This is a genomic window from Leuconostoc lactis KCTC 3528 = DSM 20202 (assembly GCF_014651235.1).
GTDB classification, from domain to species: Bacteria; Bacillota; Bacilli; order Lactobacillales; family Lactobacillaceae; genus Leuconostoc; species Leuconostoc lactis.
On sequence record NZ_BMWM01000007.1, the window covers coordinates 1 to 57,671 of the forward strand.

Here is a 57,671-nt window from a genome sequence, read left to right on the forward strand (position 1 = left end):
AACACCATTAAAGACCTTGATGGGTTTTTCTGTCCACTTAAATGTTCAACTTAAATTTTACAATCTGCCAAATCAAAAAAGTCAAGTTAAGATCATTCTTTCAATAAGAATTACTATTCATTATACCTTTTTTTAAGCTTTTAAGCATGTATTATTAAAATCCGTCGCAAAAAAAGACAACCTAACGGTTGTCTTTGGCATCTCATTTGAGTTATTTTTTAGGCGCGTGCTAATGAAGCGGCACCAATAACACCGGCATCATTACCCAATTCGGCCAACTTAACACGCGTTGATGTCCGAACAGTTGGGAAAGCAAATGTTTGCCAGTTCTTTTCGACACGTGCGCGCAAGAATTCACCAGCTGCAGCCACACCACCACCGATAACAACGGCTGATGGGTTCAAAATGTTTGACATTGCCGCTGTGGCATAACCAAGGTAGTAAGCCACCTTGTCCACCACTTCATTGGCCAAGAAGTCACCATCTTTTGCCAAATCAAAGACAATCTTTGATGTCACTTCGTCACCGTCAGAAATCAATTGCTTCAACTTTGATGAACCAACGTAAGCTTCTGAAAAATCTTGTGCCAAGTGTACAACACCTGTTGCTGAGGCGTATTGTTCCAAGCAACCGCGGTTACCGCATGTGCACAAGTAACCATTTGGTTCAACAACCACGTGACCAACTTCACCACCAGCACCGGCTGTTCCGTGAATCAATTGCCCATTGGCAACCAAACCACCACCAACACCAGTACCAAGTGTCACGAATGACACATCCTTATCATTGTTACCGGCACCCTTCCAGGCTTCACCAAGTGCAGCAGCATTGGCATCGTTGTCAAGCGTCAAAGGCAAACCAGTACCAGCTTCGATATCAGTCTTAACCGGTTGTTCTGTCTTCCAGTTCAAGTTGAAGGCACCAGTGACTGTTCCTGTTTCACGGTTAACCGTACCAGGTGTTCCCATCCCAATACCAATCACACGTTCGCGATCCAATTGGTACAAATCAAGATGGTGATTAATTGACGCAATAATGTCTGGTACAATGTGTGACCCTTCATCAAAAATGTTTGTCTTAATTGACCACTTTTGTTGAATTTCACCTGCATCAGTCAAGATTGCAAATTTAATTGTTGTCCCACCAAGGTCAACACCGATGAGCTTATCTTTAGCCATTGTTTTTTGGTGTATGTCGCCAATATGGTAGGTCACTCACATGCCCTACCGAGCCACATACATTTCCTCCTAAGAAATTTATTACCCATTTATTCTAACAGAAAACACCGACGATATGCAAGCGTTTTCATAGTTTTCAAAACAATTTTCATGCACTTTAGTCACTCGGATTGGCGACTTCTTGTTCATGCTCATGCACTAAAATAATCTTCATTCGTGCATATTCCTGCCTGTCAATCACATCAGCTTTATACAAATTATCCACTTCCAATGCAGCCACTTCAATATCCCACAAACGCTTGCCAACATGAATGTAAACCCCAAAACGCTTGAGATACGTCAAAATATCATAAAAGTTTTTCATCCCATACCACCTTTTGATAACCATGTTAGGAGCACTAACAACCCACTCACCCCAACAAGTGTCCAACGCATATACAGCGGAAACTTCCCTGAACGTCCGTAAAAGCCGGCCATGACAGCAAACATCATCCCACCAATCAGGCCACCAATATGGCCCCACATATCAACACCATTGGCGCCAAAACCCGTCACCAAATTCAATCCGACAAAGAGTAACAAGGTTGTCCCTTGCGCACGAATTTCGGGATCATGCCGAAATTGACTGGCAAACATCAGCAACCCACCAAACAACCCAAACAAGGCAGTGGAAGCACCGACAGACACCGTCAAGGGTGCGAAAAGATAGGACATGATATTACCCACCACGCCACCAAATAAGTACAAACCTAAAAATTTGCGGTGACCAAAGGCCGCTTCTGCTAAGGGGCCAATAAACCAAAGTGTTAACATGTTGGTGATAATGTGTAACCAACCAGCATGTAAAAAAATTGGTGTGAGCAATCGCCAATACTGGTGATCAATGGCAATCGCTGGTCCCCACTTGGCGCCCAGCGCAACTAATAATTGCCCATTCGTTGTTTGCCCATGGCCCATGATGACCTCCACCACAAACATCGCAAGGCTGATCGCCACGAGACTAACTGTTACTGGGGCTTTTTTAAATTGTATCTGAATCGCATCTATCATGTGTTTATTGTACACCCAAACTCACCACGCGACCAACGCTCAAGGCTACGAGCTGTGGGTCATGGAAAGTATAAGTTGGATATTCTTGCTGTAAGGCTTGCTGATATAAACGGAGCTGACCACGATAACGTTGGACTAACTTGGCCAAATCTTCTGTCATGCGATCTGGTCGGATATAATCCGTTTTATAGTCAAAAAGCGTGATCGATTGGGTTGTATGATCGATGAAATAACCATCAATAATCCCGTGAACCAACACCGGTGCCGAATCTGCTAAGCCTTGATAAATCTGGTTAGCTGGCATAATCATGGCAAATGTCGCTTCCCGTGTTAAAGTTGTTGCGTGTTGCATGACCCGTTGTGCAAACGGTGTCGCTAGGAAGTGTAAGATTTGATCTAAATTAATTAAGTCAGCGACTGGTTGCGTCATCCGCCCATTCGCAACCAGTTGGTCTCGCAGCACCGCCAACGACTCACGTGTTTGCGGTACGGTAAAATCTAACAATTGCAACATTAAGTGCGTTGCCGTCCCAATGGCAGCACTTGAAGGTTGTTGTGACCCATCCGTCATAAACGTTGGTAACGTTAAATTTTCTGGCACTAAATCGTTGGCTGGCGACAGCTGTCCATTTTCCATCACTGTCAAGGAGACCATTTGCTTACGGTCAGGATCTTCAAATAATCGTTTCATCTCACTGACAGATTGATACGCCGCCGTCTGGGTCGCTGCCATACTAGGGTACTGATACCCCAACATCGCTTGCGCCACCTGGAAATCTTTGGCATCGTAATCTTGACTGTTCGGCGTGGCTACCTCAGTTGGGGTCACATTATCCGTTGGTAAATGTAGCGTTGTTTCCGGTACTAAATTCACCGTCAGTTGACCCGTTTGCGTCGTTTCTGGTCCAAGAAGACGTGGTTTGTCCCCCTCACCCAACCAAGCTTCCAACGTTGGTTCTTGTGTGCGGGCGAGAGCCAAAATCAACCAATCCAAGTAAGACTTCGCCGTCAGACGTAAATCTTCGCCTAAAAATTGGCCCGTGGTATTTTTAGCCCGTTGCCATAACGTTTGTAAGGCCGCACTTTGACCAGCTTCACTCACCGTCGCAGTCCCAATAATGTGTAATTGTTGTTCGGCACGCGTCAAAGCCACATACAAGAGCCGCATTTCCTCTGACCAACTCTGCCGTTTGAGCGCCTGTTGGACCACCAATTGTTGCAAAGTTGGCATGCTTACCAAGGCATCTGGCTGCAAATAATTAATCCCGATACCAGCATTTTTTTGCAGCAAGACTTTCCCTTTTAAATCCTTGGTGTTAAAGGCTTTATCGAATTCTGGGATAAATACAATGGGGAATTCTAGCCCTTTTGAGGCATGAATCGTCATGACACGCACCGCTTGTTCGTCTGCCTCTTGTGGCGCCTCACCCAACTGACCATCATTTTGCTGTAATTGTTCGATATACCGGACAAAGCGGAACAAGCCCGCATTGGTATTATTTTGATAAGTTCGGGCATAGGCATAGAGCGCATGCAAATTCGCTTGACGCTGACCACCACCTGGCATTCCCGCCACGTAATCGAGCCACGCTGTATCATCAAAAATCGTCCATATTAACGTCACCAGATCATTTTGAATCGCGAGCTGGTGCCATTTTCCAAATTGGTCGACAATTTTTTGCACAGCCGGGTGCGTTGTCGCATAGGTTGTTAAAGCCGTCCAAAAATCATGCTGCTGATCCGCCAACCGAATCGCGGCGAGATCATTTTCCGTTAACCCAAACATCGGCGACCGCAATACAGCCACTAACGGAATATCTTGGTGGGGATTATCAATGACCCGCAAAACATCCAGCATCAGATAAACTTCCATGGTTTGAAAATAATTCCCTACCGCTTCCACTTGCACCGGAATGCCAGCGGCGCGCAAGCTCGCCACCAAGTCAATATAACCAGCCTTTGAACGGGTTAGAATCGCAATATCCCCGTATTCTACTGGCCGCATCCCCGCCGGCGTTGCCTTACGGTCATAAATCGTTGTTTCCCGCAATGCCAATATTTTTTCCGCCAATCGGGCATACTGAGCTTGCCGTTTTTCAAAATTTTCCGCCGTTTCGTCAGTCTCTGTTGGCTCAGCTGCCTGTGCCTGCTGAGTAATAATGTCCACTGAAAAAACTGGTGGCACGCTGGCTGGATAATCAGCCTTTGGTACCAACTTGGCTTCACCAAGATAGGCAATATCCCCTAATTTTTCATCCATAAGTTGTGTGAAAATTAAGTTAGTCATGGCCGTGACGTTATTGTGTGACCGGAAATTATCGGCTAATTCAATCCGTTGATCATCGTTGTCAGCTTGCGCAAACTGTTTATATTTATGCGTAAATAGCGATGGTTCCGCCTGGCGAAAACCATAAATACTTTGTTTGACATCACCAACCATGTACATATTATGACCATTGGCGACTTGTGTCAGTAAGGTTTCTTGTAATTGGTTAATATCTTGATACTCATCGACCAAAATTTCATCAAACTGGCTCTGAATCGTTTCACGGGTTGCCGTATCGGCTAATATCTCTAATGCTAAGGCACCTAAATCAGGAAAGTCCACTAATTGGGCAGCACGCTTCGCATCAGTAAACGCCGTCCGAAACGTCTGGGTCACCAAAACCAGCGTCGCAACGAGTTGTTGTGAGGCGTCAGTGATCGTTTGCCACTGACTTTGAGTGAACCGGAAAAACGTCTCCGTGAGTTGCTTTAACTGTGATTTGGCGCCAATCACTTGGTTTTTAACCGCGACAGCTTGGGCCAAAATAGCCAAAAGTTCTGGCTCATCCGCCACGCCTTTGCTGGCCTTCGTTTCCAAACTCACCTTAGGTGGCTGTAACAGCATTTGGCGGAGATCATCCCATTGCGCACTAGTGGCCATTGTCTGCACTTGTTGCAAATAGTCTTGTATTGTGGCCAACGCAAGCGTTGTTTTCTTCAGTTCTGGCGCCCCGGACACCAAAACTTGGGCATCTTGAACCGCTGCCAATAGCGGTGTGATAGTGGTTGTCAACGTTGGTAGGATATGTTGTTGGTACAGGTCAGATTGCGTGATCGCCGTTGTCAAATCTAACTGATTGTCAGCGAGTTGGGCTAACCACGCGGTACCATCAGGACGTGCTTCTGCAAAATCCGTGAGTTTTAAGATAATGTCTTGTAACGCATCATCTTGTCCTGGTTGCCCAAAGTTATGGACTAAGGCCAAAAAATCGGCGTGATGTTCGTGGTCTTCTTCATAGAACGCCGCCAAAACCTGAGCGAGAACATCTTGGCGTAACATATCACGTTCGGCTGTATCCGAAAGCAATCGGAATTGTGGATCCAACCCGATGACATGGTAATAATTTTCAATCAAACGTAACGCATAAGCGTCAATTGTTGAAATATTGGCCGCTGGTAAAAGTAACAACTGTTCCTGTAAAAAGCGTTTGGTTGCCGCATCAACTGCTGGTAGCCGTTTTTCAATCGCCACCTCTAAACGTTCCCGCATTTCTTGCGCTGCCGCATTAGTAAAGGTCACAATTAAAAAGTTGGTCACACTGGCCCCGTTTAAAATTTTCTGAATCAAACGTTCAATTAAAACCGTCGTTTTCCCAGAGCCCGCTGATGCGGCAACTAAAATATTGTGCCCTGTGTCATCAACTGCACGTTGTTGATTAACTGTGAATGTCGTGCTCATCTGCCGCCTCCTCTTGCAAAATCTTTAAAATGGCTGTTTTTCCCTTGGGAGATTCAGGCCGATAGCGATCACCCAATGAGCGATCAAAACGTAAAATATCGGTATACGGTGTGTACTGCAAGCTCCCCATTGTTGGCAACAAAGGAAATTCACCACCTAAAATGTGGTCGCCAGCTTGTGTGATATTTTCAGCATTGTGCTGCAACAATAAGCCAAAACCGTCTGCTTCGACAAAATCGCTCGTCGCATACAATTGTCCATTATTCTTCTTTTTCAGCTGATAAAATAGCGCGGCTTCACCGTTATCCAGCAGTTCCAAACTATCGAGATAATCTGGCTCCGCCACAAATAACCCACGATATTTGAAAATTTCCGGCGGCACCTGACCTGCCAACAAAGCATCAACATCGCCCTTAAAGTCGGCAATGCGGCGACGTTCCGGCGCAATTTTAGCAAAAAAGGCACCGCCAATGTCTTCAACACCAAGTGCTTCCGCATTTTTTTGCGCGGCCTGCCAATAAGTCAGCAATTGCATTTGTAACCCGTCAAAGGCTTGCGCCCAATCAAATTGTTTTCCGTTAGATTTGTAGTCAATAATCGTCCCAAACACGCCATTCGGATCTTGACGATCTAACCGATCAATTTTACCGCGGACTTTAATTGGCCCCCGTCGGCCAGAAAATTCTAGCGCTGGCAATGCACCCTTAACCGGAAAGCCAAAGAGCTGTTCCACTGCTTGTGGATAAGACCTATTAGCACGGGCAGCTTGCTGCAAGTTTAGCATGAGTTGTCGACTAATTTTGGCTAAATGGTCACGCACTGCCCGCATTTTCCCATTAGTCGCCAGTAATTGATACACTGGTAGCGACAATTCAGCGGTCATGGCCTGTGAGACAAGGTCTAATAAGTCGTCTGTCGTCACATCGCGTAAACTCACCTGCCGCTGGATCAACTCGCGGATCACTTGTTCTAACACGGCATGGTATAACGTTCCCGTTTGGGCCACATTCAGTTCGTTGGTCGTGCGCTCTTTAAGCCGTAACCCATACTGCAAAAAATAAGCCAACGGATTATTATAATAACTTTCCAGTTGCGAAATGGACACATTTAACTGTTGACCAAATAAGGACTGAACAAATTCAGGACGTAAAATTTCTGTTTGATTGCGATAATTTGGTGCGGATAACACGCGTTCTAATCGCTCTTGTTGCGTCACACTAATGGCATTTTGTAAGGCCTTAAACGCCGACGACTGTTGATAAGTAGGGATTAATTTCACTAATTCAGACAAGGTTGCTCGTGGCGTGCTTGTGTAATTTTTCAACAATGCCGCACTATCTACTGGCACTCGTGTGATTTTGTCAACTGGTGTTTGGAACGTCGAGACGAGTCGTTGATAAAATGGCGACATGTCCGCAATTTTCCCCGCACTATCAAGGACCGGATAAGACAAAGTAACGCTGGTATTGGCCGATGACAAGGCACCATAAAATAGCAAATTTTCTTCAGCCATTTGTTGTTGCGCAGTGTTTTGTAAGTATTTCGGTTGCTCACCAGCTTGTAAGGCTGGTTGCACAATCAAACGCTCAGCATCATTGATCAAAGCCGTCGTCTTAGCTTGTGCTGGTAGGTTTGTCCGTGTCCCCCCAATAAAAAATAGATGCCGATAGCGGTTACTTTGCACAATCCCAGCTTCAGAAATGGTCAGTTGATCTAAATGATTGGGGATCCCAGAGAATTTGGCGCCCGCAAACCCAGCCGTTAAAATCGCTTTAAATTGCGCGAGGTCAAACGCTGCATCCCCATCAATGGCGACCAATTCATCTAGCGTGGCCGTGAACAGTTGCCAAACTTCACTGCCTTGCCGAGAACGGGCAAGCTCACCGGCCGCAAGATACTGATCACGCTGTGCCAAAATGGCATCTGTTACATGATACTTTTGCAACCACATGACCAAGCCGGTTGCCGCTTCCCGCATCGTTTTAGCGTGATCAAAACTTTCTTGTAACGCATCAAAGGCCGCCAAAATAAACCGACGTAAGGTTTCAATACGCCGATTAATCTGTTGATCTACCGTTTCTAAGGTGACATCATCATCAGCAACCTCATCTGTCATTGTAAACAATTCAAAGGGCTGGTCTAAGTCCCGCCACCGTGCTTCAAATGGCTTATTGGCATATAGATAGTTATCAAAATAACTCACCACATCAAAAAATTCAGCTTCCGACACTAATGCTTGATCTTGAAACGGTCGCAGAAGGCTCGTTTTTAAAATTGCCATGACATTTTGGTATTGCAAACGTTCATGCGTTGGCATGAGCAAATTCAGCAACAATTCCACTAAAGGATGATTAGCCATTTTTTGGTCGGTATCCAAAAAGTAAGGCAATTCTAATTGCGCCATGACTTCAGGGATATGATCGGTGTAAGGCGTGAGGTCACGCGCCAAAATCAAAATATCGCGCAAGTGCAAATCAGGATCGGCTAATAATAGGCGTCGAATACGCCGCCCCACTTCCTGAATCTCAACGATAGGATTTTCCGCAGCAAACACCGACAAGTCCGGCGCTGGTTGATCGGCCTGATATGGTCGGTATTCGCCGAGATGAGTCCAAGCTGTCAATAATTGCTCACTTGTTTGACTGAGGGTGCGTCTGGTCTGTGGCTGTTCAAGTCCCACCGGCTGCTGGGCTTGCTTTGCCAAGCGCATGAGTTCTTGGGCTGTTGTCATCGGTTTGAAGAAAACATCCCCTGGTTGTTGCCGACCTAATTGGTCCCCATCACCTAACAAGGCCATTGTCACAGGATAGCGTTGCACTAATTGTTGCACCACTTGCCATTCGGCACTCGTCAACCCGTTGAACCCTTCAAAATAAAAGGCCACATTTTCAAGGGGATGTTGGGCCAATTGCGTCGCTAAAAATGGTAACACTTCCAACGGTGTCATGCGGTCAGTGCCCATTTTTACAGCCAACGCATCGGCTACAATCGCTAAGTCTCTGAGTTTGGCCGCCAATGTTTGTCGTAAAAACGTCGCATCATCCGTTGTGTCATTCAAAATTTGTAACAAATCTTGAGGCGTAATGCGACTCGCTCGCAACTCAACCAGTTGGGTCACTAAAGCGGCGATAAAACCTGGTTTTGCCTGCATTCGAGCAAAAATTGGTAATTGTGGCGCGTACTCACGTAAAATATCGGACACCATAATAAATAACCCAGTATTTTGCACAATATCTGGCTGCTGATTGGGCATGTCTTTGAGCAATGCCCAAGCTAAACGAGTTAAGGAATAGACTTGTAAACGGCTTTGTGCATACAAATCTGACTGAGGATCATAGCCATTTTGTTGCGCCAGCCGTTGTAAAACCGTCACTTCACTATCAAATTTAACGTGGTTGGGCACGATATAATACACTGTGGTTGCTGCATCTTGCGCTAATTTTTGCTGAGCATCTGCCAATAACGCACCCCGTAAATCAGCCTGGGCATGCGCCATATAAATTGTTACCGCCATTTACGCCTCTTTTCATCACTTTAACACACATCTGTGTGACGTTAATTTCTCATCATACTGTCTATTTTAGCATACAAAAAGCACGTCATTTCTGACGTGCTGCTTGCTTTATCAACGACGATCTTTAAGTCGCTGTTGCATCAAATGTTGGTATCTTGTATACCAAACATCGACATATCCTTGTGAAAAAGGGCCCGTGCCTTCGTTGATCCAGTCAACTAAAATCTTAACATGTGCCTTCAGAATCTTATCGATTTCTGGTGGATAATGCCATTTTTTGCTGTGTGCTGCATATTCATCAGCGTCCAACAAATGTTTTTCCCCATCAGGGAAAACTTTGACATCTAAATCGTAATCAATATACTTTAGCGCCTCTTTATCTAAGACAAAGGGTGACGCTAAATTACAGTAATACGATACCCCATTATCACGAATCATGGCAATAATATTAAACCAATACTTTTTATGAAAATAGACAATTGCCGGTTCACGTGTCACCCACCGTCGTCCGTCGTCTTCTGTCACTAGAGTATGATCGTTTAATCCAATGATTGCATTTTCACTGGTTTTTAAAACCATGGTATCGCGCCAAGTTCGATGCAACGAGCCGTCATGCTTATAACTTTTGATCGTGATGAAATCACCTTCGCGTGGCCCGCGACTTGACTTATCAAAACTCATGATCGTACCTACTCTTCTAACACCGAATGCTATTTCATTGTATCAAATATTATACGTAAATGATAGACTACAAGCACTTTACCAAAAGAGTGCCAAAGACGGTCGTTATCTTTACTCAGAAAATTCTGTCAGCGCATCACTTTGGGTAACGGTTTGAAGAGCCACGTCAATCCATTCTGCCGAAAAGCCTTTGGTGTAAAGTTTATTTTTAACTTTATATTGTCGTTCCGACTCAGTGACATTGCGATAGCGATACCACAGCCTTTCAGCTTGCCGAATCACGTTGGCACGTTCTGTGTCTTCATCATTAGCAAAATCAATCTGCGCCACAACGGTCTGGGCAATATCAAACGAAAAGCCTTTTTGTACGAGCGCTTGGACAATCTTTTGTTGTTTAGCACGTGTGGCTTCACGTTGATAACGTTGGGCTAATTTTAGCGCGAGTTGTTCCCCAACGGCTAGCTGTTCAGCTGTTGTATAAGTTGCCAGTGCTTGGGTAATCGCTGATGCTGGTACCCCCGCTTGTTGTAATGCCAAACTAATGGCTACCGGCCCTTTGGGTGACAAGCGCTTTTTGGTCGCCACGTAATGTTTGGCATAGTTGAAATCATCAACATAACCTAACTCTTTTAATCGTGCCAATACGGCATCTTGAATCGTCTCAGTCACTTGTTGATCCGACAATTTTTGGCGGATTTGTTTTTCAGTCCGTAACGCATGGCCCAAATAATTTAACGCTGTATTCAGTGCTTTGGCAATGGCATCATCATATTTGATTTGTGCAATTAAGGCATCATCTAATTCTCGGCCCTTGGCTAAACCGTATTTAATCAAGACACTTTCTGCAACGCCGAAAGCAAAAACGTTGTCTAAGTCAATACTATAGCGTCCTGCTTGCTTTTGGGTTGCGATTTTCGTAATTTTTTTCATATTACTATTGTACGCAATCCATTCGGTAATTGCTCAAAATATGTTAAAAAATAACCAGCCACCACAATTAAAGCACGTGATCGAGACCAATTGCCAAGCCGCTCATCTGGGTTACGCCTTGTAAAGCACGCAGTACCCCTGGCACAAACGCCGCACGACTCGTCGTACTTTGGCTCAAGGTCAATTGTTCATCCAGTCCACCAAAATACACGGTTTGTTGTGCAATATAGCCTGGTAAGCGCAGCGCATGTACAGGAACAGCGTCAATCACTTCACCACGTGCTGGCCCTATCGTTGTTGGCTCCGGGTCACGTTGCCGTAAAGCCGCAATGCGCTTAGCAGTTGTCACAGCGGTCCCCGAAGGGGCATCGATTTTCTTAGGATTATGCGCTTCAACAATTTCGACGTCTGGAAAATACCGCGCTGCTAACTCGGAAAATTGCATGAGTAACACTGCTGACAAACTAAAATTAGGGACAATCAATACCCCACGTCCACCAGCTGCACGTTCCCGTAAATCAGCTACTTGGTCATCCGTTAGTCCCGTCGCACCAATGACAACGGCCATATCATGTGCAATCGCCCACACAGCATTGTCATACACTGTTGCTGGCGTACTCACATCCAAAAAAACATCTGCTGGTTGATCAATTTCTGATAGAGCTGTCCAAACCGGATAGGCACTGTCATGTGCGTGCCCACTTAAAATCCCCACAATTTCAAACGCTGAATCCATTAAACCAGTTTGAATGGCTTGTCCTAATTTACCAAAGCCCCCGGCCAAAATAACGCGCGTCATGCCCTTGCCTCCAATCGTGTCGTTAATTGTTTGGTTTCCTCAGCTGTTAATGGTAGAATGGGCAGCCGCGTGATGTTGTGCAACAAGCCTTGTTCAGCCAACTTAGCCTTCACCGGTGCGGGGGATGGCCAATGAAATAAAGCCGTCATTTTAGGCGTTAATTGACGCTGGATTTGACCAGCTTGACGCCAATCACCGGCCAACATAGCTGTAAATAAGGCCGTCATCTCATCCCCGTATAGGTGTGCTGCAACAGAAATTGTCCCGGCACCCCCCAGACTAAATGCGGCTAAAGTTTGCGCATCTTCACCGGTATAAACGGCAAAATCCTCGTGCTGAGTCAATTCAACTTCCGCCCCGATAAATTCCGCCGACGTGGTTTCCTTAATGGCATTAATATTGGGGTGTTGTGCCAACCGCACGACACTATCAACCGTCAAACCAACGGCAGAACGACCGGGAATATTATACAGCATGACGGGTTTTGTCGCGGCATCAGCAATGGCACTAAAATGGGCAATCATCCCTGCTTGGCTTGGCTTATTGTAATAGGGGGTCACAGCCAAAATGGCATCAATACCCGAAATGGCACTTAATTCACGTGCCATTTCAACAGATTCTGCCGTATTATTGGTTCCCGCATTCGCAATCAATAAGACACGATCACCAACATAACTGGCAATAAATTCTGTAACAACCAACTTTTCATCATGGGTCAAAGTTGGGGACTCTCCAGTTGTCCCAGCAATAACAAGACCTTGCGTGCCATGCGCCAACAAGTGGTCAATCACTTTCGTCAGTGCGGCATAATCAATTTGGCCGGCATGATCAAATGGTGTGACCACTGCCGTGATGAGCTGAATATTTTCGTACATAACTTTTCCTCTAAAAATTCCAAGCACTGGTTACTAAGGCTTACGCTGCAACTGTCATCCGCCAAATTAAAAAGTCTTTTAAGGCTTCAAATCCAGGGACCAGCGCTGCTTCATCAATTGATAGTTCTGGACTATGTAAGGGATGGGTATCATTGACACCAAGCCATAACATCACGCCGGGGATGTGCTGCAACAAATAACCAAAATCTTCACCAGTCATGGCTGGTTGCGCCACTTGGAAGTCAATATTATCTGCCTGCTGCATAAACGTCATCATTTGTTGTGCCAAGACTGGATCATTTTCAACTGGTAAATAACTGCCACTTTCTAGTTCAACCGCAATCTCTAAATCATTGGCCAAGGCAACACCATCAATAATTTGACGAATACGACGAATCATGATGTCAAGGCCCGCTTGCGTCATACTCCGGACAGTTCCTTCAAAATGCACAGCATCGGGAATCACATTATTAGCAATCCCACCATTAATCACCCCAATGCTCACCACCCCACCTTGCATGGGATCAACCGAACGCGACACCACCGTTTGCAGTTGCAAAATTAATTCTGCAGCAGCGACAATCGGGTCTTTGACCAAATGGGGGTAAGCCGCATGGCCACCTTGACCATGAATCGTAACCTTCAGTTCAGCCGTTCCGGCAAACAAAGTGCCTGGCCGTGTGCTCAACACCCCTGCTGGTAAATCAGGCTGATCATGGATCCCATAAAATTCATCTGGTCGCCACTCGCCTGTAAATAACCCGCGATCATAAGCTAATTTTCCACCACTCATCGCTTCTTCAGCCGGTTGAAAGAAGACAATCAAATTGTCTTTGGGCTGATGCTGACTGAAATATTGCACAATAGCTAAAGCAATACTCATATGCACATCGTGTCCACACGCATGCATTTTACCCGGATGCGTTGACGCAAATGGTAGCCCTGTTGCTTCTGTCACTGGCAACGCATCAATATCTGCCCGATAACCAATCGTTCGCTGTGGGGCCGTTCCTTGTATACGTACCAAAATAGCCGTTGGCAAGGCATCAACCGTTCGAATAGTCATTGTGTCATTTTGCCAAGATTTTAGTTGCTTTAACAAATAATCATGCGTTTTGTATTCTGCCAAGGCCAATTCGGGAATTGCATGTAAGTCGCGTCGATAGGTGCGTATGGCCGATGAAATGTCTGCTGTGTCCTGCATTATAATCCTCTCAAAGCATCAATTAAAGCTGTTTTCTGTTGGGTTTGGGCATCAATTTTTTTGATTACTTTCGCCGGTACACCAGCCACTACAGTATTAGCTGGCACATCTTTGGTCACAATGGCGCCAGCCGCAACCACGGCACCATCACCAATCTGAACCCCTTCAATCACAACGGCGTTTGCCCCGACCAATACATTATCGCCAACACGGACGGGTTCTGCTGAAGCGGGCTCAATCACCCCAGCTAGAACGGCGCCAGCGCCAATGTGTGAGTTCTTACCCACAATCGCACGACCGCCTAAGATGGCGCCCATGTCAATCATCGTGCCGGCCCCAATTTCTGCACCAATGTTGATGACTGCGCCTAACATAATCACGGCATTATCCCCAATTGTGACCTGATCTCGAATAATTGCCCCTGGCTCAATACGGGCATTCACAGCCTTTTTGTCGAGCAATGGGACAGCTGAATGCCGTGCATCATTTTCAATGTAAACATTTTCAGCTGGTAAATTAGCAATCAGTGGCGCAATATCAGCCCAATCGCCGATCAGTTGTCCAAATGACACCCCGCCAAATTGTTGCACCGTTACCGGAATTTCGCCGGCTAAGACCCCTTTATAAGTCACTTTCACAGGCGTGACTTTTTTGGCATTGGCGATGAAATCAATCAATTTTTGGGCTGCATTTTCTGTCGTTGTCATGTTTTTATCCTCTTATGATTATTCTGGTGTATTAGCAAGGTCGTAGTCACGATCTAATGCGACGATATCGGCATAAGTTTCCCGTGCCACAACCAATTGATGTGCGCCATTTTCCACGAAAACTACTGCTGGTCGTGGATTGCGGTTGTAATTGGAAGCCATGGCATAACCATAGGCGCCAGTTGCTTGAACGGCTAAGATGTCGCCAGGTTTGGTTTGCGGTAGCGCTTGCTCCCAAACTAACACATCCCCTGATTCGCAATATTTACCAGCAACCCGCACAACTTCAGTCGTTGGCGCATTGGGATCATTGGCTAACACCGCATCGTAGTTCGCTTGGTAAAGGGCTGGTCGAATATTATCCCCCATGCCTCCGTCAACGGCAAGATACTGGCGTAAATCCGGAATATCCTTGCGTGACCCAATTGTATAAAGTGTTTGCCCGGCTGGCCCAACAATCGAACGCCCTGGCTCAATCCAAATTTCCGGCATTGGCCAGGCAAATGCTTCAGCTTTTGCTTTCAGCGTGGCAATGATTGCTGCAGCATAGTCACTTTCAGGCAATGGCGTATCATCATCGGTATACCGAATCCCAAAACCACCACCAACGTTAATAACGGCTGGAGTCCAACCCCAACTATGAGCTGTATCGGCAAGTAAAGCTGCATTCTTTTCAAAGCCCGTGACATCAAAAATCTGTGACCCGATGTGTGCATGTAAGCCACGTAAATCAAGGTTTGTATCCAACCGTGCAATCTCATAAGCACGTTTTGCTTGACCAGTTAATAAATCAAAGCCAAATTTAGAATCTTGCTGACCAGTACTAATAAATTCATGGGTATGTGCTGAAATGCCTGGCGAAATACGCAGTAAAATAGCTTGTTGTACTTGGTGCGCAGCAGCAATTTCTGATAACCATTGCAATTCTAAGAAATTGTCAACAATAATCGTGCCCACGCCAGCACGCACCGCCATGCTTAGCTCATCCCAACTCTTATTATTGCCATTAAAGCTCAAATGTGCTGCTGGAAAACCGACTGCCAGAGCCGTGTATAATTCACCACCCGAGACAATATCTGCGTGGATACCCTCTTGCTGGGCAACTTGATAAATGGCCTTCGTTGAAAATGCCTTTGAGGCATAACTCACAACATAAGGGACAGCTTCGCGCTCAAAAATTGCTTTAAACGCACGCATCGTTTGACGGATTTTAGAGACGTCGTAAACATATAACGGTGTGCCATAAGTGTCGGCCAATGTGACGGCATCAACACCGTCAATGGTCAAATGTGCTTGTGCGTTTGTTGAATAATTCATATACCTTCTCCACCTTAACGATGCCCTAATTGCTAACATAAAAAGCCTTCTGTTCGAGACATGGTCACGGACAAAAGGCTTCTAAAGCTTGCATTTTTGACAGTTTCCATAGCTCACCGTTATTTCTAACGACAGTCTAATAGTTCTTAACCATTAGCCCAACAAACCAACTTTGTAGTGTTCGTTCATTTCGGCGATTTCCCCTTTGACTTACCCTCCCAATTGCTACAACAATTCAGATAAGCGACTCCTGTCAATCGCAACCTCTATGTGAAATTAAATTTTATGTTGTTATTATAATAGCTTACGCACTTAAAAATGTCAAATTTTTAATTTAATATGTCGTGTCAATGAAAGTTAATCCTAATTCTTTGCCATATTTTTGAATCGTCGCTTCTGATAAATTCATTTCAAAAGCTAAATCAATATAACTTGTCATCCCGGCGTTAAATAAGGCGAGTACTTTAGCCTTACGTTCATCTTTGCCGATCGCTGCCTCAGTCCCCAGTGCTTGTACGCCACGGCCAACGAGCGCTTGACTCGCTTCACTTTTAGGCTTGTAGTCACGTTGATCGCGTTCACGATAAGCTTGTGCGGCGGCTTTGATGTCTAATTGTTCGACTCTGACATCCGTTGTGATGTCACTGGCTTTTTTAAATTGGTAATTCAAGATCATTCCTCACAATTGGGCACGTTGTATTATCGCTTGCCCATCAACGGGGGCAAAAACGCAATTCTCATAAACGGTTGTCAAGAGATCTTCTCCTGGTTCACTTTGTGGTACCGTGACAATTTGGCCATCTCGGCGAATCACTTTAAGTAGTCCCGCTTTTGACGCTTTTGAGGCATCCGTTTTAGGCTTTTTTTGAATGTTGATGTGCTCACCAGTGGCGGTCTCCGCATAGGCTGCTTTGATAGCAAAGCGTGCGGTGTCTCGGGTAAAGCCTTCTTGTAACAAACCACCACCAGAGCCAACCACCAAGTTATCCGCTGACCAACCAGCGGCCAGCAAGGCTTCATAAAGGGCAATAATTGTGTCTGCTTTCATGCCATCGCCCTGAATAATGCCGACATTATGTTGTAAAACACGATACCCCTTGTCATTTGTCGTCGTCCCAAAAATTTCCGCAAGCAGGTCGAGTACTTGCAAATCAATGGTTAGTGGATCTCCAGAATCTGGTCTGAGAACAATTCGGCCTTCACGTGCCATAATTCGTGCTTTAATTTCTGGTGATCCAATCACATTTTTCACAAAATTGAGTGCATCGTATGAATCGATGACAATAGATAAAATAGCATCATCCGGTGCCCGATCCAATTGCGCATGGACATAGGCGAATTCACCGGCGTCAGCACCATATGACGTCGCCACCGAATGTTCCGTCGCCCAGACAGACAAAGCCCGTCCTGGCACGCCATAAACTGAGTCAAAATACGCCGAAGCTGCCATGTTATCAGAGCCACGGAAGTGCAACAAATGGGCAGCACCACCCCGTTTAGCAGATTCTAATGACGTCGCGCCACGCAACCCAAAATCATTAACTGCCAGCGCCACATTGGCTGGCGTACCCGATTGTTCAAATAATGGCGTTAACCGTTGCCGAATGACCATTGAATTCGTGGCAATGGTTGTTGGATACCACACATGCATCAAGACGTCTTCTAACGCGTTCAAACTGGTGGCAAACCAATCAGCCGTTGACTCAATCGTAAAGAGCGCATTGCCCACTGGCACCGTCATACCTTCAGGTAATGCTTTAATTTTAACGGGGAAATAACCCAGATCACGGACTTTTTCCCAAACTGAGCGATTAAAAAAGGCTGCTGTGCCAAACGTGAGTTCACTCACACGAGCCGCTTCATCGATCATCTCATCCGTGATGGGTTGGCGGAAATAGGCGTCCAAAATCATCTGCAAGCCAAACCAACTCACCTGTTCATATTGGCCGCCAACGCGCGCTTCGCCATAAGAATATAATTTTGTTAACTGGGCAGGATACTGTAAATGATGGGTTAATTTATAGGCATCCGTTGCCAAAATGACATTTTCCGTCATGCTTTTATCTCCGGTAAGTCTGTCGCGATTAACTCACGGGTAACATCGCGGTAATCGTCCCCATGTAGCCGCAATAAGCGCCAATCATAGACTTTATCATCATCAAATTCATCAATATAAGGTTCAAATTCGCCTTCCGTTTGCAAAATCAAATACCCTGCAAAGGCAGCGACAAATTCGTCATCAGAAGCTACCACACGGGTAAGTTTGCCATCATGGAAGAAACCAACCGCAAGTTGATCGCCTTGCCACTGAGCTTCCACAGCCCACTTTAACGTGATCCAATCTGACATTGTCAACCCAAGATTCAACAAATAATCAATCGACAATCGAATGTGAATTGGATGTGATTTGGTTTGGGTTTCAATGCCTTGGTCATCGAGTTGACTTGAAAAAATACCGACTAAAGCTTCCAGTTCCGCAATCGTTGGCAAACTGGCATCATCTTGCCATTCTTTGACCAAATCAGCGTTAACATCCAAGGCGTCCGCAATTTCTTGTGTGGTAATGTGTGTTAATTGTTGTAATTTTTCAATATTATTCATTTTTATGATACAGCGTTGCGACACGAACGTTTGCCCGTTGGGTCACAACTTTCCCCAATCTTTATAGTCACTCCTTAAATTATAGCACTGATCACGATGTGCCTATAAAAAAAGTCACGATTGACAGGCATTGTCATCGTGACCCATGATTCTCCAAAAACCCAGCATGAATTAAAAAATGTGGAAATTTGTGTGAAAGAAAGTAGTTTTAGACAGTCTTGCGACCGATCAACAGGCGTAATTCATGTTGGGTCAACGAACCATGCGCTGTATCTAAAATTTATCACATTTATTGTATTTTTGTCAAAAAATTGTCTAAAAAACACCTTACCCTATGCTAGAAAAACAGCACCATAACAGGCATTATCATCCCTAATTCACCCGAGCTAAAGCCAGTTGACGGCTGATCAAATACGGTAGTATAATGGCTTGTTGTAGCGTTATAAGCGCATCTTCAGGTTATGTTATCGCAACATAACCTGAATAATTTTCGATGAATTGCTTAACGTTTAACAACAGTCTATCATCATGTGCTGAGTAACCACATTAAAAGGCTTTGGGAGTGAGAATATGAGAGGAATGTTATCTTTACTTTGGATCATAACCTTGATCGCATTGGTGGCATTTTTTGTTCTATTGATCATTTTTGTGATCGACAAAGTTAAACAGCGTGACAGTAGCGTAAGCGGACGCGTATTGATCACAACGCTTGTGATGAGTCTGATACTTTTAGTGACCTCATGTGGGGCCGATGTTGGGGCCGAGACGGCCCGGGGCTTATCCTCAAATGTCGCAAAATCTGACAACTTAGCTATCACATCTGATGATGACAGTACCACTAGTCAGGACTCTGAAATTGATGTCGATGTGGAACCTGATGATAATATTCATACGATAACTGAGGTGTCACCTAACATTAGCAATAATGAACCCATTGCCTATCACACAGACATCACGTATGAGCAAGTTGCCCACGCCCCAGCTGATTTTGCTGGCGAAAAAATGCAATTTAGCGGTAAAGTGGTCAAAATTGTGCCAACTGATGGTGATGATAAAGTCCGGCTTGCAGTCAATGACAACCCTAACAACCTGTTGATTGTTGACGTGGATCAAGATTTGCTGAGCGGTTCAAACCTATCAGAAGGTCAACAAGTGACTTTTTCTGGTGTGATTGAAGGGATCGAAACCTATCAAACAGATCAAGGCGATAAAGTAACCGCCTCGTCGATGGACGCTAAAATCATTAATTACCAAACAAGTAACTAAACACACGCATGCCCGTTTGGGCGTACATAGCTAACTCACGTCTCAGTGTCACTGCAATAAAAAAGCCACCTGGCGGCAGCTTTACTTGTTATCATTTTCTTTTGCAATTTGCTTAGCGCGGTGGTTAATCACCATTGAACGGATAATACTGATAATTGTTGGCAAGATTGTCACAAAGGCAATACCAATAATGATGATTGAGAAGTTGTCCTTCACAAATGGAATATTACCAAATAGGTACCCTGCACCTGTGGCAATGAAACTCCATGAAAAGGCCGCAATCAATGTATTTCTGAAGAAATGGCTGAATGGAAATTGACTAATACCAGCTACCAAAGGCACAAACGTCCGGACAATTGGCATATAACGGCCAATGATAATGGCCATCGCCCCATGCTTTTCAAAGAAGCCTTCGGCTTCACGAATATGTTCTTCTTTGATAAAGCGGCGCATGAACGGATGCTGGAGTAACCTAGTCCCACCCGTTCGACTAATCCAAAAGTTCAAGGTGTCGCCAGCAACCGCGGCAACGAAGAACAATACCATAAACACCCAGTGATTAAGACCAGCTGCAATTCCCGCTGGCGTTGCAGCAACGGCTCCGGCAGCAAATAGTAAGGAATCACCTGGCAAAAACGGCATAATGATAGCGCCTGTTTCAACAAAAATAATAGTAAACAAAATAAGATAAGTCCATGGTCCAAATTGCGTAACCAAACTGGCAATATGGCTGTCAATATGAAGGATGAAATCAATCAGAAACATGTATTTTTTGTGTACCGCCCAGCAATAAAGCTGTGCTGTACACTTCTCCTATACGTTATTTTTTTGAATAAATTAAGTGTACCATAAAAAATATGCCATCGTGTTAAACTCCGATACCAACTTGTGATTACATTTTCAATTTTGCCAAACATACGGTAAGATATATAGATAGACACGGTCAGTTATTGTGTTAAAAATGATACAGTTGACTGACGCCTATGTCGAGTTAATTTGGATAAAATCCCAAGGAGAAAACACCATGAACGAAGCAAAGCTCATTCAAGATCTTGAAGAAATCAATCGCAATGTCGACAACAGCAAAAAGTTGCCAGGTGCAAAGAACGTCTACCTCGCTGCTGGTTGGTTCTCTGACAAGCAAGAAGAGCTCCTAAAAGACGCTTTTATTAAGTTAAGTGCGAACCCTTCAATCGCTCACATTCACGTGCCGCTTTTGCACCAATATGGCGGTGTCGCTTTAGGTGAATCAAACAACGAACCAGGCTTTGAATGGGGTGCCATGACTTATAAGGCTGATATTAAGGCCATTGATAACTCAGATATTACGGTTGCTGTGTTTGAAGCCGAAAATCCAGACAGTGGTACAGCGATGGAATTAGGTTATTCTGTTGCCTCTAACACACCTGTTGTGTCTGTTTTTGATGGTAACCTTGACGAACACCCAATTAACTTGATGCTTTCTTTCGGTACTGATGCGCATGTTACATCAACTGCCGAACTAGCTGACTATGATTTCTTTGACATCACACCAAACCGTTACATGGGTAAGTTGATCTAAATTTAAGATGTCAAGTATAAACACTTGACACGACTTTTGAAAAACCTATTGACAAAAGCGTTAAATTTCGATAAACTTGACTAGTTGATAAATTGAAACGAAAGGAGGTGCCATTATGGCTACCCCATCAAACAAGAACTCTAAGTCTCACAAGCGTAACCGCCGCGGACACATCGGTTTGAATGTTCCTAACATTTTGTTGGATCAAGCAACTGGTGAATACCGTGTTGCCCACCGTGTTTCACCTTCTGGTGTTTACAACGGCAAGCAAGTTGCTGAAAAGAAGTAATATTGCAAATTAACCCATACCTTACGGTATGGGTTTTTGTTTTCCCTGCTATCGGCCCAACTTCACACAAACAACAAACACATTGCGATTATGTGGTAAAATAGTGTCATGACAATTACAATTAGAGAAGCAGCGGTTGACTCTGTCGAAGCCGCCAAACTGATGCGCCGTAAAGGCGCAAACCGTATTGAATTAAGTGCCGATCTTGAAGTTGGTGCGTTAACCCCAGATACACGGACAATTATTGATACCCTAATGGCAATCGATGATGTGCCAGTCATTATTATGGTTCGGCCACGGCCAGGCGATTTTGCCTACAATGACCTGGAATTACAACAAATGCAGGATAGTCTCCAACAAATTGCTGATGTTGGTGGTCAATATGTCACCTTTGGGGTTGTCCGCGACCAACAATTGGATCAAACAGCCATGGCCCAACTCATTCAAGTGGCAACTGACTTAGATTTAGAAGTCGTCATGCATATGGCTTTTGATGCTATCGCCGTTGATGCGCAACCGGCCGCAATGTTTTGGCTAGCTGACCAGGGCGTCAAGCGTATTTTAATGCACGGTGGTCCACTTACAACACCGATTTTTGATTGTGTGCCACACCTGCAAACACTCGTTAATACGGCCCCTGCCGGCCTTACCATTTTGCCAGGCGGTGGCATCACTCCTGACAATGCCCAACGCTTAGCGGATTCGTTAGGTGTCACGGAAGTTCATGGGTCTCAAATTGTTTAAACTTACAAGCTTGACTGGTCACTTTAACATTTGTGTGAAGTGACTTTTTTATATCACACCTTTCAGTCGCGCACACGTGGCCAATATTAAGAAAAACGAGGACGTTATAATGCCATTAGACGGGCTATTTACCCATGCTTTAGTGCATGAATTTAACACATTACTGACCGGTGGCCGAATCACAAAGGTCCACCAACCCTATCCGAATGAAATTGTGCTCGTTGTGCGCAATAACGGGACTAACTATCCCCTCCTCTTAAGTGCCCATCCGACTTATGCTCGAGCACAAATCACACGGATTCCTTACGAAAATCCACAAACAGCACCAAACTTTGTGATGTTTTTGCGTCGTTACCTCGAAGGGGCAAAACTCCAAAAAATCGAACAAATCGCCAACGATCGGATCATTAATTTTTATGTCAATGCCCGCAATGAACTCGGTGACATCGAAGAAATTCGCTTAACTTTAGAAATGATGGGTCGCCACTCCAACCTGTTCTTAGTGCGTGAACACGATCAACGTATTTTAGAATTGATTAAACATGTGCCAGCTGATCAAAATCGGGTGCGCTCACTCATGCCTGGTGCCACTTATGTCATGCCACCAGCACAAGATCGCTTAAACCCATTTACGGCTGGCTTTGCGACCTTGGCACCCATGATTTTAGATCGTCCGGCTGACCAGTGGCCACAAATCATTCAGGCCACTTATCAAGGTTTTAGCCGCGATGCCGCCACGGCATTGGCTAATGCGATTGCTCAACCTGGTGATCCCTTGCAACATGCCCACGATTGGCTAGGCAATTTTGATGCGCCAACGCCAACGCTGTTTACCAGTGATAAAGGTGCGCTCAGTTATGCTGCCTTCCCTTGGCAGCAGCCAGCCGCAGACATCACAACTTTTGAGACGTTAGGTGAACTGCTTGATGCTTATTATATCGGTAAAGCCGAGCGCGAACGGGTTAATCAACAAGCTGGCTCACTCGTACGTGTTGTTAAAAACGAACTCAAGAAAAATCAAGCCAAGCGCAAAAAATTGCTGGCCACGCTTGAAGATGCCGAAAACGCTGATGAGTTGAAGGTGATGGGCGATTTGCTGATTACTTACCCACATCTCGTTGAAAAAGGCATGACTTCAGTCGCAATCGAAAATTATTACGACAATAACAACCTGTTAACCATTCCACTCGATCCTAAATTAAATGGGTTGAAGAATGCCGAAAAATACTTTAATAAGTACCGCAAGTTACGCACAGCCGTCGCCTATGTCAATGAGCAAATGGCCTTAACGGATGCCGAAATTGATTATTTCAATAACATTGTGGCGCAGTTAGATGTTGCCTCACCCAAAGATGTTGAAGATATCCGCTTAGAATTAACGACTGGTGGTTATATTCGTGCCAACAAAAAGAACAAGCAAAAGCCAAAGGTCTCACAACCGGATCGCTTTATCAGTTCTGACGGGACGTTGATTGAAGTCGGCAAGAACAATTTACAAAACGAGCGTTTGTCATTAAAACAAGCCGATCGGCGTGATATCTGGCTACACGTCCAAAAAATCCCCGGCTCACACGTTGTGATTCGTGACGCAAAGCCATCTGACGAAACGCTACTTGAAGCAGCCAAACTTGCGGCCTACTTCAGCAAGGCCAGAGAGTCTGCCAATGTGCCAGTCGATTATTTACCGGCAGGTAAATTGCGAAAGCCAAACGGCGCAAAGCCAGGATTTGTGATTTTTGAAGGCCAACAAACCCTCTATGTCACACCTGATGCTAACCTAGTTCGTCAACTCAAAGCTAATCACTAAAAAACACCGTTAACACGGTGTTTTTTTATTTGGGTTCCGGTAAAAATAAATGCCCTAACGTGGCAGCCATCACCGCTTTAATCGTATGTAACCGATTTTCTGCTTGGTCAAATTGTCGCGCATACGGCGCATGGAAAACCTCATCAGTAATTTCCATCTCCGTCAGGCCAAACTCAGCATAAATTTTCTGCGCCATGGTTGTTTCCAGGTCATGAAAAGCTGGTAAGTCATGCAACACAATCACTTGATCATTGCCCGTTAAATCAACTAATGTCTGATTAATTTGGTAAGGTGCCAGCAACTCGATGCGTGTTGCAAAGCTTGCTTCTTCCCCCATCGAGGCCCAAACGTCCGTGTATAACACATCAACCCCCGCCACCCCAGCAGCGATATCATCAGTAATCAAGAGTTGTGCCCCTGAAACCTGGGCTTTTTCGGCTGCTAACGCTTGGATTTCTGCTGCTGGTTGCAGCGCTTCAGGCGCGACAATATGTACATTCACCCCTAAAATAGCGCCCGTGATCAAAAGTGAATGTGCCACATTATTACGCCCATCTCCAAGATAGGCCAGTGTGATGCCTGACAGCGTCCCAAAATTTTCTTGAATCGTTAGAAAGTCCGCCAGCATTTGCGTGGGATGCCAGTCGTCAGTTAGTCCGTTCCATACAGGCACACCAGCATATTTCGCCAGATCTTCGACCACCTGTTATGAAGCGCCACGATATTCAATCCCATCGTACATACGGCCCAAGACTTTTGCTGTATCTGCCAAGGATTCCTTCTTGCCAAATTGGATATCCTGCGCCCCTAAAAACTCGGCGTGTGCGCCCAAGTCATTAGCCGCTACGGTAAAACTTGAACGAGTTCGGGTTGACGTTTTTTCAAAGAGGAGCGCAATGTTTTTACCCTGTAAGTAAGGATGGGGAATATGTTGCTGCTTTAAATATTTGAAATGCGCGGCTAATTGAATCATTGTCTCTAATTCTGGCTTTGAAAAGTCTACTTCTTTTAAAAAGGATTTACCCTGAAAATGTGATATCATCCCCGTGCCTCCAGTTGCTTTTGATGCCGTGCAATTTCTTTTTTAACATTGGTTACTGCTGTACCACCAAGCGAGGTCCGGCGATTGACCGCTGTCTCGGATTGCAGGACTTGATAAATATCATCTTCAATCTCTGGTGCGGCTGCTTGTAACGTTGCCAATGGCATCGCTTGCAATGGTGTTGCCGTTTGAATCCCTAACAACACCAATTGGCCGACAATCGCATGCGCTTCACGGAATGGGACACCTTTGGTTGCCAAGTAATCAGCCAATTCGGTCGCATTAGAAAAATCATCTTGAGTGCTGGCTAACATGCGTTCTTTATGCACCGTTAAACCACTGAGCATGCCAGTAAATATTTTAGTGGCAGCAATTACCGTGTCCATGACGTCAAAGAGCTGGGCCTTATCTTCTTGCATGTCTTTGTTATACGCCAATGGCAAGGCCTTCATAGTTGTCAATAAGCTCATCAATGCGCCATAAGTGCGCCCTGTCTTACCACGGACCAATTCGGCAAAATCGGCATTCTTTTTTTGTGGCATAATTGATGAGCCGGTTGAGAAGTCATCTGAGAGTTCAATATAATTAAATTCATAGGTTGACCATAAGATCAATTCTTCTGCCATCCGCGACAAATGCATCATTAACAGTGAGGCATTTGCCAAAAATTCAACGGCAAAGTCGCGATCGGAAACGGCATCTAACGAATTATGATAAATGTCCGCAAAGCCGAGTTCCGTTGCGACAAATTCACGATCAATTGGAAAGGTTGTCCCTGCCAAGGCTGCTGCCCCAAGTGGCAAGATATCCGTATGCTTTTGATTAAATTCAAAACGTTCATAGTCTCGTTGAAACATTTCGACATAGGCTAATAAATAGTGCCCATAGGTAATTGGTTGTGCATGTTGTAAGTGTGTATAACCTGACATAATGGTGCCCGCATGTGTGCTGGCTAACGTCAATAATGTTTGTTGGAGTTCGGTAATCGCCGCCATGACTTGCGGCAAACGGTGTTTCACCCATAAATGAAAATCAGTGGCGACTTGATCGTTGCGTGAGCGGGCAGTGTGTAATTTCCCCGCTACTGGGCCAATTTTTGCTGTCAGTAACGCTTCAATATTCATATGAATATCTTCATGTTGTACATCAAATCCTAACTCACCCGCAGTGAGTTCTTGCTGTAATGTCTTGAGACCGGCCACGATTTGGGCCGCATCTGTGTCAGAAATAATCCCTTGGCGACCTAGCATCGTTGCATGCGCAATTGAGCCTTCAATATCTTCAGCGGCCATTTCTTGGTCAAATGTAATTGATGCACCGAAGGCATCGACCCAGGCCGCAGCATTTTCGGTAAAACGACCACCCCATAATTTCGTTGTCATGTGACTTTGTTGATGCGTGGTGAACACCACCCATCTTTCCTTTCCTTAAACTATGTACAGTGGCAAAGCCACTATTTTTTAGACTTCGACTTGTTTAACTGGCTTTTGGCTGTGGACGTGGTTAACTTGTTCGTAAACCGTGTTACTCAATGTCCATAGCTTGATAAAGCCAACCGCTGCTTCTTGGTCAAAGGATGAGGCATTGGTATACGTGGCCAAGTCTTCATCATAAAGTGAGTTATGTGCCGATTGACGCGCCACCGCAATGGCATTTCCCTTAAACAACTTCATTTTCACGACCCCATTAACGTTCTTTTGGGTGTCATCAATAAAGGCCATTAAACTGTCAAATAATGGTGAGACCCACTTGGCCTTATATACCAAATTAGCTAGTTGTTGCTCGATGATTGGCTTGAAATGCGCCACGTCACGTTCCAGCGTCAAATCTTCCAAATCTTTATGCGCCGTCATCAACACGGCGGCGGCTGGCGCTTCATAAATTTCACGTGATTTGATCCCAACCAACCGGTTTTCAATGTGATCAATTCGGCCAATCCCATGTGCCCCCGCTAATTCGTTAAGCTGATTAATGAGATCAGCCAACGGCAAGGCCACGCCATCAAGGGCGACTGGTACCCCTTGTTCAAAAGTCACGTCCACAAACGCTGGCGTATCAGGTGTATTTTCAATTGCGTTGGTCAACGCATACGCTTCTTCAGGCGCTTGATGCCAGGGGTTTTCTAAAATACCGGCTTCAATAGCACGTCCCCAGAGATTTTCATCAATTGAGTAAGGCGAATCCAACACAATCGGCACTGGCACGCCATGTGCATTGGCATAAGCAATTTCTTCTTCTCGTGACCACTGGAAGTCACGGATCGGGGCTTCAATTTTCATGTCCGGATCTAGGGCATGAATCGCGGCTTCAAAACGAACCTGATCGTTTCCATGCCCCGTTGAGCCATGCGCAATGGCTACTGCATTGTTTTCATGGGCAATATCAACTAACTTTTTAATAATCAATGGCCGAGACAAGGCTGAAACCAAAGGATACTCGCCTTCATACAACATGTTAGCTTTAATCACTGGCGCAACATAGTCCGTTGCAAATTCCGCTTGGGCATCAATCACAATCGATTGGCTTGCCCCAACCTTGAGGGCTTTAGCTTGAATCATGTCCATGTCTTTACCATGTTGTCCAACATTTAAGACAACGGCGATGACGTCATACCCTTTTTCTTTCAACCAAGGAATGGCCACCGAAGTATCCAATCCGCCTGAATAGGCTAATACCAATGTTTCTGTCATGTGCTCGACCTCCGTGTTTATCTATGCATTAATACTACCGCGAGACGTTTATTTATTCAACATAAATTCGTTTATATACATTAAAAGTGTGTATATTGCGTTAATTTATGTATTTTATTGCACAAAAAAACAGGTTATGCAACCTGTTTGATACGATTATTCTGCCATTTGGGCGGTTATTTCGTCATGAATACGCGTGATTTCCGTTGGACTCATGATTTCAACAGCACCAAGGGCGCCCATATTTCGTGTTGTGCCATGCAATTGGTCTTGCTTGACATTGGCAAAGGCACCACGATAATCCATCGCTAATTTTTGCATGGCATGTGTTGACATGTCTGTTTGTACGTTATTTGATACTGTATTTAACAATGTATCATTAAACAATGTCCCAACATTCGTCGCCTTCTTCAAGACTGCCCGAATAATCAACTGTTGCCGCATTTGACGACCATAATCTCCATTAGGATCTTCGTGTCGCATCCGTGAGAAGGCCAAAGCTTCATTCCCATCCATGTGATATGTTTGACCGGCTGTGAAGCTGTATTGCTTAGCTGCGTTAGCTTGGGTATCATCGCCTTCAGTTGTAAAGGTGATTGGTGACGTGACATCCACGCCACCAACGGCATCGACCATCTTGACCAAGCCACCCATGTTAATCAAAATATAGCCACCATTAATTTTAATATCGAGCAAATTTTGAACAGCTTCAATGGCTGAATCTGCACTACCATAGGCATAGGCAGCGTTAATTTTCATTTGCTGACCATTGACTGTCACCAACGTGTCACGGGCAATGGACGTCATTGTTGTCGTGTTGGTCTTAGGGTTCACCGTCATCACAATCATCGTGTCAGTACGTCCCTTGTAATCACGACCCAAATCACCAGTATCGGTTCCAAGCAACAGATAAGACATTGGCTTCTTATCATCGATTAATTGATCCGCTTTTTTAGTCATTTTTGACGGTGCTTGCATTTTAGTGACCGTTCGGTTCATTTTGTAATAGGCCAAAGCCCCAACCGCAACGCCGGATACCAGCAATAATAAGACAACTGTGATCAAGATACGTCGTACCCAGTGTCTTTTTTTCGGTTGTTTCCCACCATTTTGGTGTCTTTGATGCATGTCGCTACGCGTTGGCATTATTTTTCTCCTTGCCTTATTAATCCAATAGTATACACAATCAATCACGTCACAACAAGATTAGCCACCAGCAAGATGTACCAAAAAGAGTTGTGCCACATTGAAATAAATCAACACGGACGTTAAATCAGATAGTGTGGTAATAAACGGGCCACTGGCGACCGCTGGGTCAAATCCCAATTTGTCAATCAACAAAGGAATAAGATAGCCGGCCAAATTCGCTACCATGATGGCCATGGTCATCGCCACCCCCACGGCAAAGCCGAGAATCATATTGTGCTTCCAAAAAGTGACAATCGCAAACACTGACATCCCTGTTGCTAACCCAACAATCAAGCCTGCAATCACTTCACTCAGAAAGTCACGCAAGCCACTATTTTCACTGCCGACGGCAATCCGGCGCACAGCCAAGGCCAAGGACTGGGTACCAGCATTACCAGCAGTTCCCGTAATCAGGGAAATAAACGCGGCCAAAATAGCCACTTGGCGTACCAAACCGTCAAATGAGCCAATTACCGTCGCCGTTAGCATCCCCAACAGCAACAAAGCAATCAACCACGGAATACGCTTCACCGCTGAATGCCAAGGTGAATCATTAATTTGACTCACGTTCACGGCAGCCAAACCAGAATAATCTTCAACCGCTTCTTCATCAATAACATCCACGATATCATCGACAGTAATCACACCCAATAAATGGTTCTTATCATCCGTAACGGGAATTGACAAGAAATTATAATCGGCCACAATTTGTGCAACTTCTTGCTGATCATCACCGGCCCGTACGCTAATAATGCGATCATTGGTGATTTCTGAAACGGGCATGTCATCTGGATGCGTCAACAAATCACGCAACGAAATAACCCCAACCAGTAACCCTTGTTGGTCTAATACGTAGACGTAGCTAATGGACTCGGCTTCAAGCGCTTGTTTTTTAACCAACCGCATGACTTCGCCGACTTTCAAATCCTCTTTGACCGCCAAATATTCAGTCGACATCAGTGAGCCGGCCGTTTGATCATCATAGTTGATCAGCTTACGAACCGAATCGGCATCGGCCTTTGGCATGAGACTAAGATACGTGGCGATTTGTCCTGACGGCATTTCTTGCAATAAATCAACCGCGTTATCGGTATACATTTCTTGCAAAATTTGTGCGCCCCGTTGTGGCGGCATTTCTGCTAACAAGCCAGCAATGTCCACTTCATCAACATCTAAATTATCAAATACCGCAGCCAAAACATCTATTGGTAATAAACGCCACGCCACTGCACGAAATTGTTCTGGTAATTCGGCATACACCTGCGCCATTTCAAAATCGTGTAACGCTTCAAAGCTCTCAATGAACTCACTGTCTTGCCCTGACTGTAACAAGTCAGATAGGAGTTGAATTGTTTCATCTAATTGTTCAGTTTGTTCTGCCATGTTATCACCCACCTATCTTGACTTGTCACCAGCAATTATCAAACAAAAATGCGATCAGATTATGCCAAATCGCGTAGCCCTTTTAAATCTTCTGGTAACTTCGTATTAAACTCACGGTAATCCTCAATAAAAGGATCATAAAACTTCATATGGTAAGCATGCAAGGCTTGTCGTTCCAAGCCATGCCAAAGTGGCCCACCATAGAGATCATCGCCAACCAAAGGATGCCCAATATTTTGGAAATGAACGCGAATTTGATGTGTCCGACCAGTATGCAATTGCACGCGCACACGTGTCATCGGATTATCGCCATCTTCATCATAGCGGCGTTCAACCCAGTATTCTGTCCGCGATGGCTTCCCATCATCACGGACTTCACGCTTAATAAAATCACCCTCAACGCGACCAATTGGCGCATTGATATCACCATGATCCTCTGGCAAAATACCACTGGTGTAGGCTAAATAGAACTTTTCCACCGTATGTTCTTGTAGTTGTTGATCCAAAACGGCATGCGCAAAGCGATGCTTAGCCAACAACACAATCCCTGACGTGTCGCGATCAAGTCGTGTGACAACGTGTGGCACCAAATCTTCGGCGTTTGTTTCTTCTAGATGCCCTTTGACTTGGTTGACCAACGTGTGCAACCGGTCAGCATGACCAGGCACAGTCGTCACCCCATAGGGCTTATCAACAACGAGCCAATGTTCATTTTCAAAAATGATGTTTAGCGGCTTGTAATCCGGCACCACCAAATCATTACTTTTTTCCGTTGGCATCACGATGGTCACTTCATCGCCATCATCTAAATAATCCGATGTGTACACCGGTTGGCCATTTTTTAAAATCGCCCCACCATTGTGTTTCATTTGGCTAAACATCCGATGCGACACACCGTGTGCTTGTAAAAATGTGCGCACTTTGCGCTGTTCAGTCCCTGAATAGGTCCATGTAAATTGCATTATTATGCCACGTTTGACACACAAAACGTGTCAAACATTTCCTCTCATTTAATTAACTGATGTCACTAATAAACGCACGTTTCACACGCTGCCAAAAATCCACGTGCCGATAAGCAGCAAAATGAATTTTTTTATCCGCCACGCGAAAACGTAATTCGGCGATGTTTTGACCCTTGATATCAGACTGGTCATACATCACCAAAAAATGATCACTTTTTGGTCGCATCACAATTTCTTGCCCATCTGGCACAATCAGTGGTGAACCCAGTGTTCGGAATACACGGTTGTTAATGGAAGCAATTTCCGACATTTGAATGGCCGGAATACTGGGATGTAGCACTGCCCCACCATTGGCCTTGTTATAGGCTGTTGACCCTGATGGTGTTGCAACTGCAATGCCGTCGCCACGAAACCGTTCAAATAATTGATCACCAAGATAAATATCGGCCACCAGTGTCCCCATGGGTTGCTTAATGACTGCTTCATTTAACGCCAAAAAACGATACTGTTCCCCACTGTCATAAACAGTCGTCATTTCCAGTAAGGGATAGCTGACCCGTTCATGATTATCATGTTGGAGACTTGCGACCAATTGCGGCAGTTCCGTTCGCAACCAGTCCGTATAAAACCCCAAGTGGCCAGTATGCAAGCCAACAAAACGTACCGTATCAATTTGATCGACGTAATGTTGAAACGCCCCTAGAAACGTCCCATCACCACCTACCGACACGACGACGTCTGGTCGTTCATGATCAATGGTTAGTCCCGCTCTTTCCAGCGCAACGATTAACGCTTGGGTAATCGTTTGTGAACTGGCGTCATGATTGTTAAAAATTGCTATTTTCATTCTGCTGCCCGAATTTCACTGACCCGTTGATCCCATTCAAAATTTTCATCCGCTAACAAAGTCAGTTGTTCTGCCAAGTCAGCTGGGAGTTCGTTGCCATGCTTATAACGCAAATCATGTTCAACCGTTGCCCAGACATTCATGGCAATCGTGCGAACTTGAATTTCGGCTAACACTTTTTTCTCACCATGATACATCTGAACTGGATATTCAATCACAATATGATATGAGCGATAGCCAGACGGTTTCGCATTCATCACATAATCACGTTCTTCTAAAATTTGAAAATCAGAGCGTTCCCGCAGTAATTCAACAACGCGGTACACATCTTCCACATATTTTGTCATCACGCGGACGCCGGCAATATCTTGCAAATCAAGCGCTAAACGTGATTCGTCCAAGTGGCGTCGTACAATTTTTTCTTCAATAGATGCCCGTGATTTTACCCGACCAGTTACGAATTCGATGGGTGAATTTTTCCCATCTTGTTCGTACTGTTCACGTAATCCACGCAGCTTTACTTTTAATTCTGTCACTGTCTGCTCATATGGCACGAAGAATTGGTCCCAATTCATAATGACACCTCTTTCTCAACATAATTATCATTCAGGCAGACGTCGTTGTCCCTTATTCAAATACAGCAACTCATTTAATTATCATTTAAGGTCATGATCATGAAATAAGTGTGGCTGAAATTGTTGATTGCCCTCACATTTTATTTTAACACAGATCTTGTTTGGTTTTGAGCGTATCAGTCGACAAGGACGTGTTTTGCGGGTAAAATAACTCTCTGGACAATAGCTCATTTTAAGTCTCACTATCTTGATACGGAGGCATCACATGCTTGATATTTATCATTTTTCCAACCCATTTTCACCAACCTGTTTAAAAACTGAAGAACGCTTACTTTATATTACCCCTGGTCTCGCCACGCGCACCCGTTTGCGGTTCATTCCGTTGATCAACCCCGATACAGTTACCGAATATGCGACACACCGCGCAGTTTTAACGGACCAACCCACTTCGCTAGCCGATACAATTTTCCACGTGGTGTGTGACTATAAAGCAGCCCAAATCGAAGGCAACAAAAAGGCCCGCAACTTTTTAGTGCAAATCCAACAACGTGTGACAAACCAAAATCTGCCTTATTCAGAAGCCCTGTCAGTTGCCACAGCGCAACAAGTTGGCCTCAATACAGATGATTTCTTGCACAATCGGGTCACGGATGATACGCTAGCGGCTGTGCTTGCGGATCAAAAATTAGCGCAAACGATGTTGCAACGCCAAGAAGCGGCAATTGCTATTGACGATATGCTCACCCACGAAATGCAACTGGTGACGGACTTCTCAGTGGCGAACTTAGTGCAAACCTTTGGGCCGCATTTGGGTAACCACATGACGCCTTTGACGCTCCAACAACAACTTGAAGCGTTGGCCTAATGCCATTATTTTCGGAAAGGTCGTTAAGATGCGAAAAATATTTGAAGTTATTGGCGCTATTGTGACCGTGATATTAGGTCTCGTAGTCGCTATCCCTGTCTTACTTGCCGTAATTGGTGTGGCTGTCCCAGCCATTCTGATTTTTGTGGCAGCTATTTTCTTAATTGTTTTGTTGGTTTTGGCCATCTGTGGCGTTGTTGCGCTAATGACTTTTTGGCGTATGCGCTACCAGTTAAAACATGGCGATGGCGTTGATTTTGTCTTTAACGGCAAGCGTTATCATGTTGAAACCCTCTCAAAGCGTCACCCGAATAACCGTCGTGATGTCACTGACGATGTTTGAACAACTCCAACAGTTTCAGCAACAATTTGCTGATCACCCTGTCGCACAACGCAAAATTAACGCGGCACTCACCACCTATCTCGGTTTAGCCAAGCGACAATTACCCGATGACCCGTTACCGACACTCAGTTTTAGTGTCCACCAACTCGTCAACCAGCCAGCATTAATGGCATTAGAAACCCTACTAGCTGACTTTCGTCAGGCGTTAATTACAACTTATGGGATTTGGCATTTACCCAACAACCGCTGGTTGGATGACTTGCACGACTTTGTTGCCGGACGTCCAGTACTGGAGATAATGGCTGGTAATGGCGTGATTTCGCATGGGTTACGCGCGCGGGGTGATGATGTGGTCGCGACCGACAACTTTGTCTGGTCAGGACAAGATAATCAACGTCCTGATCCTTGGACAACTGTGATACCTTACGCTGCTGACCAAGCCTTGCGTATTTATCCCCATGCGGTGGTAATTATGAGCTGGGCACCCGACACGGATAACAGTGATTTGGCCGTCTTACAGGCATTACGTCAAGCACATTTTGCTGGTGATTTTATTGTCATTGGGGAGAAAATGCAAGCGACCAATTCTCCTGCATTTTGGGCAACTGCCCAGTTAACAGTGCCACCGCTACTCAATCAACATCATCACAGTTTTGACAACATCCACGACCAAGTCTATCTCGTTAAATAAATCCAGTCAGTTGACTGGATTTATTTTTTTGCATAAAAATGACAGTTTCATCATTATTTTTAATTCAACCATGATATGATAATCATAACTTTTTAATTTGACAGGAGAAAAATAGATGGGCAATACACGAGTTGGTGTGACGTCAGGCTTACTGGCCTACGTATTTTGGGGCGTTCTAGGTATCTTTTGGGAATTACTCCATGCCGTTCCGGCACTCGATACCTTAGCTTACCGCATTGTTTGGTCCTTGGTGACCATTTTCGTGGTGTTGCTTTTTCAAAATAGTTGGCGGACTGTCTGGCAAACCATTGTCACCCTCACACAAAACCGAAAAATTCTTTGGATCATGCTGAGTGGTCTACTGATTACCGTCAACTGGTATATTTACATTTATATGGTGACACATAATCAAGCGACCGAGGCGAGTCTTGGTTACTACATGATGCCCTTGATGAATGTGGCCATTGCGGTATTGTTCTTGCACGAGCGGTTATCGCCAGCTAAAATGATTGCCTTACTCCTGGTTGTGATTGGCGTCGTACTACTGACTAAGCAAACTGGCGCGTTGCCATTGTCAACGTTACTGATGGCGGCCTCTTTTTGTCTCTACAGCTTGATTAAAAAACAAGTGCCACTGCCAGCAACGATTTCACTCGCATTAGAAACCCTATGTGTGGCGCCATTTGCCGCCATTTATTTACTTTTGTCGCCCCATATCCTCACACAAAACGGGCCAACAGTCACCGGTTTTATTATTGCCAGTGGTGCCGTGACTGTTGTGCCACTCGCCCTCTTTGCCGTTGCGACCAAAAATACGCAATTTATGACACTGGGCTTTATCCAATATTTAAATCCAACCATGCAACTCCTAGTCGCTGTTTTCGTGTTACACGAACCTTTAAGCTGGCATAAAATTGTGGTATTTGTCTTTATTTGGGCCGGTATTACCGTCTTTGTCCTAGAAAGTGTCTATCAATACCGCCGTCTCAGCCAAAACCATCATGTACTACGTTAATCAAGATAACCGATCATAACCCTTTAACGTTGGGGTGATTGTTGACGATTATGATAAATATAACTCCTTAGCACCGAGCAAGGTTAAGGGGTTTTTGTTTGCCTATTTTTTAAGCTTATGAGCCGAATTGATTAGCATTGCATTAAATATACATTAAATTCATAGTTATGGTATATTATTTTACAGTGACATGATAATAAAATAAGAAATTCATCATTTTTAACATCAGTAATAGAAAAACTATTCAAGTATATGTCTCAGCATGACGGGAGCAAATCAAGTATGACAGAAATCATAGCAAAAAATTGGCGGAGCATCCTAATCGTTAGTCTAACATCTGCTTTATATGCCCTGGCCAGTGTGGTCAGTGCGGCCTATTACGGCTATATTGTCGAACGTTCTCATCATAAAGATACCACGTTGTTTTTTATGATGATTGTTGCTGGGATTACGGTGGTCTTACTCCGCTATGTGTTTGATGTCATTAATCAAACACTGATGGTTAAATTTGTGGGCAAAATCATGTACGGTATTCGGGAAAAAACCATGTCTCGCATCACGGCTAACCAAGTGTCTGAATTTGGTCAGAATAAAGTCAGTTCTTATACGTCTAATTTACTCAACGATGTCGAATTAATTGAAATCAACTTAATTGAACCCTTTTTCGATTTAATTTCTCAAATCATCGTCGTTATCATTTCTTCAGCAGTCATTTTATATTATCAACCAACGGTATTCTTGATTATCATTTTGGGTTCAGCACTTGTGTTCTTGATTCCTACGCTGGTGAGTAAAAAATTGCAGGAAAAGCAATTAGCCCTTTCCGAAAAATCAGAAAATTTGACCGAATCCGTGACGGATATTTTGAATGGTTTTGCAACCGTCAAAGCGACGCAAACATTTCCTTATTTTTTAAAAGATTTTCAGCGCACAAATCAAAAATATACACAATCTCGCATCTCATCAGGCCAATGGATTATGTCGAATTATGCCACCTCAGCCACGCTTGGCCTAGTTGTTCAGTACGCCGCAGTCCTGACGGCGATTTGGTTCATCATGCAAGGCGCCATTTCTATTGGTATCATGTTAACGATGGTGCAAACGATGAACACACTGGTCTATCCATTGATTGGCATTTTTCAGCTAATTCCTCAAATGAAAAGCACCAAGCCCATTGTGCAAAAAATTGAAAACCTATCCAAAGGCCAGGATGATCACCAAAGCGACCTACCAAAACGCGTCTTTAACGAACGTATTACGTTAAACCATATCTCAGTCAAACTTAACGACAAAACAATTCTTGATGATATCTCTTTGTCGCTCATCAAAAATAAGAAATATCTGATCATTGGCCCAACTGGTTCAGGAAAATCAACGTTAGCCAATGTTTTGGCAGGGTTTATCACTAATTTCGACGGGGAAATCAGTGTTGACGATCAAGTCATCAACGCCAACGACCAAATGTTTGATATTGTGGCTTATGTAAACCAATCTCCTTATCTTTTCAACACGACCGTTGAACAAAATATTGTGATGTATAAACAAGTTGATAACAACAAATTAGAAAAAGTACTTCAAGACAGTGGCGCGAAACAGTTTTTAACAAATGGAACCCAGTTAGCCGATCAGATTACCAGTAATGGTACGAATTATTCAGGCGGCGAACGACAACGTATCGCCATCGCCAGAGGATTGTATCAACAAAAACCGCTGCTTGTGCTCGATGAAAGTTTGTCTGGTCTCAATTCAAGCTTGGCCCATGACGTTGAGAACAGTCTATTAAATCATGATGATTTGACATTGCTTTATATCACGCATAAGTTTGATATGGCATTACTTAAAAGATATGATGAGATTATTTGGATCCAAGATGGCAAGCTTTACCAGATGGCATCACCTGATGTTTTGTTATTTAATCAAGAATTTTTGAATTTTTTAAATATTGCAGGAAAATACAACGGTTCTGTTTCTAACTAATCCAATTCGTTCATTGATAAGTTTATAAAATCCATGATATAATGAAGTTACTAAAAAAGACTCATGCTAGAGACATGAGCCTTTAAATCACAAGCCCGCTATGGCTTTGGTGGTATTTTGAATTATATACAAACTCAAACCCCTAGAACCGGCCAAAGTTAAGGGGTTTTTGTTTGCCTACTTTTTAGACTTCTTAATCACGTCTATCAGTCCTACAATAGCCGTAGCTAGTAGTACCAACTTCGTGATTAACACAATTACCGTGACCAAAGTGGCCATGTTGGGTATTATCCTCTCTTATAGCTTGAGGTTAAACGCATATACATCACCCCCTGCTATTGGACTCACCAACGCCCTAACTTGCTTGCCTCATGATTGTAGCATAGTAAAATTTACCATGCGTTGACAGACTGTCAACGCATAACTCACTGACTGCTGACCTTTTGAACAACGTCTTGGGTTGATTGGCTGACATATCGCTGAATTTCATCTGGTGTTAATTGATGATCTTGACCAGTCTCAATATTTCTAAATAGCCAAACCCCGTCCACCTGCATCAAATAAACTGGACTCGCAGTCGTATCTTGACCAGCTTGTGTTGCTGGCGTACTTGCGGCAACACTTTCTCCAGAAGTCGGTGGCACTTTATCAGGTCGTTTTTCTTTGCCATACAGACCCGTCACTGCTGCATTTTCACTGGCTACCCGCTGACTCAGCGCTTGCGTCGCTTTTTTTGTTGTCGCAGCTTGATGAATCGCTGGCACTGATACGCACAGCAAAATACCAATCGCCAAAACAACCATTAGTAGGTGTCTCGTCTTAAAGTTCTTTCTTGCCATTTTGGTATTTTTCATCATTTTTTACCCGTAGCTGATTCGAAATTCGTGTACACGAAAATATCATGATAAGATTATGGTTCATCTTATCATTGTGCATTTAGAATAGCAAAGATAACGACTAAAAAAGCAACCACGTTTGTGGTTGCTTTTTTAGTAAGTCATCAAGGCCAAAAATGGCACATCCCCAGAAGCCATGATCTTTTCACGACCATGCAATTCAGTGAGTTCAATAATGAAGGCAACGCCCGCCACAACACCGCCGAGCTTTTCAATAATCTCGCGAGTTGCATTGATTGTGCCACCTGTAGCTAACAAATCGTCCACAATTAAGACACGTTGCCCAGGTTGAATGGCATCCTTGTGAATTTCTAACACATTTTCCTTGCCATATTCAAGTGAATATGACGCACTAACCGCTTCACGAGGCAACTTGCCACCCTTACGTGCTGGCACAAAGCCAACGTTCAAAGCGTAAGCCAATGGTGAGCCGACAATAAAACCACGTGATTCAGGTCCGGCAATCAAGTCCACATTCAAATCCTTTGCAAATGCAGCAATGGCATCAATAGCTTGATGGTAAGCCACACCATTGCCCATTAAAGGCGAAATGTCTCGAAAACTAACGCCTGGTTCAGGAAAGTTTTCTACGGTGGCAACATAATTGTGTAAATCTACTGTCATATTTTTTCTCTGAGTGCGTTCAGCTTTTACGAACACACCCTGCTTTCTCTTTACTTTTTAACGATTAGCCAAAAATTTTTGATAGGTCACTGATGTCGTCAATGACTTTTGTGGGGCATTTGGAATAATTTTAACATAGCCGTCCACAATCCGAACAAATCCCAGCTCAATAAAGACTTGAATCATAATATTGAGGTCTTTGGGACTGATCTGGAGTTGCTTAGCGATTTTATCCAAGTTTTGCCCGAAGTTTAAGTCTTGATGAGCATAAATAAACTTATAAACTTGCGCAAAAAATTGCTTATGCGCCGTATTTTCCACGGGTTCCGGTAAGGCCACATCTGCCAATAACAACTGCAACTTCGCTTGCCCGCGGAAATAATTCAAACCCAGAGTGGCGGCAAACGACACCCCAGCCGGTTGTTGCACAATGCGCGTCCAATCTGGATGATTAAAGCCGACCGCTTCAATTTGATTCGCCAGCGTTAACTTGACATGTTGTTGGGTTGCCCCCATCGTCATGGCTTTTTCAATTTTAGGTGTTTTGAAACCAAAGACTGGTTCCGGATTGTCCGTCCCAAAAGGTTCCATTAATTTTAATGCGTCATAGAGCGTTGGATCCAGTTGGTTAACTGGTAACATCATGTTCACTGCGACTTGTTTTTCAGGTATCACTAAGGCTGGTAAGCTTGATAACCGCTCCCGCAGAATAGCTAAGTTTTCTGGGGAAATGCCTAAGCCAAGCGCACTGGCATGACCACCAAACGTGTCATACAAATCACGATATTGACCCATGAGTGCATATAAATCAAAATCGCCATACGTTCGGCCAGAGCCTTTATACGTCCCATCGACCAGACTCAAGACAATCACTGGCTTGTGGATCAACTCAACGAGACGACTCGCTACAATTCCCAAAATACCTTGATGCCAATCATCCCCAGCCACGACTAAGACTTGATCGTTGGCATGGGCGTCCGATAACGCCAATTGCTTGGCTGCGCCAAACACTTCTTCAACGATTTCTTGACGTTGCGCGTTAATAGCTTCCACTTGCGTTGCCAATGCCGTCGCATCATCTGGTGACTGCGTCAGTAGCAAATCCAATGCTAACTGCGCATCCCCCAACCGACCGACAGCATTCAGACGTGGCGCAAGCTTAAAGCCAACCGTTTCGGAAATAATCGGTTGTTCGGGTAGCTGACCCGCACTTTTTAATAAGGCGGCAATCCCTGGACGGGGACTTTCCGCCATTTGCTTCAGCCCCCAAGAGACCAACGTCCGATTTTCATCCGTCAGTGATACCATATCGGCAATTTCACCTAATGCGACCAAATCGAGCATTTCCGTTGGTAGTTCGCTTTTATCTTGTACCGGTTCCCCATCAGTTAACAGCGCTTGGGCCAGTTTAAATGCGACCCCGACACCTGACAAATCGGCAAACGGATAGTCGCCTTCGGGATGTCTTGGATGTACAACGGCATAGGCATCGGGTAACGTTGGCCCGATTTCATGGTGGTCGGCGATGATGACATCCACGCCTTGACTCATGGCATAAGCCACTGCTTCGTGACCACTGATCCCATTATCGACCGTCACAATAACTTGGGCGCCATCTGCGATCAAACGTTGATAAGCCGCTAAGTTTGGGCCATAGCCATCTTGGAAACGGTTAGGAATATAGGCGGTCACGTCGGCACCAAGCACTTGCAAAGCTTCAAGCATCACTGCCGTACTCGTCACCCCGTCCAAATCGTAATCACCATAAACGACGATTTTCTCCCCTTCAAAGGCGGCCGTCATCAACCGTTCCAACGCTTTGTCTAAATCATGTAACTGCATTGGATCATGCAGTTGGTCGATGCTCGGTTGGAGATAAGCAAACGCCGCTTCGGGGGTCGTGTAGCCTTTTTGCGCCACAATGGTGGCCGTCAATTGGGCAATATTTAGTTGTGACGTGAGCTGGCGGACTGTTTTTTCCGCTGGTTGGGGCAGCAAACGCCAATTATTTTGACTCATTGTAACCTTCTTTAACTTATCGGCCGACGGCCTTTATTTGTCTTTTTTAAATGGCACATCAATGACATCTAAGTCTCTAGCAACCACCGTATTAGGGAAAATCTTGCGGACATCTGCCACTAAAGTTTTCACCATTGGCCCAATATAACGTGCTGATAAATGCGTTAAAATCAGCTTATCAACATGGGCCCGTCGGGCGGTATTGGCAGCGTTGACACTGGTTGAATGTGCGTGTGCGCGTGCCATTTTGGCTTCTTCATCACCGGCACCATAGGTGCTTTCATGCACCAAGACATCCGCATTCAGCGCCAACGTTTCAATATTATCATTTGGTCGGGTATCCAAAATAAAGGTCACCACACGGCCCTTTTGCGCCGCACCAATATAATCGCGCCCATCCAGAATCCGCCCATCTGGTAAGGTTACCCGCTTACCCGCCTTCAATTGGCCAAAGACTGGACCAGATGGCACATTTTGTTCACGCAACTTTTCAACCAACAGTTCACCTGGATGGTCTTTTTCTTCAACCCGAAAGCCCCAAGTATCAATCCGGTGACGCATCTTAGCCGCAATCACGCGGAAAGTCCTATCATCAAAAATAACCCCTTCGGTTAATTCAACGTAAACTAAGGGATACGATAAGCGCGTTTCTGAAACACGCAACGCCGTTTGCACGAAGTCTTTAATGCCTTTTGGCCCATAAATAGTCAAGGGTTCATGTTTGTCAGCGCCTTGAAATGACCGTGAACTCAAAAAGCCAGGCAAACCAAAAATGTGATCCCCATGCAAATGTGAAATAAAAATCTTTTCAACCTTGCGTGGTCGCAATGTTGTCTTGAGAATTTGATGTTGGGTAGCTTCCCCGACGTCAAATAACCAAACGGCATTGCGCTCGTCAAGGAGGCGCAACGCAATGCTTGTCACATTTCTAAATTTTGATGGTTGACCAGAACCAGTGCCTAAAAATTCAAGTTGCATGTTATCTTAAGCGTCCCGTCACATCGCTTAACGCTGTGGCTGGCACGTTTTTCTCCTCATCAATTAGACGATCTTGCATCATCTATAACTTAACTATTTTACCATATATCAACACTTGATAGCGATCCGAAGACAAAATAAAAAACAGCTCACGCTGTTTACTTGTCATCCCAATGGGTCTTTTGGAAAGCCACGCGACTAGCCATGACCATCGCTTCACGCGCTGGATCCTTCTTATAGAAGTCTTGGTGGTATTCTTCGGCTTCATAAAACGGTTGCGCGTCTTCAATTGTCGTCACAATTGGCGCATCAAAGCGACCAGAGGCTGCTAATGCCGCTTTGGACTTTTCCGCAATGGCACGTTGCGTGTCATCAGCGACAAAAATCACCGGCCGGTAATTGTCACCACGATCTTGGAATTGCCCCATGGCGTCCGTTGGATCCGTTTGTTCCCAGTAAATTTCGACCAATTCGGCATACGATAACTGTTCTGGGTCAAACCAAATTTTCACGGCTTCCGTATGCCCCGTCGTGTGTGAACTCACTTCTTCGTAAGTCGGATTTTCCGTGTGACCACCGGTATAACCGGAGCGTACTTTTTCAATGCCAGGCAATGAATCAAATGGTTGCACCATGCACCAAAAGCATCCGCCCGCAAAAATGGCTGTTTCCGTCGTCTTTGTCATGAGTTTGTCCTTATCTCGTTGCTAAAATAAAAAAGAGAAACGTTCTCCGTCTCTCTCATCATACTATAATCAAACTCAAATTTCAAAATTTTCTTTTTCTTTGGCTAACTTCGTGCGCACAATATCTTCCTTGGCGTGAATCAATCGTGTGACCAACGCGTTAAATGGTGTGGGAATGCCCTCTTGTTGGCCAAGACGCGCAAAATAGCCATTTAAAAAGTCAATTTCTGTTCGCTTACCATTTTGAATGTCTTGATACATGGACGGATAGTGATTACCCGCATTTTCTGGCTTCAATAAACGACTCAAGTCCGCAATAATACCCGCCACATCGACTTTGACACCTTGTGAGGCCCCGACTTGCTTCATTTCATCTAAAATATTTAATGCCATATCCATGGCATTGCCCGCCGTCCCAAATTCAGCAATGTTGGCATCTAACAACACTGACAACGGATTCAAAACGGCATTGATACCGGCTTTATGCCAAATGGCTGTCATGACATCCGGTACCAATTCAGCATTCAAACCGGCTTCGTTCAATGCCTCAACAATCGGTTGCGCATCCCCACCAGCCAGTGCTTGCAACTTGATCGAACCTGAACCCGTTGTGTGAATCTCACCAGGCTTCACCAAAGATGATGTCCACAACGTCACACCGGCCACAATTTGTGACTTGTCTACGTGCTTTGCCATCACTTCAATATTACCCAAACCGTTAGACAAGATGAGTAATTGTGTTTGATCGGTGATAATTGGCGCAATATCCGTCAACATCCGATCCAACTGTGGTGTTTTGGTCAACAAAATAATCAGGTCAAACGTCCCCGTTACTTCTTGTGGGGTCATCACGGGTAAATAGTAAACCTTTGGGTCTTGATCATCATGAACAACCGTCAATCCCTTGGTATTAATGGCTGCAATGTGTGCTGGCCAACCGTCAATACCGGTCACATCATGACCGGCCGCTTGTAGCATAATTCCCAAACGTGCGCCAAGTGCGCCAAATCCTGCAATCGCTATTTTCATAATTTATATTCGTCCATCAGCGATGAACGCCTCCGCTTTCAGAAATAAATAATTACTATTATTTTACCACACGTTGGTTTTTGAAAAAGCGACAATTAAACAGCGCACTAACAGCTAACAATCTTAATGGGTGCCTTGACCATAATAGGCGTGCGCTCCATGCTTGCGGAAATAGTGCCGATCAAGCAAATATTGTGGCACATGTAAATCTTGCGTGGGATTTAACTGCATGGTGTGGAAATCAATTTCTGACACCACATCCAGCACAATGGCGTTTTGGACTGCCGTTTTGGCATCTTTTCCCCAAGTAAATGGCCCATGATCATTGGTTAGAACACCAGGAATCGCCATCGGATCAAGGTTTTGACGATCAAACACGCGCACAATAGATTGGCCGGTATTTAATTCATAGTCGCCATCGACTTCCTCTTGCGTGAGACGATCAGCGATCGGCACATCCCCGTAAAACGTATCCGCATGCGTTGTCCCCGCCGCAGTTACTGGAATGCCCGCTTGGGCAAAGGCCACCGCCCACTTAGAATGCGTGTGCACAATCCCACCGACTTCTGGCCAATGTCGATACAAGAATGCATGCGTTGGTGTATCGCTTGAGGGATTCAATTCGCCTTCAACCACTTGACCATCCAAATCAACCACGACCATATCTGCCGGCGTGAGTTCATCATAAGCCACGCCACTTGGCTTAATGACAAACAACCCTGAGTCGCGATCAATTTGTGAGACGTTCCCCCACGTTAATGTCACGAGATTATTGGCAGGTAATGTCATATTGGCTTCATATACTGTTTGTTTCAGCGCTTCTAACATGTTGTCTACTCCTTTGTGGCTTGATTTGGCAAAGCCTTAATGGCGGCCATTTCAATTTCAAGACCATTGATATAACGTGTCATAAATGTTTCAAAACCAGCCACATCTACCGGATCTGGTGATAGCGTTTCCGCCACACTGTCCGCAAAAATCTGTTCCGCTAAGAAGTCAGCTAACGATAACGTCGTGTCGTTGTTAGCAGCATACAAAGCTAAGATTGCCATGCCCCAAGGGCCACCTTCACCGGCGTTTTGCATCACTGTCACATTGGTATTCAAAGCTGCGGCTAACAACTTTTGGGCGACCACTGGCGTCTTAAACACACCACCTTGCGCCACAATATTGTCAGTCAACACATCTTCATCAGCTAACAAACGCATGCCGATTTTAATGGCACCAAACGCACTAAAGATGTGCAAGCGCATGAGGTTCCCGACACTGAAAATAGCATCTGGTTGACGCACTAAGAGTGGTCGACCTTCTGGTACCCCAGTAATATTTTCCCCAGAATAATAGCCATAGCCTGACAAACCACCAGCATCTGGCGTTGCATCCGTTAATGCGGCATCAAATAGGACTTGATAGAGGTCCTTTGTTGATAGGTCATGGCCAATTTTTTGAGCAAATTCCGCAAAGAGCTTCGCCCAAGCGTTAATATCTGACGCCGAGTTGTTCGCATGTACCATGGCGACCGGCAAGCCGGTTGGCGTCGTCACAATATCAATGTTGCTGTAGACATGAGCCAGTGGCTTTTCCAAGACAATCATTGAGAAAATTGACGTTCCAACAGAAATGTTTCCTGTCCGTTTGTTCACACTATTTGTGGCAACCATCCCCGTCCCAGCATCACCTTCAGGTGGCGCCAAACGCGTCCCAGGTTGTAGATCCCCAGTTGGATCAAGTAACAACGCGCCTTTTTCGGTTAATGTACCGGCTGGTGTTCCCGCCTTTAATGGTTGAGGCAAAATGTCAGTGAGTTGCCACTGGTATTGTTGTACTGGTTTGAGTTGATTAAAGCGATCAAGCATCACCTGATCGTAATCCCCTGTTGCTTCATCAATCGGGAACATACCGGAAGCATCGCCAATCCCAAGGACTTTCTCCCCAGTCAATTGCCAATGGACATAACCAGCTAAAGTCGTCATGTAGGCAATGTTTTTCACATGCGTCTCTTGATTCAAAATCGCTTGATAAAGATGGGCAATACTCCAACGTTGTGGGATATTAAACGCAAATAGTTGTGTTAATTCACGCGCAGCGTCGGCTGTGATTGCGTTACGCCAAGTTCTAAAGGGTACAAGTTGTTCATCATCAGCGTCAAACACCAAGTAGCCGTGCATCATAGCTGAAAAGCCCATGCTGTTAATTTTTGTAATGGTTACGCCATATTCAGCCTGAACGGCTGTCTTTAATTGCCCATACGCCACTTGTAAACCAGCCCAGACATTAGGTAACGCGTACGTCCATGAGCCATCTTGGAAACTGTTCGTCCAGTCATAACTACCGGAAGCGATGGTTGTACCGTCTTGCGTCGTCAAGACAGCTTTAATGGTGGTTGAGCCAAATTCAACGCCTAAAGCAGTTTGCCCTGACGTAATGGCTGCTTTAATATTTTCTGATGTCATGCTATTATTTCTCCTATTATGCTGTAATTGAAAACGCTAATCAGCCAAGGGTGATTAGCGTTTTCATCTTGTTGCAATTAACGCGTCCCTTGCGCTTCAATTTCTTCAAGTGATTTACCATGTGTTTCTGGTACGGCAAACTTAACAAAAAGTACCGCAATAATTGAGATCACCCCGAAGATGGCAAAGACTGAAGCCTGTGGCATCATTGCTGTCATGATTGGGAACAGCAAGCTAACCGCAAATGAACCAATCCAGTTAAAGGCTGATGCCAAACCACCGGCACGACCACGAATGGCAAGTGGGAAGATTTCACCAACCAAGACCCAAGTCAATGGTGCCCAAGTGAAGGAGTAGAAGGCCACAAAGATTGAGAGGAAGACAACGATCAGCATTGGTGGCAAATTCTCTGCCCCGACAACCATGTTTAAGATTGCTGGCATTAAGAAAGATAACGCCATGATCGTACCACCAAGCATCAAGAGTGTCCGACGCTTGAACTTGTCGGCGATCACCATATACAAGATCGCACCCAAGACCAAGATAACACCTTGAACGATTGGCCAAAGTAGCGCACTGGCTGCCGATTGCCCCGTCGCCTTTTCAACGATCAAAGGGATGTAGTAGAAGATCGCATTGGCACCCATGAACTGCTGGAAAGCAGCCACGCCGATGCCGGCCGTTACTAGATAACGATACTTTGATGAAAAGAGTGTCGCTAAAGTAATATTTTTTTGCGCACCGTCTTCAACCGCTACTGTGCGTTGAATGTCTGCTAATTCGCCCGCAACTTCATTGCTAGGTCGAATATAAGTCAACACGCGACGCGCAGCATCGATATGCCCTGTTTTCACTAAGAAACGTGGTGATTCAGGCAACCGTAACACACCCAAGAAGAGAATCACGGCTGGTACAGCGGCCAAGCCAAGCATTAAGCGCCAAGCAATGTCGTGTGGCAAGCCTTGCAATAAGTAATCCACGATGTAAGACAAGAGCATTCCTGACACAATCATCAATTGATTCAGACCAGAGAGACGCCCACGCGTACGAGCTGGGGCCATTTCTGACATATACGATGGTACCAAAGCTGACGCAGCGCCCACGGCCAAACCAAGTAATGTTCGCGCAATCAAGAGCCAAGCGACCCCATCATTTGGCGAGATACCAGCCATGACTGAACCAATAGCGAAGATAAATGATGCGGCCAAAATCATACGACGACGACCTAATTTATCTGATAATTGTCCGGCGAGTGCGCCACCAACGATCGCACCTAACATCAAACTTGATGTGATCCAACCAATGGTACCGGCATCCGTCAAATGCCAATCTTTTTGCAAGAACGGCAACGCGCCAGTCATCACACCGATGTCATAACCGAAGAGAATACCACCAAACGCGCCGAAGAAGTAAATAAAACGACTTGAAATTTTTTTAGTTGGTTGATTTGTCATGTGTCCATACCGTTACTTAATATCAACATATGTCACACCAAACAGTGCGGCCAAATCAGCTAATTGTTCAGAATCAATGGCAAAGGTCAACGTTGTGTGATGACCACCACCAACTGACAACCAAGCTTCAACACCTTGCTTTAAGCCACTCTTTGGCGTCCACAATTGCTTAGCCACTGGCAAGAATGGTGTTTCAGATTCTGGCTTGTTGCCAACCACGTCATAGCTGATCAACTTGAATTCATCACCGTAGTCTGCCAAAGTGACGTCCAACGCATCACCTGTGCGACCAGTGAAGACCAGACGTGCTGGATCATCCTTACCACCGATACCAAGGGGATGCACTTCAACGCGTGGCTTGTCTGACGCAATCGTTGGATCAACTTCTAACATGTGTGAACCAAGAATGGCTTCATGTCCTGGACGCAAGTCCAATGTGTAATCTTCCATGAAGACCGTTGCTTCATTGTTAGCCATGATCTTAAGCAAGCGTGTCAAGGCAGCTGTCTTCCAGTCCCCTTCACCCGCAAAGCCGTAACCTTCAGCCATGAGAAGCTGTACGGCAAGTCCTGGTAGTTGTTCCAAGCCAACCAAATCTTCGAAGTTGGTTGTGAAACCAGAATAGCCCTTTTCGTCCATGAATTGCTTCAAACCAAGATATTCACGGAGTTGATACTTGACGTTGTGTTCAAACTTTTCTGGTGTATTCTGACCAACGACGTAATCATATTTGTCTTGTAAGTCGACATAAAGTTGATCAACCGCGGCGTCATCGACGGCGTTAACATAAGCGACGAGATCACCCACACCCCAGTAATCAACTGTCCAGCCGAACTTAATTTGCGCTTCGATTTTGTCGCCATCTGTCACGGCCACGTTACGCATCTTGTCCGCAAATGTGACAATCTTAATCTTGTAACTTTCGTTGTAGGCGACTGCGACTGACATCCACCTGCCGATTTGTGCTTGAACAGTTTCATCTGCCCAGTGACCAAAGATAATTTTGTTGTTCAAACGCAAGCGCGCATTGATAAAGGCGTATTCACGATCACCATGAGCTGATTGGTTGAGGTTCATATAATCAAAGTCAATTGTGTCATAAGGAATCGTGTTCAACATTTGTGTGGCCAAATGTAAGAGTGGCTTATTCAGCAATTGTGTCCCGCGAATCCAATTCTTTGCGGGTGAAAAAGTATGTGCCCAGGTGATTACCCCTGCGACAGAGTCATCATAGTTGGCTTCTTTCATGGTTTCGGTAATGTTTTCCGCTGTCACACCCACCGTCTTGAATTCAATCGGATAAGGTAAGACATTTGATGCGTTTAACTTGTCAACAATTTCACGAGAATTTGCTGCTACTTGATCTAATACATCAGATCCATAAAGAGATTGAGAACCTGTCACAAACCAGAACTTATAATTTTCCATCACTGCCATTTTAATATCCTTCTTTTTTTATTGTTTATAATTTTATGAGCGTCATTAACCGATCTATCTAGAATTTGTCGTGTTAGTGTAACCGCTTACAAACATAATATAAAATATTTGTCCGTATAAGTCAATAGGTTATTTTTTTGTCATACGATTAATAATTTAAAAAAATAAAGCCTGACGCTGGATTACGGCGTCAAACTTTATTTGAAAAACTTATTTTTTTGTTGGTTTTATCACAATTCCTTGGTCAGATCTTGTACCGAATCACGCACAACCAGTCGTGGTTCATAACAAATCGACTCCACTTTGTGATGCTTAATTTGTTGCAGGAGTAAATTAGCGGCATCACGCCCCATGCGCTCCTTTTCGTGCGACATTGTTGTCAGTGGTGGCGTGACGTAACGCGACATCTGGAAATCATCAAAGCCCATTACCGACACGTCTTCTGGCACGCGTAAACCTAAATCATGCGCTAAAGCAATGATTTGAATGGCTAACTGATCATTATAGGCAATGATGGCTGTTGGCCGCAGCTCCGGACTGCGCATTAAAATGTCGTTAATGTGATGGAGTACCTGTGTAGTTTCGTCAGACTTATAAATCACTGGGGTAAATTCTGTTAAGAGTTCGGACTGTTCTTGATAGGCACGCATAAACCCATCGAGACGGTTCACACCTTGCCGGTCATCCACTTGGAATGCCCCCACAATCCGCTTATGCCCCTTCTCCATGAGGTATTTTGCAGCCTGATAAATCGCTGCCTGATCATCACTGATCACTGATACCTCATCGAAATTCGGATAAGTGGCGTTGATAAAAATCATCGGTACGCCATCTTCTCGTAATTTGTCATACAAATCAATATTCGGCGTTGCGGTAGCACTGCGTGTTGGTTCAATAATTAAACCAGCCAAGTTCTGCTTCATCATGTTAATGAGGGCGATACGTTCGCGCTTCGGTTCATTATGCGTGTTAGCCAAAATCAATGAATAGCCATTTTCACTGATGACTTGATCGGCACCATCAATAATCGCTGGAAAAATGTACGACGCCACGTGGGTCGACAAAATCCCAATGACACTCGGCGCCTTATCTTGTTTTCGCTTGGCTTGCCAATCAGCGACATAAGAACCACCGCCCTGCACCCGATAAACGTAATGATCATTTTCTAAATCCGAGATGGCCCGGCGAACTGTATAACGACTAACAGAAAATGCCGCCATCATTTCACTTTCGGTCGGTAATTTTTGTCCCTTCACCAATTCGCCATTCAAAATTTGTTCTAAAATGTGATGTTTTAAGATTTCATATTTGCTCGTCATACCATGTCCTATGAACAACCCAGTAATTCGTCATACCACTGAGTTGTTCGCATTCCTTTTTCGTGATGTGATGAATAAATTAATAACGTGATAACGCATAGTCGATTGTACCACTTTTTCACCCAATCATCAGATAATTTGATCAGATGCTGTTGGCCAAACGCATGGGTTAGCGTGGCAAAATAGTCACGATTACTGATAGTCGCCTTACTCTGCTGGTTGGGGTCGCCAATAATAAAGACCCGCGTGTGGCGTGCCGCAAAATAACGTATTAAACTGTTCACATGTCGAATGGATAACTTCTGTGCATCGGTGATGATCACGACATCATACGGCTGTAAACGTTGGCGCTTAAGCTTCTTGAAGAACTGTCGTTCAGGTAAAATATGCCAGCCATACTGCCGCCGCAGCGTCGCCTGTGCCGATTTTAGCGCGCCAATATGAACCAATAGGACCTGCCCCTGTTCACGCAGGATTTTCACCGTATCATAAATCATCAACGTCTGCCCAACACTGGTCGCTGCTTTCACAGCATAAATGCCTGGTTTTGGCGTGACTAATAATTCAGCCTGTAATTGTTGCTGTGGCTGCATCAATAAATACTGCCCTTTGAGAAATCTCGCCAATTGCGTGAAAGGCGAAACTAAATAATCCGCCACTCGTAATACGTCGTCCAAATTGGCCACTACAACGCTTTTAAATCCCATAACCGCTTGATAAAACACCGATGTCTGCCAACGCTTATCTTGTAAGTCAATCACGTCCAGCGTGTCTTGGTCGGTCAGATGATAAATCCGATCCAAGTCTGAATTATACGTAAATAAGGCAACGTGCGGACTGGCCAGCGTTAAGTAATAACGATTATTGCGTAATTGTTTATGGATTTTTTCAATATCGTAATGCACGTCACTCTTGAGTTCAATGTTGATGATGTGGCCTTCGGCATTAATGAGCAACATATCAAACTCTTTACTAATCGGCGGGACAGCATAATCCACATACACCGCTTGCCATGCGGGTAGCGCAACCGGAAAATGCGCGACTAAGCGCGTGATTCCCATTAATTCCTGCTCACGAATCATGTTGTGCGCCAACTTTTCCAAATATTCTGACGCCTGTACTTGCTGGTAAGAAACACTAAGTTGGGTTAAATTGATTGCTTGCTGTTTGGCCATCCTGTCCCTTTTCCACTTTGTCATACGATTACTCTCAGTATATCAAAGTTACAGCGCATAAAAAAATACTTAGCTGTCGTCAGACAACCAAGTATTTTTAGGGTTCGAGTTGATAACCCGTTACTTTAATTAGTTTTTTAAACCATCGCGTGACATAACGTGTGGCCAACATTTCAAGTCCTAATAACACCTGTGCTGGTCGCATCAAAATGTATCTCAATAGCTTATCAATCAGAATCGCGCTAATCACAATCACGGCCATCACGAAGAACGAATAACCAATGAAGGCTGGTGTTGCGCCATAGCATTCGCAAAGTCGCGCACATGGAAAATGTTCTGCCACAGCGTATTGTGAAATGGCTCGTAGTCTTGGATCAAATAAATCGCGACTGCGGAACTACCCATCCAGTTAATCAGACGATTACCACGCGGTTGGCGTTGAATCGTCTGACTGAAAATATAAGCCGCTACAATGAATGCCAGTGGCGAACTCCCCGTTACAAAGTAACTCGTTGCGTCGGCAATGGCTTGACTCTCTGGTCGGTTATTCCCCACCAAATCACTCAACCCAATTGACAACACCGCAATCACAACCGTGACACCTAGTAAGACCTTAAGTAGCGTGGACAATCGCTTTGACACGCCATACATTCTCAGGTATAACCCAAAGAAGAATACCGGTAGCAAGTCCGTTAATTGACTCCCCCAGCCCTTCAAAAACGTCGGTAACACCATAAAGATTAAGACACCCAGTGCAATGAAACTCACAGCTTGGGCGCGCCGTAAGTGGCCGAGAAATTGTGATAAATAACCCGAAAAAATATACAAAATGGCATAAATTGTAATGAACCAATACATGCTCCGAATTGTTGGAAACACCGAACGCCACATCAAGTCAGTATTAAATTGCAACTGTCCACAAACCAGTAAAATAATAAACAATCCGAGCGCGTAAAACCGCACCGTATTGGTTAATTGCCAAACCTTCTTAAATGTCGGTCTGGGATTAATGGCAAAATAGCCAGTGATCAGAATGAACAAATCCACCCCAATCTTCCCAAATAATTCTAAAAACTGTAGCCACACCGTATTCGGGTGCACTGTATGAACATCACCACCAATAAAGTAACCCCAAATAGCAAAATGGTGCACCGTAATAAATGCCATTGCGATCAATCGCAATAGCTCAATATTTGAATTTCTCTTAACCATCAACTTAATCCCAACGTTCTCATCACGTTTTATACTATTATTTTTATTATACGTGATAATGTGTGGGTTGTCATAATAGATTAAGAGATAATAATTGACTATCGACGAAGCAAATCTAATATTTCTTGCTTCTCATTAGTTGAATATAGATATACACTCATTACAATCATGAAAACAGATGCTTTCAATGCAAAACTATATATATAATTTGATGGATCAAATAATTCTTCCAATTTTAAGCATACAAACATGACAACGGCTAGAAATATTCCTGATTTAAAAAGTGATAAAAATTTAAACAATGAATATTCTAAAGACCTTACGATCAATTGATAGAAATTCCAGAAAAATCCTAGTAAGAAACCAATTGATAAACACACAGCAACATTGTTAACACTTCCCATAAAGGTTCCAATCAAAATAAATGAAACTAAATTGATTGCACTAACTAGTCCTGTAAAAAATAATAATCTCGTTTGATTTCTTGCTTGGAAGATTGCTCCAGTTGTTGATATTGTCATTTGACACCATACGGTAAGTGCTAAGTAAGAAAAAGGTAACACTGCACTATTCCATTGTGAGCCAAACATAATCATGATTATTTGTTCAGAAGACAAGCTAAGAAATATCGATAATGGCAAACCAATAGTTGCTAGAATTTTGATTATTTTAAAATAAAAATTTCTGATATAAATCACATCATCCTGATATTCCGACAGCACCGGTTGCATAACCGGATTAATCACATTTAAAAACATTTGATTGGGCAACATAAGTAACTGATATGCCTTATTATAGTTAGCTAGAGCACTTGCGCCTATAAATTTTCCAATCAAAATATTGTCAGAGTTTCTGGAAAAATAATTAATAAAATTAAAGCCAAATTGATTTTTGGAAAAATGAAATATTTTTTTTATAGGCTGAACATTCCAATTACTAGAAAATGATATTTTTGAATAAAAGAAATTCAGTGTCAAATTAACCATTGCTGAGGTTATAACACTATATATCAGTGCGTATACACCAAATCCTAAAAAGGAGAAAGAAATTCCAACAATTGCGGAACAGAAATTCGCAATAATTAAATTCACATTAACAATTTTGAATCTTAACTGTTTAAGCAGCACCGCAGTCGGTACGACATTTAATCCATTAAAAAAAACTGAAATTGCCTGTACCCAAGTTAGTTTAATATATATATCATCACCATACGCATACGCTAAAAATTGGCCAAAAAACCCGAATAATATTGCCATACCCATCGCAAGTACAAAAGAGTAGTTAAAAATTACATTGATATCTTTTTCGGATAACCTTTTATTTTGGATAATTGCTGGTCCCATTCCCGACTCGACCATAAGTTGAAAAAAGATAATAAAAACTTGCATAATAGCTACGACACCATAATCTTCTGGTGTTAATAGTCTACTTAATATCATATTTACAATTAATTGGACAACAAAATTACTATATGTGCCAAAAAAAGTAAACAACATTCCTTTACCAAAATTATTCAAATTTATACCTTCTAAGCTTTCTATTGTAAAATTTTTTCCCACTGTTTTATTATGCTATCTAGTTGAAGGCTCTTTGCTCTTTGAAGCGATTTAACAGCGTATTCTTTTCTTAGTTGAATATCAGAAATCATACGATTTAGTTCTTCAGAAAATAGTTCCACATTACCTTGCTCAACTAATTTACCATATTTTCCATTTTCTAGAACTTCATTTGAACCACCATTTTCGAATGATATAATCGGTAATCCAAAATTCATTGCTTCTGCTAAAACTAAAGGAAAACCTTCCCATCTTGAAGTCATAATATAAATCGATGAATTTTTATAATGATTTTGTAACTCAATTCCATTTAAAGGTCCTCTTAAAATAATTTTATCCTGGACACCATGTTTTTGAATTAAATTCTCAACTTCTAAAATATCTTTAGGTGATCCAGTTCCTGCAATTGCAATTTTCCAATCTGATGGAATTGTCTTAGCAATCAGAATTAAATTATCAATCCCTTTATGTTCAATTGCGTATCGACAAACTACGGATATTATTTTCACATTTAATTCAGAATTTCCAATTGTATTATCTAAGGTAACTGGATTATAAATTCTTTCAACATTTTGCGATAATTCTAGAACTTTCTGCTTACCGCTTTCAGTTAGAACAACGACACTATCTGCGCTTTTTATTGATAACACTAATTCCTTTTTTTGTCTCTGATAATACTTGTTCAGGTATATATCAAAATCATTATGAATCCAAATAATGATTTTTAATTCCGGAAAATCATTTCTTAAATACTGTCCAGTTAAAATTCCCCAACCACCAGACAGTATCACAGTCTGGATATTTTTTTGGATAATATATTTTTTGATTTTACGATAAAAAATATAATTTTCAAAAGCTAAATTCGAATTCAAACCCGTTATTCGAAATAATTTTGAAAAAACTCGAACGAATCGATATTGTTGTTTTGAAATTCCAATCAATGGTTCTTCAGCTAAATAAAAGTTTTCCTTTGAAAATATGCTTAAAAATTCAACATGATGTTCATCCGAAAAATTTTGACCAATTTTTGCAGTTACTCTTTGAAGTCCTCCAACACCAAAATCATCCGCCACAACTAAAGTATTTACCACTATAGGATCCTCTCTATTACTTCGTTCATTATTAGAATTGGATTACGCAGCAAGCTGAAATCTTTTCCAGACATTTTTGCATAGATAGGTATTGTCACTATTTTTTATTAAACCTATCTATGATCCTCTATTAATCTAAAATCACTCTCACCTACAAACAATAATTTATTTATTGAATAATCACAATCATGAACATATATGATAATTCCGCCTAAACAAAATAAATATTACCCCAAAAGTGGTAATATTTATTTATATTTTTAGTCACGACGATATAAGTCACGTGTGTAGACCTTATCTTCAACGTCACTTAACAAGTCATCCCAACGATTAGCAATGATAACATCTGATTCCTTTTTGAATGTGTCAAAGTCATGAATGACAGCTGAACGATAGAATTCATCTTCTTTAAGTGTTGGTTCATAAACCACTACTTCAATTCCCTTTGCCTTGATACGCTTCATCACACCTTGAATTGAAGAAGCACGGAAATTGTCACTACCTTCTTTCATTGTTAGACGATAAATACCAACCTTCTTAGGGTCACGCTTAAGAACCTGATCAGCAACAAAGTCTTTACGTGTTGTGTTTGCGTCAACAATACCTTGAATAATATTGTTCGGCACATCTTCAAAGTTTGCCAATAATTGCTTCGTATCCTTTGGCAAGCAGTACCCACCATAACCAAATGATGGGTTATTATAATGACTACCAATACGTGGATCTAAGCCAACACCATCAATAATCTTTTTAGTATCTAATCCACGGACTTCTGCATAGGTATCTAGTTCATTGAAATAAGCAACACGCATTGCCAAATAAGTATTAGCGAACAACTTGATAGCTTCTGCTTCAGAACTCTCAACAAATAGTGTTGGGATATCCTTATCTACTGCGCCATCAATTAGCAACTGTGCAAACTTTCTTGCACGTTCTGAATCTTCACCCAAAATAATTCGAGATGGATGTAAGTTATCCAGCAAAGCCTTACCTTCTCGCAAAAATTCTGGTGAGAAGATAATATTTTCTGTCTGATACTTTTCTTTAACACTTTCTGTATACCCAACTGGAATAGTTGACTTAATAATCATCAAAGCATTTGGATTAACCGCTAACACTTCTTCAATAACAGCTTCAACAGCTGTTGTGTCAAAATGATTGGTTTCCGTATCGTAATTAGTTGGCGTAGCGATAACAATAAATTCGGCATCTTTATAGGCTGCCTTACCATCAGTGGTCGCTAATAAATTCAATTCTTTGTTTGCCAGAAAATCTGAGATTTCATTATCTTGAATTGGAGATATGCCTGCGTTAATTAAATCAACTTTTTCCGGAATAATGTCGACTGCTGTGACCTTATTGTCCTGCGACAATAAAGTCGCCAATGATAAACCGACGTACCCTGTTCCTGCAACTGCAATATTCATTTTTTCTCTCCTTTTTCTCAATTGTCCAATAATAAATTATCAGCTACTCAAACTCAATTGATAATTTACTATTAAACAGCCTATTGGTTATTCTCAGCGTACTTGGCTTCAACTTCGGCCTTTTCACCTTGCCACCAAGCTTGGTTATCGACATACCATTGAATGGTATCTGCTAGGCCGGTTTCAAAGTCCGTATACTTTGGTGTCCAACCGAGTTCTTCACGCATCTTGGTCGCATCAATAGCATAACGCAAGTCATGCCCTGAACGATCTTGCACAAAGTCAAAGTCGTCTTCGGCCTTGCCCATATCCTTCAAAATAGCACGCAAAACGGTGATATTGTCCTTTTCACCATCGGCACCAACCAGGTAAGTTTCGCCAATCTTACCCTTAGTCAAAATCGCCCAAATGGCTGTCGCATGGTCATGCGTGTGAATCCAGTCACGCACGTTCTTCCCATTACCGTACAACTTTGGCTTAATGCCACTCA

General features: G+C 43.8%; 50 protein-coding genes, 1 pseudogene and 1 riboswitch (1 of these 52 running past the window's edge). Of the genes and pseudogenes, 10 read left to right on the top strand and 41 right to left on the bottom strand.

Annotation, left to right across the window (positions count from 1 at the left end; genetic code table 11):
- Positions 1-218: 218 nt before the first annotated feature.
- The 15 genes from IE039_RS03125 to IE039_RS03195 form a co-directional block, all read right to left on the bottom strand.
- Positions 219-1,178, bottom strand: coding sequence for an ROK family glucokinase (locus IE039_RS03125; protein ID WP_010004507.1), 960 nt, complete (start codon positions 1,176-1,178; stop codon positions 219-221).
- 157 nt (positions 1,179-1,335) lie between these two features.
- A complete protein-coding gene (locus IE039_RS03130; RefSeq protein ID WP_010004506.1) occupies positions 1,336-1,542 on the bottom strand; it encodes a YqgQ family protein in 207 nt (68 codons plus the stop codon).
- Complete coding sequence (locus IE039_RS03135; protein WP_068853108.1) at positions 1,539-2,228, bottom strand: rhomboid family intramembrane serine protease; 690 nt, start codon at positions 2,226-2,228, stop codon at positions 1,539-1,541. Before IE039_RS03135 ends, IE039_RS03130 begins: the two co-directional genes overlap by 4 nt.
- Before the next feature lie 4 nt (positions 2,229-2,232).
- Complete coding sequence (addA, locus tag IE039_RS03140) at positions 2,233-5,952, bottom strand: helicase-exonuclease AddAB subunit AddA (RefSeq protein WP_189428710.1); 3,720 nt, start codon at positions 5,950-5,952, stop codon at positions 2,233-2,235.
- On the bottom strand, positions 5,930-9,466 hold the full coding sequence (locus IE039_RS03145) for a PD-(D/E)XK nuclease family protein (RefSeq protein WP_189428711.1): 3,537 nt from the start codon (positions 9,464-9,466) through the stop codon (positions 5,930-5,932). Before IE039_RS03145 ends, addA begins: the two co-directional genes overlap by 23 nt.
- Positions 9,467-9,577: 111 nt before the next feature.
- Positions 9,578-10,147 (bottom strand): nucleoside tri-diphosphate phosphatase, encoded by a 570-nt coding sequence (ntdP, locus tag IE039_RS03150; RefSeq protein ID WP_010002498.1) that lies wholly within the window; start codon positions 10,145-10,147, stop codon positions 9,578-9,580.
- Positions 10,148-10,258: 111 nt separating this feature from the next.
- Positions 10,259-11,077 (bottom strand): recombination regulator RecX, encoded by an 819-nt coding sequence (gene recX, locus IE039_RS03155; protein WP_010002497.1) that lies wholly within the window; start codon positions 11,075-11,077, stop codon positions 10,259-10,261.
- Between the two features lie 67 nt (positions 11,078-11,144).
- Complete coding sequence (dapB, locus tag IE039_RS03160; protein ID WP_010002496.1) at positions 11,145-11,876, bottom strand: 4-hydroxy-tetrahydrodipicolinate reductase; 732 nt, start codon at positions 11,874-11,876, stop codon at positions 11,145-11,147.
- Positions 11,873-12,751, bottom strand: coding sequence for a 4-hydroxy-tetrahydrodipicolinate synthase (gene dapA / locus IE039_RS03165; RefSeq protein WP_010002495.1), 879 nt, complete (start codon positions 12,749-12,751; stop codon positions 11,873-11,875). The genes dapB and dapA overlap by 4 nt, the downstream gene beginning before the upstream one ends.
- Before the next feature lie 40 nt (positions 12,752-12,791).
- Positions 12,792-13,955, bottom strand: coding sequence for an N-acetyldiaminopimelate deacetylase (locus tag IE039_RS03170; protein WP_010002493.1), 1,164 nt, complete (start codon positions 13,953-13,955; stop codon positions 12,792-12,794).
- The gene (gene dapD / locus IE039_RS03175; RefSeq protein WP_010002492.1) at positions 13,955-14,662 is read right to left on the bottom strand and encodes a 2,3,4,5-tetrahydropyridine-2,6-dicarboxylate N-acetyltransferase; all 708 of its coding nucleotides are present in this window, start codon (positions 14,660-14,662) and stop codon (positions 13,955-13,957) included. The genes IE039_RS03170 and dapD overlap by 1 nt, the downstream gene beginning before the upstream one ends.
- Positions 14,663-14,680: 18 nt before the next feature.
- The gene (lysA, locus tag IE039_RS03180) at positions 14,681-15,979 is read right to left on the bottom strand and encodes a diaminopimelate decarboxylase (protein ID WP_189428712.1); all 1,299 of its coding nucleotides are present in this window, start codon (positions 15,977-15,979) and stop codon (positions 14,681-14,683) included.
- A 101-nt stretch (positions 15,980-16,080) separates the two neighbouring features.
- Positions 16,081-16,256, bottom strand: a riboswitch (Lysine riboswitch).
- Between the two features lie 57 nt (positions 16,257-16,313).
- On the bottom strand, positions 16,314-16,649 hold the full coding sequence (locus IE039_RS03185) for a hypothetical protein (RefSeq protein ID WP_189428731.1): 336 nt from the start codon (positions 16,647-16,649) through the stop codon (positions 16,314-16,316).
- Positions 16,650-16,658: 9 nt separating this feature from the next.
- Complete coding sequence (locus IE039_RS03190; protein ID WP_019039955.1) at positions 16,659-18,035, bottom strand: nicotinate phosphoribosyltransferase; 1,377 nt, start codon at positions 18,033-18,035, stop codon at positions 16,659-16,661.
- The gene (locus tag IE039_RS03195; protein WP_010006408.1) at positions 18,032-18,580 is read right to left on the bottom strand and encodes a hypothetical protein; all 549 of its coding nucleotides are present in this window, start codon (positions 18,578-18,580) and stop codon (positions 18,032-18,034) included. Before IE039_RS03195 ends, IE039_RS03190 begins: the two co-directional genes overlap by 4 nt.
- 714 nt (positions 18,581-19,294) lie before the next feature.
- Here IE039_RS03195 and IE039_RS03200 point away from each other — a divergent pair.
- The gene (locus IE039_RS03200) at positions 19,295-19,846 is read left to right on the top strand and encodes a hypothetical protein (RefSeq protein ID WP_189428713.1); all 552 of its coding nucleotides are present in this window, start codon (positions 19,295-19,297) and stop codon (positions 19,844-19,846) included.
- Positions 19,847-19,927: 81 nt separating this feature from the next.
- Here the strand turns inward: IE039_RS03200 and IE039_RS03205 are convergent, their stop codons facing one another.
- Positions 19,928-20,611 (bottom strand): VTT domain-containing protein, encoded by a 684-nt coding sequence (locus IE039_RS03205; protein WP_189428714.1) that lies wholly within the window; start codon positions 20,609-20,611, stop codon positions 19,928-19,930.
- A gap of 259 nt (positions 20,612-20,870) precedes the next feature.
- On the opposite strand from IE039_RS03205, the gene IE039_RS03210 reads away from it, so the two are divergent.
- The 4 genes from IE039_RS03210 to IE039_RS03225 all read left to right on the top strand — a co-directional run bounded on the left by IE039_RS03210 (position 20,871) and on the right by IE039_RS03225 (position 24,247).
- Entirely contained in the window at positions 20,871-21,407 is a 537-nt protein-coding gene (locus tag IE039_RS03210) for a nucleoside 2-deoxyribosyltransferase (protein WP_010004677.1), read from the top strand.
- Positions 21,408-21,522: 115 nt separating this feature from the next.
- On the top strand, positions 21,523-21,696 hold the full coding sequence (gene rpmF / locus IE039_RS03215) for a 50S ribosomal protein L32 (protein ID WP_010000541.1): 174 nt from the start codon (positions 21,523-21,525) through the stop codon (positions 21,694-21,696).
- A 108-nt stretch (positions 21,697-21,804) separates the two neighbouring features.
- Entirely contained in the window at positions 21,805-22,440 is a 636-nt protein-coding gene (locus IE039_RS03220) for a copper homeostasis protein CutC (protein ID WP_010002974.1), read from the top strand.
- A 109-nt stretch (positions 22,441-22,549) separates the two neighbouring features.
- Complete coding sequence (locus IE039_RS03225) at positions 22,550-24,247, top strand: NFACT RNA binding domain-containing protein (RefSeq protein ID WP_010002975.1); 1,698 nt, start codon at positions 22,550-22,552, stop codon at positions 24,245-24,247.
- Between the two features lie 25 nt (positions 24,248-24,272).
- Here the strand turns inward: IE039_RS03225 and argF are convergent.
- The 8 genes and pseudogenes from argF to IE039_RS03265 form a co-directional block, all read right to left on the bottom strand.
- A pseudogene (gene argF, locus IE039_RS03230) lies at positions 24,273-25,289 on the bottom strand (ornithine carbamoyltransferase).
- Complete coding sequence (gene argH / locus IE039_RS03235) at positions 25,286-26,671, bottom strand: argininosuccinate lyase (protein WP_189428715.1); 1,386 nt, start codon at positions 26,669-26,671, stop codon at positions 25,286-25,288. Before argH ends, argF begins: the two are co-directional and overlap by 4 nt.
- 78 nt (positions 26,672-26,749) lie before the next feature.
- Complete coding sequence (locus tag IE039_RS03240; protein WP_189428716.1) at positions 26,750-27,979, bottom strand: argininosuccinate synthase; 1,230 nt, start codon at positions 27,977-27,979, stop codon at positions 26,750-26,752.
- 156 nt (positions 27,980-28,135) lie between these two features.
- Positions 28,136-29,125 carry an LCP family protein gene (locus IE039_RS03245; RefSeq protein ID WP_010003745.1) on the bottom strand — a complete coding sequence of 330 codons (990 nt, stop codon included), beginning with the start codon at positions 29,123-29,125 and terminating at the stop codon, positions 28,136-28,138.
- A 60-nt stretch (positions 29,126-29,185) separates the two neighbouring features.
- Positions 29,186-30,550, bottom strand: coding sequence for a magnesium transporter (gene mgtE / locus IE039_RS03250; RefSeq protein WP_010003744.1), 1,365 nt, complete (start codon positions 30,548-30,550; stop codon positions 29,186-29,188).
- Between the two features lie 59 nt (positions 30,551-30,609).
- Positions 30,610-31,512 carry an RluA family pseudouridine synthase gene (locus IE039_RS03255; protein ID WP_010003743.1) on the bottom strand — a complete coding sequence of 301 codons (903 nt, stop codon included), beginning with the start codon at positions 31,510-31,512 and terminating at the stop codon, positions 30,610-30,612.
- Positions 31,513-31,564: 52 nt separating this feature from the next.
- Entirely contained in the window at positions 31,565-32,359 is a 795-nt protein-coding gene (locus IE039_RS03260) for an NAD kinase (protein WP_010003742.1), read from the bottom strand.
- Positions 32,356-32,934: a GTP pyrophosphokinase gene (locus IE039_RS03265; RefSeq protein ID WP_010003741.1), complete on the bottom strand. Its 579-nt coding sequence runs from the start codon at positions 32,932-32,934 to the stop codon at positions 32,356-32,358. Before IE039_RS03265 ends, IE039_RS03260 begins: the two co-directional genes overlap by 4 nt.
- 265 nt (positions 32,935-33,199) lie before the next feature.
- On the opposite strand from IE039_RS03265, the gene IE039_RS03270 reads away from it, so the two are divergent.
- The 5 genes from IE039_RS03270 (at position 33,200) to IE039_RS03290 (ending at position 37,825) form a co-directional block, all read left to right on the top strand.
- Positions 33,200-33,799, top strand: coding sequence for a DsbA family protein (locus IE039_RS03270; RefSeq protein WP_189428717.1), 600 nt, complete (start codon positions 33,200-33,202; stop codon positions 33,797-33,799).
- Positions 33,800-33,827: 28 nt separating this feature from the next.
- Positions 33,828-34,142 (top strand): hypothetical protein, encoded by a 315-nt coding sequence (locus tag IE039_RS03275; RefSeq protein WP_189428718.1) that lies wholly within the window; start codon positions 33,828-33,830, stop codon positions 34,140-34,142.
- A complete protein-coding gene (locus tag IE039_RS03280; RefSeq protein WP_010003699.1) occupies positions 34,135-34,833 on the top strand; it encodes a hypothetical protein in 699 nt (232 codons plus the stop codon). Before IE039_RS03275 ends, IE039_RS03280 begins: the two co-directional genes overlap by 8 nt.
- A gap of 115 nt (positions 34,834-34,948) precedes the next feature.
- Positions 34,949-35,848, top strand: coding sequence for an EamA family transporter RarD (gene rarD / locus IE039_RS03285; protein WP_189428719.1), 900 nt, complete (start codon positions 34,949-34,951; stop codon positions 35,846-35,848).
- A gap of 282 nt (positions 35,849-36,130) precedes the next feature.
- Entirely contained in the window at positions 36,131-37,825 is a 1,695-nt protein-coding gene (locus IE039_RS03290; RefSeq protein ID WP_189428720.1) for an ATP-binding cassette domain-containing protein, read from the top strand.
- A gap of 425 nt (positions 37,826-38,250) precedes the next feature.
- Here IE039_RS03290 and IE039_RS03295 read toward each other — a convergent pair whose 3' ends face one another.
- The 17 genes from IE039_RS03295 to rfbB all read right to left on the bottom strand — a co-directional run.
- Positions 38,251-38,664 (bottom strand): DUF7311 family protein, encoded by a 414-nt coding sequence (locus IE039_RS03295; protein WP_156310349.1) that lies wholly within the window; start codon positions 38,662-38,664, stop codon positions 38,251-38,253.
- Positions 38,665-38,814: 150 nt separating this feature from the next.
- Positions 38,815-39,345: an adenine phosphoribosyltransferase gene (locus IE039_RS03300; protein WP_010004086.1), complete on the bottom strand. Its 531-nt coding sequence runs from the start codon at positions 39,343-39,345 to the stop codon at positions 38,815-38,817.
- A 57-nt stretch (positions 39,346-39,402) separates the two neighbouring features.
- Positions 39,403-41,364 carry a single-stranded-DNA-specific exonuclease RecJ gene (recJ, locus tag IE039_RS03305; protein WP_189428721.1) on the bottom strand — a complete coding sequence of 654 codons (1,962 nt, stop codon included), beginning with the start codon at positions 41,362-41,364 and terminating at the stop codon, positions 39,403-39,405.
- Between the two features lie 33 nt (positions 41,365-41,397).
- The gene (gene rnz / locus IE039_RS03310; protein WP_055307627.1) at positions 41,398-42,342 is read right to left on the bottom strand and encodes a ribonuclease Z; all 945 of its coding nucleotides are present in this window, start codon (positions 42,340-42,342) and stop codon (positions 41,398-41,400) included.
- 158 nt (positions 42,343-42,500) lie between these two features.
- The gene (gene msrA, locus IE039_RS03315; protein ID WP_019040348.1) at positions 42,501-43,028 is read right to left on the bottom strand and encodes a peptide-methionine (S)-S-oxide reductase MsrA; all 528 of its coding nucleotides are present in this window, start codon (positions 43,026-43,028) and stop codon (positions 42,501-42,503) included.
- A gap of 75 nt (positions 43,029-43,103) precedes the next feature.
- Positions 43,104-44,057 (bottom strand): ketopantoate reductase family protein, encoded by a 954-nt coding sequence (locus IE039_RS03320; RefSeq protein WP_055307625.1) that lies wholly within the window; start codon positions 44,055-44,057, stop codon positions 43,104-43,106.
- Positions 44,058-44,180: 123 nt separating this feature from the next.
- Positions 44,181-44,885: an L-ribulose-5-phosphate 4-epimerase gene (locus tag IE039_RS03325; RefSeq protein WP_010003242.1), complete on the bottom strand. Its 705-nt coding sequence runs from the start codon at positions 44,883-44,885 to the stop codon at positions 44,181-44,183.
- A gap of 5 nt (positions 44,886-44,890) precedes the next feature.
- Entirely contained in the window at positions 44,891-46,510 is a 1,620-nt protein-coding gene (locus IE039_RS03330; protein WP_189428722.1) for a xylulokinase, read from the bottom strand.
- A gap of 77 nt (positions 46,511-46,587) precedes the next feature.
- A complete protein-coding gene (locus IE039_RS03335) occupies positions 46,588-47,964 on the bottom strand; it encodes a sugar porter family MFS transporter (protein WP_189428723.1) in 1,377 nt (458 codons plus the stop codon).
- 12 nt (positions 47,965-47,976) lie between these two features.
- Entirely contained in the window at positions 47,977-49,401 is a 1,425-nt protein-coding gene (gene araA, locus IE039_RS03340; RefSeq protein ID WP_189428724.1) for an L-arabinose isomerase, read from the bottom strand.
- 230 nt (positions 49,402-49,631) lie between these two features.
- The gene (locus tag IE039_RS03345) at positions 49,632-50,720 is read right to left on the bottom strand and encodes a GntR family transcriptional regulator (RefSeq protein ID WP_189428725.1); all 1,089 of its coding nucleotides are present in this window, start codon (positions 50,718-50,720) and stop codon (positions 49,632-49,634) included.
- An 8-nt stretch (positions 50,721-50,728) separates the two neighbouring features.
- Entirely contained in the window at positions 50,729-51,895 is a 1,167-nt protein-coding gene (locus IE039_RS03350; RefSeq protein ID WP_189428726.1) for an AAA family ATPase, read from the bottom strand.
- A 261-nt stretch (positions 51,896-52,156) separates the two neighbouring features.
- On the bottom strand, positions 52,157-53,107 hold the full coding sequence (locus tag IE039_RS03360) for an acyltransferase family protein (RefSeq protein WP_019040948.1): 951 nt from the start codon (positions 53,105-53,107) through the stop codon (positions 52,157-52,159).
- A gap of 98 nt (positions 53,108-53,205) precedes the next feature.
- A complete protein-coding gene (locus tag IE039_RS03365) occupies positions 53,206-54,666 on the bottom strand; it encodes a lipopolysaccharide biosynthesis protein (protein ID WP_019040949.1) in 1,461 nt (486 codons plus the stop codon).
- Complete coding sequence (locus tag IE039_RS03370; protein WP_010002297.1) at positions 54,645-55,754, bottom strand: glycosyltransferase; 1,110 nt, start codon at positions 55,752-55,754, stop codon at positions 54,645-54,647. Before IE039_RS03370 ends, IE039_RS03365 begins: the two co-directional genes overlap by 22 nt.
- A 260-nt stretch (positions 55,755-56,014) precedes the next feature.
- Positions 56,015-57,181 carry a nucleotide sugar dehydrogenase gene (locus tag IE039_RS03375; RefSeq protein ID WP_010002298.1) on the bottom strand — a complete coding sequence of 389 codons (1,167 nt, stop codon included), beginning with the start codon at positions 57,179-57,181 and terminating at the stop codon, positions 56,015-56,017.
- Positions 57,182-57,261: 80 nt separating this feature from the next.
- On the bottom strand, positions 57,262-57,671 hold the 3' end of the coding sequence (gene rfbB, locus IE039_RS03380; RefSeq protein WP_019040950.1) for a dTDP-glucose 4,6-dehydratase. The gene runs 628 nt beyond the window's last position; 410 of the gene's 1,038 nt are visible here — the last part of the coding sequence; the start codon falls outside the window, past its right edge; the stop codon is at positions 57,262-57,264.

Bases quoted from the DNA above. Each gene is read 5' to 3' on its own strand.
- rarD (WP_189428719.1), top strand. From the start codon at position 34,949: ATGGGCAATACACGAGTTGGTGTGACGTCAGGCTTACTGGCCTACGTA.
- IE039_RS03220 (WP_010002974.1), top strand. From the start codon at position 21,805: ATGACAATTACAATTAGAGAAGCAGCGGTTGACTCTGTCGAAGCCGCC.
- IE039_RS03330 (WP_189428722.1), bottom strand. From the start codon at position 46,510: ATGACATCAGAAAATATTAAAGCAGCCATTACGTCAGGGCAAACTGCT.
- IE039_RS03320 (WP_055307625.1), bottom strand. From the start codon at position 44,057: ATGAAAATAGCGATTGCAGGATTTGGCGCACTTGGCGCACGTTTGGGA.
- IE039_RS03260 (WP_010003742.1), bottom strand. From the start codon at position 32,359: ATGAAAATAGCAATTTTTAACAATCATGACGCCAGTTCACAAACGATT.
- rpmF (WP_010000541.1), top strand. From the start codon at position 21,523: ATGGCTACCCCATCAAACAAGAACTCTAAGTCTCACAAGCGTAACCGC.
- IE039_RS03170 (WP_010002493.1), bottom strand. From the start codon at position 13,955: ATGCAGGACACAGCAGACATTTCATCGGCCATACGCACCTATCGACGC.
- ntdP (WP_010002498.1), bottom strand. From the start codon at position 10,147: ATGAGTTTTGATAAGTCAAGTCGCGGGCCACGCGAAGGTGATTTCATC.
- IE039_RS03205 (WP_189428714.1), bottom strand. From the start codon at position 20,611: ATGTTTCTGATTGATTTCATCCTTCATATTGACAGCCATATTGCCAGT.
- IE039_RS03345 (WP_189428725.1), bottom strand. From the start codon at position 50,720: ATGACGAGCAAATATGAAATCTTAAAACATCACATTTTAGAACAAATT.
- IE039_RS03300 (WP_010004086.1), bottom strand. From the start codon at position 39,345: ATGACAGTAGATTTACACAATTATGTTGCCACCGTAGAAAACTTTCCT.
- dapB (WP_010002496.1), bottom strand. From the start codon at position 11,876: ATGACGCGCGTTATTTTGGCCGGGGGCTTTGGTAAATTAGGACAAGCC.
- IE039_RS03265 (WP_010003741.1), bottom strand. From the start codon at position 32,934: ATGAATTGGGACCAATTCTTCGTGCCATATGAGCAGACAGTGACAGAA.
- lysA (WP_189428712.1), bottom strand. From the start codon at position 15,979: ATGAATTATTCAACAAACGCACAAGCACATTTGACCATTGACGGTGTT.
- recJ (WP_189428721.1), bottom strand. From the start codon at position 41,364: ATGAGTCAAAATAATTGGCGTTTGCTGCCCCAACCAGCGGAAAAAACA.
- msrA (WP_019040348.1), bottom strand. From the start codon at position 43,028: ATGACAAAGACGACGGAAACAGCCATTTTTGCGGGCGGATGCTTTTGG.
- IE039_RS03145 (WP_189428711.1), bottom strand. From the start codon at position 9,466: ATGGCGGTAACAATTTATATGGCGCATGCCCAGGCTGATTTACGGGGT.
- IE039_RS03200 (WP_189428713.1), top strand. From the start codon at position 19,295: ATGAGTCTGATACTTTTAGTGACCTCATGTGGGGCCGATGTTGGGGCC.
- rnz (WP_055307627.1), bottom strand. From the start codon at position 42,342: ATGCAACTTGAATTTTTAGGCACTGGTTCTGGTCAACCATCAAAATTT.
- IE039_RS03325 (WP_010003242.1), bottom strand. From the start codon at position 44,885: ATGTTAGAAGCGCTGAAACAAACAGTATATGAAGCCAATATGACATTA.
- IE039_RS03240 (WP_189428716.1), bottom strand. From the start codon at position 27,979: ATGACAGAAACATTGGTATTAGCCTATTCAGGCGGATTGGATACTTCG.
- IE039_RS03295 (WP_156310349.1), bottom strand. From the start codon at position 38,664: ATGGCAAGAAAGAACTTTAAGACGAGACACCTACTAATGGTTGTTTTG.
- IE039_RS03270 (WP_189428717.1), top strand. From the start codon at position 33,200: ATGCTTGATATTTATCATTTTTCCAACCCATTTTCACCAACCTGTTTA.
- IE039_RS03195 (WP_010006408.1), bottom strand. From the start codon at position 18,580: ATGAATAATATTGAAAAATTACAACAATTAACACACATTACCACACAA.
- IE039_RS03275 (WP_189428718.1), top strand. From the start codon at position 33,828: ATGCGAAAAATATTTGAAGTTATTGGCGCTATTGTGACCGTGATATTA.
- IE039_RS03290 (WP_189428720.1), top strand. From the start codon at position 36,131: ATGACAGAAATCATAGCAAAAAATTGGCGGAGCATCCTAATCGTTAGT.
- argH (WP_189428715.1), bottom strand. From the start codon at position 26,671: ATGACAACGAAATTATGGGGTGGTCGTTTTACCGAAAATGCTGCGGCC.
- IE039_RS03350 (WP_189428726.1), bottom strand. From the start codon at position 51,895: ATGGCCAAACAGCAAGCAATCAATTTAACCCAACTTAGTGTTTCTTAC.
- IE039_RS03335 (WP_189428723.1), bottom strand. From the start codon at position 47,964: ATGACAAATCAACCAACTAAAAAAATTTCAAGTCGTTTTATTTACTTC.
- IE039_RS03280 (WP_010003699.1), top strand. From the start codon at position 34,135: ATGTTTGAACAACTCCAACAGTTTCAGCAACAATTTGCTGATCACCCT.
- araA (WP_189428724.1), bottom strand. From the start codon at position 49,401: ATGGCAGTGATGGAAAATTATAAGTTCTGGTTTGTGACAGGTTCTCAA.
- IE039_RS03245 (WP_010003745.1), bottom strand. From the start codon at position 29,125: ATGCCAACGCGTAGCGACATGCATCAAAGACACCAAAATGGTGGGAAA.
- IE039_RS03190 (WP_019039955.1), bottom strand. From the start codon at position 18,035: ATGACGGAAAATGTCATTTTGGCAACGGATGCCTATAAATTAACCCAT.
- IE039_RS03130 (WP_010004506.1), bottom strand. From the start codon at position 1,542: ATGAAAAACTTTTATGATATTTTGACGTATCTCAAGCGTTTTGGGGTT.
- IE039_RS03135 (WP_068853108.1), bottom strand. From the start codon at position 2,228: ATGATAGATGCGATTCAGATACAATTTAAAAAAGCCCCAGTAACAGTT.
- IE039_RS03225 (WP_010002975.1), top strand. From the start codon at position 22,550: ATGCCATTAGACGGGCTATTTACCCATGCTTTAGTGCATGAATTTAAC.
- mgtE (WP_010003744.1), bottom strand. From the start codon at position 30,550: ATGGCAGAACAAACTGAACAATTAGATGAAACAATTCAACTCCTATCT.
- dapA (WP_010002495.1), bottom strand. From the start codon at position 12,751: ATGTACGAAAATATTCAGCTCATCACGGCAGTGGTCACACCATTTGAT.
- IE039_RS03125 (WP_010004507.1), bottom strand. From the start codon at position 1,178: ATGGCTAAAGATAAGCTCATCGGTGTTGACCTTGGTGGGACAACAATT.
- IE039_RS03360 (WP_019040948.1), bottom strand. From the start codon at position 53,107: ATGGTTAAGAGAAATTCAAATATTGAGCTATTGCGATTGATCGCAATG.
- IE039_RS03255 (WP_010003743.1), bottom strand. From the start codon at position 31,512: ATGCAATTTACATGGACCTATTCAGGGACTGAACAGCGCAAAGTGCGC.
- dapD (WP_010002492.1), bottom strand. From the start codon at position 14,662: ATGACAACGACAGAAAATGCAGCCCAAAAATTGATTGATTTCATCGCC.
- IE039_RS03375 (WP_010002298.1), bottom strand. From the start codon at position 57,181: ATGAATATTGCAGTTGCAGGAACAGGGTACGTCGGTTTATCATTGGCG.
- recX (WP_010002497.1), bottom strand. From the start codon at position 11,077: ATGAAAAAAATTACGAAAATCGCAACCCAAAAGCAAGCAGGACGCTAT.
- addA (WP_189428710.1), bottom strand. From the start codon at position 5,952: ATGAGCACGACATTCACAGTTAATCAACAACGTGCAGTTGATGACACA.
- IE039_RS03210 (WP_010004677.1), top strand. From the start codon at position 20,871: ATGAACGAAGCAAAGCTCATTCAAGATCTTGAAGAAATCAATCGCAAT.